Raw genomic sequence first — 45,986 nt, forward strand, 5'->3', positions numbered from 1 at the left:
CTGCATCCCGGCCCAAAACACCTGCAGCAAATCCGGTCTTACGTAGATCGAATACCTCGCCATAACAACACCCATCCGCTAAGTGTTGCAATCACCGCAAGAACCCAAGGAACCCTCTACGGGACACTTGGGGGTAGCGGCCTTAAGCTGGTCACCAGTCGTACAAATCGGTGCATGTGAGGAGCAATCTGCCCGGATATGAATCGACGGATATGGGGGGGCCATGGACCGGCAAGTGAAAGCTACTGGGCGCAGAGGACTTCTTAAAGCCACGGTGGTTTTGGGGTTAGTGATTCTAGGTGTCGGCGTACTTCTGCCCGTTCTTTGGAGGGACAGTTTTCCGATCAGAATGTTTTCGCGCTCGATGCTTGTTATCGGAGTCGGCATCGGCCTAGCAGGTATGTCCTTCAGCCAGCTCCTGCCGCCGGGAACTCGAACTCGGGAGTACACATTTATTGGTAGCGGCATGATTGGGATGTCGATGCTGGTTATCGGTTTGTTGACCTTGGTCGAGGTCGTCGCTCTCGTTTGACTGGGGGCTGATAGCGCCCCGTCGGCGGTCGTGCCCCGCAAGGAGTCTTCAAATAGCAGCGTCAGAAACCCGAGGTTCCTGCGAAGACCTGGATAAAGGCGAAGAAGATGGTTGCGACGACGGCCACGTACATCAGAGCGACGATGATCCAACCGGAGTCTCCAAGGATCTGGGCTGCCTTTTCTGGAACGGGGACTGCGCCTGCCGTTATGTTTCGGAGGGTCACCCACACAAAGAGTGGAATCATAGCCGCCCATACGATCGTGCAGAAGGGGCAGAGAACATGGATGTCGTAGAGGGCCTGGGACCACAACCAGACCACGAAGACGAAGCCGAGCGTCACTCCTGTTTGGAGGCCCAGCCAGTACCATCGGGCAAACGTGGCACCGGAAAGCAGCGCCATTCCCACAGTGATGATGATGGCGAAGGCCACGATGCCGATGAACATGTTTGGGAAGCCGAACACGGAACTTTGCCATCGCTGCATGACCTGACCGCAGGAAATCCAGGGGTTCACGTCGCAGACGGTGGTGTGGTTTGGGTCCATAAGCATCGCGAGCTTTTCCAGGACCAGAACGCCTGAGGCGAGCCAGCCGATGATGCCGGTCATGAGCATCAGCCAACCGAGTTGCCGGTTGCCGGTCATTGGCGGGGCAGTCACCGTCCGGTTGCCTGAAGCCCCGGCCGGACCTGGGGCAACGATGTCGGTTGCTGGTGAGGTGCTGGGCATTCGTATGGCGTCCTTTTCATCCGGGGGTGGGGTCACGAATTTGCTGGCATGACTGTGGTCGTGGCCCACAATCCCGCCACGATGACACCCACAATTAGCAGTACTATGATCCAGCCGAAGATCCGCCAATAGTTATTGCCGCTGCCGCCTGTCACCATGCCCCCAGTTCAAATACTTCTCTGACGCTCATGGTGCCTCAGCGTAGATCCTCCTGTCGATTCTCGAGGATTATTGATGTGAAGCCCCAAACGTCCCATCAGAGGCGCCCACCAAGAAACAGCGGTTGCCGCCATCCGCTGAGGGCACCTCCGGCGGGACAATTAGCTACTCGACTGTTGAGATTCGCTGCCCTGAGCCATGCCAGGGGCGTTGTTTGGCTGCTCGAGTCAGGTAGTCAGGTGGCTGCTAATCCCTGCACCGTCATTTCGATGGGTTTGCCGACGCGCGTCACGAGTGATTAGACGGTCGCTTTTGTTTCGGTCCTGATATCCAAGTCTGTCGAGCCCCGGGTGATGGTGAAGTGTTTGCTGCTGGGCACGAGTGCGGCCAGACAAGGGGCGGTGAGGCATATTCCCGCGCAGATCCATAAGACGGGGGAAGATCCAAAGGCTGCACTAGCTGGTCCTAGGATAATCAGGCCGATGGGTGCGAGCCCATAGGAGACGAGGAAGTCGATGGAGGACACGCGGGCCAGGAGGTGTGCGGGTACTTCGCGTTGGGTTGCTGTGAACCATGGGACGTTGAACATCTGGACGCCGAATCCGGCGATGGCGTAAGCGGTGAAAATGCCCCATTCAGGTGCGGGCAGGGCCAGGACGGCGGGGACTCCCGCATACAAAGCCATTCCCAGGAGGGCGAAGTGGCCTTGTCGGCGGGGGCGCCAACGCATCATCGCGGCTGCGCCGCCAAGAGAGCCGAGCGTGTAGCAGGTGAGAGCCGTTGCCAAGACAACACTGCCACCGAATTCTTCCTCACTGATGACGGGGAGCAGGATTTGGGTTGCAGCATAGCCCGTGGCCAGTTGGGCTGCCAAGGCGCATAGTCCGGCGATAAACCAGCGGTGGTTCCGCGCTTCCTGGAGGCCCTCTATGAAGCTGCTGACAAAGTTCTTGATGGGATGCGCCGCCACGATCGGTGCGCTCCTGCGTTGCGGTGCATCTTCCTTGCGGGCGAGGGCGGTGAGCAGGACGACGCCCCACAGTGCCCCACTGCCGCCCAGGACCAGTGCGGGGCTGATCTGTGTGGACAATATAGCGGCAGCACTCGGGGCAACGACCAAAACGACCCGGCTGCTGAGGGTGATGAAGGCATTGGCTTCGTGTCGTTTCGTAATGTCAACGACGTCGGCGACCAGTGCTTGGAAGGCCGGCCGGTAGGCTCCGTGGCCGATCCCGACCAGGAACGCCAGCAGCGCCGGGATGAGAAACCATTCGTGCATGACCATGGGCAGAACCACTGTGCCTACGGCCGCGCACACCGACGCGGCAAGGACCACGAGCTGGCGCGGGGCCACATCCGCAAGAACGCCCGCGACCGGTGCCGCGACGAGAAAACCAACGGTGCGTGCGGCCAGGACGCCACCAAGAATGGCTGGTGACAGCCCCTCGTCAAGGACAGCAAGGGCAACGACCACCGGCAGCAACGCGGTGGCTAATCCTGCGCAGAGGTTTCCCATCCACAATTTCCAAAACTCCACACTTCCAAACCGCACGTAACCACCTAGATAGATCTGAACAGTTACAAATGTAGGCTACGTTTGAAGCATGGACGTGACACTGCATCTTCAATCGGCACTCAAGGGGGCCCTGTCCCTGGCGAACTCTTTTGGACCTCAGCTCGCGTTCGGCCGGCCAATCAATCCACAGGCGGGTGAGGCTGCTCGAGCCATGACGGCGGAGGCGCTGCTACTGGCGATCAAAACCCCACCGGAGCTCATGGAACCCGAGGTGGAGTTCATGGGTGAGATGGGGGCAAGGCTCTGGACCGCCCTTGATGAGGCGGCCCGCGGGAACGCCGGCGCCGCCGCTACCGCAACTAATCAACTGTTGGCCGAGCAAAATGTTCGACCGTACCTGATGGAACACGCCCACGGACCGTGGCACCTTCACTTTTCAAGTAGAAACGCCTCGCCAGCGGAACAATGGTCCGGCGATTTCACTGTTGCTATTGCCATGCTCCTGGGCAGCGCCGAGGCCGAGAACCTCAAATCATGTGGGGCGATCCGGTGCGAGCGGATCTTCCTCGACGGGACACGGAACCACTCTCGACGTTTCTGCTCGACATCATGCCAAACCCGTGCCAAGGTGGCCGCCCATCGACAAAGAAAACTAACCCAAGACGGACCATCACGGCGACCGCTCTAACGAATCAATAGCCCCGCGGTTGCTGCGGCAAGGCGTTGCACATTCGCCGCCCCTCTGGGGGAACCTTTACCGGGCGGTGGGGAGGGTGCTCGAGAGCTCGGCATCGTGCACAATGCGTGTGAGAGTGCTCCGGCCGAGCTGAGCCATTTCGGGATTCGACGTCTGGTAGTACCAGACCAGACCCATGGCTTGTTGAAAGGCCCATGCAGCACCGCGTTGCCACTCGGTGGCGCTGGCACTGAGAACTTCGCGAAATGCCGAGCGAGCCTCAGTGTCGAACAGATGCCACGCAGCGATCAGGTCGAGAGCGGGATCTGCGGCCGAGAAGCCGCCGGTGTCGAGTACGCCTGCGAGGCTGTGGTCACTCACGAGGAGGTTCGCCGGGATGAGATCCCCGTGCGTCATGACGTCGGCTTGGGTCCGCGGCAGGGCACGGAATCGCGCCCACAAGGCTCTGAGGACAGGCACGTCGAGCAGCTGCTGACTCTCATGGAAGCATGTTTCCATCCACCTGTCTGAGTCGGGAAGGTGCCCACCGCGCCCAGACCCGGCGAAACGACGGCCCCGCATAGGGGCCGTGCGGAGTGTTCCAACGAGTTCGGCAACATCCCTGGCGAAGTCATCGGCGTGAGCAACACCTCGCGGCGTTGCGATTTTGCCAGGCAGCCATGACTGAACCGTCCATGGCAAGGGGTAGTCATGACCCGGACGCCCCAAAGCGATAGGTATTGGTGCGGGGAACGGACAGACAGTCAACAGCTCCCGCATCGCCGACGCCTCGCGCCGTAAATCTGCCGCCACGCCGCTTGGGTCGGAAGCGCGAAGCGGAAACCGTGCCGTTCGAGCAGTTCCGATCCGGTAGATCGCGTTGACAGTCCCACCGGTTTTGATCTGCTCGACGACCTCGTTGCGCCACTCCGGGAACTGCTCCACGATCAGCTGTTCGGCAGTCTCCGCACCGATACCGATCTCGTCCTGGTGCATGGTCACATAAACGACACTACTGCGCCCCTGATGCCCGCAAGGCGATCGCCTACTGCAACGCGTCCTGTGACGGGGAAGGGACACGTGCCCTCGACTGAAGAACCGGTTGTCGATGTGCTCTACAGTCGAAGGATGGGGAACGAGAACGATCGCTCGGAAGACAAAACACGCCACGACAGTGGCAGTGAACCTAACTCAGCGGACCAAATCAGGGCCAGCTCGAACTGGCACGCCTGCCGCCACTTGTACGACGGATGGACCCGGGAACGAACTGTTGAACGGATGCAGTCCGTCGCCCCGGGGTTCCCACCAGAAGCCTATGAGCGCGAGCTCACCCGCGCGATGGAATGGGCCGAGGAAAACAGGCAGAACGGTCTCCGGCGCCGGCGATCGGAAATTGAGGAAGCCAAGACACTCGATGTACTGAACGCAGTGTTCGTTCTGTATCTTCTCAACACGAAGTACGGCAGCCACTACGTCCAGGACGGCCTCGGCTATATCCACATACAGCACGAGCTTGGCAGTACCTTCTCGTCGGAGGAGATCGAAACGGCGAAACAGAAAGCAGGCGAGGTCATCAAAAGCGCCTCGAACCTAGTATGGCGCTCCTGGGATGGCCCCCACATGGAACAACTGAGATCCAAGTTTCCCGAGTACACCAACGACAACCTCTCAGCTGCTCTCGGCCATGCGTACTTCCTCAATCGATAGCCAGTAGCGCACCCATTTGGTGGCACTCCAAAGACTTGGAAGCCTGCGAGAATCGACACTGTTGCTCCGATGAGGTGGGGCATTTACAGCTTCTACAACGGATCGAGTTTTCTCGCCGTCGCCCGGTTAGCTCGGCGTCCGTAAGACGGTCGATCACCGTGCTGCGGAAGCCCGCCGACGCAGCTGTCATTTTCCGAAGTCGTCTGCACGGCCACTACTTGTCCGTAAGCAGAACCTTGGGTTCTTGCGGTGATTGCAACACTTAGCGGATGGGTGTTGTTATGGCGAGGTATTCGATCTACGTAAGACCGGGTTTGCTGCAGGTGTTTTGGGCCGGGATGCAGGCCGGTGATTTCATCACGGATGCTGTGGTGCCGATCAATACGAGCAGGCGGACTGGGCGCCGTGTCCTGGCGGAGGCCGGGGGTGTCAGGCCTCGTCGCGGCCGGGATCTGAAGGGCCGGTGCCTGACCTTCGCCCAGCGTGAAGAGATCGCGGTGCTGCGCGCCCAGGGAAGCTCCCTAAGGGCGATCGGGGCCCTGATCGACCGGTCTGCCTCGACGGTTTCCCGGGAGCTGCGCCGTAACTCGGTGGCAGGATTGCCTTACCGGGCGACCTTGGCCCACGCGCTGGCGTATGAGCGGGCCTCGCGGCCGAAACCGGCGAAACTGCACACGAACACCGTGCTGCGTGCGAAGGTGGAAGAGGACCTGAAAAAGAATTACTCAGCGGAGCAGATCGCAGGACGGCTCCGGATTGAGTTCCCCGATGAGCCGGAGATGAGGGTGTCACCCGAGACGATCTACCAGTCCCTGTACGTGCAGTCCCGCGGGGCGCTGAAGCGTGATCTGACCGCGTGCCTGCGCACCGGGCGGGCGGTCAGGCAGCCCTGCAGGAAAGCCGGTCAGCGGAAGAACCGGATCCCGGGCATGATCAACATTTCCGAACGTCCTCCCGAGGTTCAGGACCGGGCCATGCCGGGGCACTGGGAGGGGGACTTAATCATCGGCAAGGGGAACCAGTCCGCGATCGGGACACTGGTGGAACGGACCACCAATTACACGATGCTCGTGCACCTGCCGGACGGGTACAGGGCCGAGCAGATGCGTGATGCGCTGGTCGCGAAGATCAAGACGCTTCCCGAGGCGCTGAGGCATTCCCTGACCTGGGATCAGGGCATCGAGATGCAGGACTGGAAAACCGTGAAGATGGACACCGGCATCGACATCTACTTCTGGGACCCGCACTCGCCCTGGCAGCGCGGCATCAATGAAAACACGAATGGCCTGCTCCGCCAGTATTTCCCCAAGGGCACGGACCTGGGCATCCACAGCCAGGCAGACCTCGACTGGGTTGCCCAGGAACTCAACGACCGGCCACGCAAAAGACTAGAGTTCAAAAAACCGATCGAACTGATCGAAGGACTCCTATTGCAACGACCGCCTGAAACCGCCGTTCCCTGAACGGGACGGCAGCGAAGGGCCGCAGGCCTAAGTAATTCATCGGAGCTGCAGGACTTTGTCACGGCGTCCTAGTGCTGGGCTTTTGGTTTTCGGACGTCTTTGCGAGGTGACTTCTAAGTTCTCTCCACGCTCGCGTTGCCTGATAAATACAGAAGAGCGCGAGAGCCAACGCAACGAAAGCCGGCATCGGAACTGGAAGATTGCAGATCCCCCGAGGGCCTACGTGACCAGTGAACTCAGTGCGACATCGGATTGTCGATAGCGCGAGCTGCGGCAGCTGCTACCGAGGGGGCGGCAGCACCGCTGTCGGGCGCTTCAAATGGCGGACGAGCGGCCGCCAGGAAGACGTGTTCCACGCGGCCGGCGTCCTGGAGCCGAAGGGCCACCTCGAACGCAAGGATCGCTCCCATGCTGTGGCCGTAGAGGCAAGCCGGGGCGACTGCGACGCTTCCATCCGCTCGCCAAGGACATCTGCGGCTCAAGCGACAGACCCGAAGTCTCCCCCCCCGGTAGCCCAGCTTCGTGACGTGGACGCCGGAAAAGCGCCAGGCCGCGAAACTCGCGGTGGTTCCGCCGGCGTGATGCAGGCAAAACAGATGCACGCCGGAAGCCCGGTCGCTAGTTGANACAAAAGACTAGAGTTCAAAAAACCGATCGAACTGATCGAAGGACTCCTGTTGCAATGACCGCCTGAAACCGCCGTTCCCCAAACGGAACGGCAAACGCCATTCAAACTGTGATTTGGGGCCCGCCGCGTTAATCAGAGCAGAGTAGAGCCGGTCATTCGCCTCGGCGCGGACCTCTGCAACCAGACGCGTCAACGTGGAGATGCCAGGAAGCAGGACCTTCCGCTCACGCAACCAGACCGCCGCCCGTTCAAACAAGCGCACCGGCCCCTCCGACGACGTCCGCGCCCTGGCCGACAGGAACAACTTCAGTTCCTCGGGCCTGGTCGGATCGGCGAAGTCCACGTACCCGTAGACGGCGGAGATCTCCGCTGCATGCTCGTAGCCGGTCTGTCCCGCTGCGCGTATAGCTTGAGAACGGAGGCATCCGCAATGCCCAACTGTCCGGCCCGGGACTCGACCACCGGCCAGGGAACATCCAACGGATCCGTCAGGAACCGGCCCACGACCCGCACCGTAGCAAGCTGCACAGCGAATCGCAGACGGTTGTGCATCCCCGGCGGCGGCCGACTACCGACAGATCGGCATCGTCCAACCAGCAAAAGCGTTCCAGGTCCTCCAGCGACACCTGATCAGGGAGATCGGCCGAACCCTGTGGCCTGCTCATCACTTAGGAAATCAACCGCCATGGCACCAATTCAACAGCCACCGGATCCCTTACCGTGAATCTCCGTACCGATCCTCCTCAGACCCCGCTATTGGTGGCAACCATGTTGGCCAAAGGCCCGCGCCGAGCCCGTCCCACTTCTTTGGAAACGGGACTTACCCAAGCGTTCATTCCTAAGCGAGGGTCTGTTCCCTAGCCGCTTGATTCCGTCGACGTATTGAGCAGCGGCACGCCAGTGCTCGCCGTGGCCACTTACGTACATGTCGGCCCAGGGCTGAAACCCAGTCTCGTGCGAGGAAGTGCGAGGAAGGTTATATCTGGCGGTTGTTCGTTTCGCCATACGGACGGGCAGTCCGGCGAAGGAATTATCTCGCTATTAGCGGCCCGGACTCGCCTTGGACCAGACGGGTACAAGCTTCTTGACGCCAGGGGCGCCCAGGAGCAAAGGAGTGACCTCTTGCTCATATCCACGGTAGGCCGCTGTTTTCAAAAAGGCGGCGGCAGCGGAGGCGTCGCGGTACAACTGGAAGGCGCATACGAGGTCCGGGTCGGCAGGGTCGATGCAGTAAAAGTACGACTCGTGGCCGTCGTTGGCCTGGACGGCCGGGGCCATATGCCGTTGCCAGACGGCCTGAACGGCCTCTCGCTGCCCAGGTTTGGTCCGGTGGGTGATGAACAGGGCGATCTGAGACATAAACTGTCCTCTCCTTTTTAGCGAAACGAATCGTTTCGATACAAACCTACACGAATCGTTTCGTTTCGAATAGGATCACACTGTGAAAGACCAGCACCTCGAGAAGCCGACGCAGCCGTCGCGGCGTTCATCGCGCACGCAGGAAGCGGTTTTGAGCGCAGCCATCGGCCTGTTTGAAGAATCTGGATACTCACGCATGACCATTGACGCGATCGCAGACCGGGCTGGTGCGAGCAAGGCAACTATCTACCGGTGGTGGCCGGGCAAGGGAGCGATACTGCTGGAGGCGTTCCTGTCAGAGGTTGAAGCCGACCTCGCTTTTCCTGACAGTGGATCCCTGCGGGAGGACCTTGTCGCCCAGCTGTCCGCCCTCGCGCACATGCTCGGCGAAACCAGTCTGGGGCAGATGACTATCTCGCTCTTGGGTGAGGCCCAACACGACGCCAAGCTGGCCACGGCCTTCCGGACAAGCTGGCTTGAGCCGCGGCGGGCAGCGGGGCGCGAGTTCCTCATCCGCGCCATCGAACGTGGTGAACTGCGAGCTGATTTGGACCCCGAAGTGGTGCTCGACGGCTTGTATGGACCTGTGTACCTGCGGTTGTTGTTCGGACACGGGCCTCTTGACCGGCCCACCATCGAGGCGTTGGTTGATCAGGTTCTGCAAGGAATCGCACCGCAAGACCAGCGCTAACAGTCGTGTTTGGCAGTTCGCAGAAGCACACGAATCAGTTGGTGAGCCAGAGCAACTAAGCGATCCTTGCCGATCGTGCGTAAAGTCCCCCGATCCCGCTAGACGTTCGGCTTACGGAATGGCGGTGGTCCCGCTTCGGAGAGTGGGCGCCTCCGTTCGCGAATTATCTACTGGGACTCAGAGTAGACAATCTCACGGATGGTTGCTTCGTCGGCCGGCCGTCCGTAAATCAGCGCATAGCGCGAGTGAGGCTCAGGCCGTCCGTCTCTTGTGAAATGGTGGTCCTCCCAGTGTGCTGCAGGCGGCGGAGTCGCGAAGCGTACTCGGTACTCAGGAGCTGAATCACCACCTCCAACGGGATCACTCGAGTCGGCTCGGACGCTACGCATGGGCCGAGCCTACGCCCGGAAACGCGCCTGAAGAACGGCCGGCCGGGAATCCATGCTGCGGGGTTCTTTTTCCGTTTGTTTGGCCTGGCGCACAGCCATTTTAGCGGCTCAATGGTCTCGTCATGGCGACACGGTTCAAGGCTCCAGCGTCTCCGCGAGGCCGGCCAAAACAGGTTCGCGGCCCAACTCAATGTGCGAATACGCCAGTGAGTAGGCCAGGTCCGGCCTGCCTTTCAGGATCGCGTTGCACAGTTCCGTGTGTTCCTCGCGCTGGAGTTCGTTCCTGCGGTTGTGGGTAAGCCCGAAGATCCAGCGCATCCGCCCGAACAGGGGTTTCACAGATTCGATCAGCAGCTTGTTGCACGAGAGGCGCACGATTTCGGCGTGCAGCTCGGCGCTGATCAGGGCGACGTCGTCGGTGCGCTCCTCATCGATGGCGGCCTTGGACGCCTCCATGAGTTCTTCCAGACGTCCGCCGGACTGGCCTTCGGCAACACGGGTGGCGGCCATCCTGGCGGCGAAGGTTTCCAGGCACAGACGGACGTCGAAGAGCTCGTTGACGTCCGTAAGGGTCAGTTGCCGGACCACGGCGCCGCGGCGCGGAAAGGTTGCGACGAAGCCGTCCTGCTCCAAGCGCTGGATGGCCTCCCGCACCGGGATGCGTGAGACGTTGTAGAGCTCGGAGAGTTCGCGCTCACGCAACCGCATCCCCTGGGCGTACTTGCCCGTGACGATGCCCTCCAACACCAGCTGGTAGACGTTCTCCGCGCGGGCCTCGTCATCGCGGCCATTCCCGGTTTCCGGCATCGCCTCAGCCACTGCCCAACTTCCCTTCATGCCAGCGTCCACTGCCACCGCCGGGCGGCGCCGGTCAGCGTTCCAACCGAGCATACACGGGAGGAAACAGCTCATCGGCCGGGCGGTTCCGGGCATCCCGGACGGTGTAGGCGCGGCGCATCTTGTCGAACAGTTCCTGGCCCTTCACGCGCCAGCACTCCAGATCCACACCCTCGATCAAACCGTCGGCCATAATGGTCCGCCCCGCAACTACGGAGAGCACCGCCTGGCGGGCAGTGCCGTTGAGCAGGAGGGTCCGGAGCGGGTCCTCGTGGACGCCGTCGCGGATGTCCCCCAAGGAGAAGGCCACCAGGTCCGCCTGGGCACCCGGCTCCAGCCGTCCAAGGTCGGGCCGTTGGAGAGCCTTCGCACCGCCTAGCGTGGCGGCGTCGAAGTATCCGGCGACGTCACCGGCGTCGTTGGCGCCTGCAAGGATCTTGGCGAGATGCACGCCGGCATCGATGCCGCGGATGAGGTCCGGCGGGAACGAGTCGGTACCCAAGGAGATGTTGATACCGGCCGCTTTATACGCGTTGAAAGAGTCCAGCGCACTGCCGTAGCGCATGGAGGTTAGGGGGCAATGAATGATGCTGGCACCACTGCCGGCCAGCCGGGCGAGATCACCGCGGTCCTCCCCGAACACTGCGGGGTTGCGGTCTGTGTAGGTAGCGTGGGGAATCAGCAGGCGTTCGTTGAGCAGGCCGACCTGATCCAAGAGCTCCAGCGGCGTCACTCCGTGCCAGTCCATGATTAGCTCCCGCTCCACCAACCCCTGAAGCGAGTGAAGCCGTACCAGAACGTCACGGTCTTCCGAGGCTGCCGCCGTGGCTTTGAGCAACTCGATGTCCAACGTCTCAATGCGGCAAGGGAGGAGGACACCGTTGACCAGAGGATCATTAAGTTCCGTCGCGTGGTCAATGAAGCACAAGGCGTCCGCGAACCCCTCGCGGCCGCGGCCGTCGTCGAACCTCACCGAACGTTCGCCGTTTTCCAACACGACGTTCACGCCTGAGCGGTAGGCGGGGCCGAGGTAGGCGCGCAAGCCAAGCCGACGGCTGGTCTCCGCCATCCCACGGAGTTCCTCGAGGGGCTCCGCCCACTCCGAGTGCACCTCCGATGCGATGGGCATGTAGGTGGTGATGCCGTGCAGCATGAGCTGGATGAGTGCGTATTCGCGGACCTGCTGGCGTTCTTCGGCAGTAAAGACGTCAGTCCGGCCGTTGCGGAAGTAATCCTCGGACCACTGGTGGCCTTTGGCCTGCTCCGGCCCGGCCCAGCTGTCCAGGATGAGGTGGTCAATATCAGTGAGCGCATCCAGGTCAATGAGTCCCGGCATCAGTAAGGCGTCCCCCAATTGCCGTTCCTTGTCCACCGGACCGGCATAGTCATGTCCGACGTACTCAATGGAGGTGCCGCTGTAGACCACGCAGGCGCCTTCCAGCAGCACGTGATGACCGTTCCTGAAGCCCAGCACGTAGCGGGCGGTGACCTTGGTAAGCACTGTGACTCCTATATTCCTGTCCGGCAAAGGGATTGTGGAAGCTCGCTGGTATTCCAAACAGTACATTATTTGTGATTTACATCGCACAGATCCTGCTCTAGTCTAATCTGGTATACAAGAATTCCGGAGCACGCTCCTTGGATCATGAAACGAGCAGAACCGTTGACCCAGATACAGTCCGTCGAACCAAGCACCGGCAGCCCGCCGCTGCCTCCGGCAACGTCGTCGGAGGGCAAAGCAGCCGCACCTGCCGAAGCGCGCTCACTGCTCGCCACGGCGTGGATGAGGATCCGGCGCAGCAAGATCGCGCTCCTTAGCCTGTGCGTGGTGGTGGCCATCATGCTGTTCGCCATCCTGGCCCCCATGCTCAGCGCAATGTCAGGCAACGACCCCTTCACGTCCAACACAAGCCCGGAAGTACTGGACGACTTCCAGACACCCGGGCTGCCACTCGCCGGCTACATGTACCCCTCGGCCCAGCACTGGTTGGGCGTCGAGCCCGGCCTGGGCCGCGACCTCTTCGCCCGGCTTGCCTACGGCGGTCAGGTTTCCCTCACCATCGCCCTGTTGTCCACCGCTGTTTCCGTTGTTCTTGGAACCGTCCTGGGTGCGGCCGCCGGGTATTTCGGTGGCAAGACGGACGCCATCATCAGCCGCATCATGGACCTCTTCCTCGCGTTTCCGCATCTGCTTCTGGTGCTCTCCCTGACGCCCATCCTTCAGTCCCGGCTCCGCGATACCCCGCTGGGTGAAGGCAGCTTCCTGCCCATGGCCTCGCTGGTGATCATCCTTGGCTTCTTCGGCTGGGCTTACCTCGCCAGGGTCGTCCGCGGACAAGTTCTGAGCCTCCGCGAGCGGGAGTTCGTGGAAGCCGCGCGATCCTTTGGCGCCTCGCACATCAGCGTCCTGTTCCGCCAGATCATTCCCAACGTCATGGGAGTCGTGCTGGTGTACGCCACCATGCTGATCCCCACCAACATCTCCGCCGAAGCAGCACTGTCCTTCCTGGGCGTCGGCGTCAAGGACCCCACACCGTCGTGGGGCCAAATGCTGAACGCTGCACAGTCCGGCAACTGGTACCTCAGCGACCCCTGGTTCCTGGCTGTCCCCGGCATCATGCTCGTCATCACCGTCCTGGCCTTCAACCTCCTGGGCGACGCCGTCCGGGATGCCCTGGACCCCAAAGCCTCACGCAACTAATCCCCGCATCGCCCTTCACCCACCCTGACAGGAGCACCATGAAAACCCCCACAAGAGCTCTGGCACTGTCCGTGCTGATTGCCATGGCCGCCACCGGTTGCGCCGTCGGCCAAAACCAGCCCAGCAGTTCCAAGCCCGCAGAGTCGGTCACCGAACTGGCCCCCAACGTGGTCAAATCTGGCTTCAACGGCAAGGGCGGAAACATCAACGTCCTGATGTCATCCGACTTCCAGACCTTGGACCCGGGAAACAGCAACTACGTCCAGACGGCCAACGTCGGCCAGCTGTACTACCGGACGCTGACCATGGCCAAGGAAACAGCCGGCCAGCCGCCCACCGTCGTCCCGGACCTCGCCACGGACACGGGCAAGGTCTCCGACGACGGCCTCAGCTGGACATTCACCCTCAAGGAAGGCGTGAAGTTCGAGGACGGCACGCCCATCACCTCCGCCGACATCCAGTACGGCGTGGAGCGCACCTTCGCGCAAGACGTCTTCACCCAGGCGCCGCAGGAACTGAATGCAGCGCTCGACGACGGCGGGTACAAGGGGCCGTACAAGGACCCTTCCGCCGTGCTCAAGGCGGTTGAAACGCCCGACGAGCGCACCGTCGTATTCCACCTCAAGAAGCCGTTCGCTGAATTTTCCGCTCTGGCGTCCCGCTCCAACACGGCTCCGGTCCCCAAGGCCAAGGACACGAAGCTGGACTACACCAACCACCCCGTATCCTCGGGCCCGTACATGGTGGAGTCCTACAACCGGGGCAAGTCCCTCAAGCTGGTCCGCAACCCCCACTGGGATCCCGCCACGGACCCCAACCGCACCGCCCTGCCGGACACTTTCAGCTTCTCGCTCTCCACCTCCCAGGCCACCATCAGCCAGCAACTGCTGGCTGACTCGGACCCGAACGCCATTACCCTCGATTCGAACGGCGCGCTCCAGACATCGGACTCCGCCAAACTGGCAGACGCGAACGTCAAGGACCGCGTAGCGTCCGGCCTCCTTGGCTGCAATGACGTCCTGAGCCTGAACACGGAGAAGATCAAAGACCCGGACGTCCGCAAGGCAATCGCGCTTGCCCTGGACCGCCAGTCCATCTTGGTCCAGTACGGTGGACGCCGCTTCGGCGAGCTTCAGCAGAGCCCCCTGAACGCGAAGATGGTGGGCTACGTGGACCCAGGCCTGGAACTCGATCCTGCAGGCAAGCCCAAGCTGGAGGAGGCCAAGAAGCTCCTTGAAGGCAAGGATTACCCGAAGACCCTGACGTACGGCTACGCCAACAACCGGGACGCCTTCAAGAACACCGGCACCGTTGTCCAGCAGAACCTGAAAGCCCTCGGCATAGACGTACAGCTCGTGCCGATCCCGGCGCCGAACTACTACTCGGTGCTGGCCAGCGACCAGCTGCCGGACATGGGCCGTTCCGGCTGGTGCGGCGGCGCCGATCCGTCGTCGGTCCGTACCTCCGCGGACCCGCTGCTGGGACCGAACAACGACGGCACCAGCTACGGCTTCTCCAACACCTCCCGCTACTTCGATCCGGAGGTCTCCAAGGCGATGTACGAGCTGCGCAACACGGCCGGCACTTCCGCGGAACTGGGCAAGAAGTGGGCCGAGGAGTTCAACAAGGCCCTGAAGACCTATCCGATCATCCCGCTCATCCGCAGCCACACCAACAGCGTGGTGGGTTCCAACGTCCGCAATGCCCAGGTGGGCTACTTCTTCGGCGGCATCGACCTCTCGATCGTTGGCGTCGAGCACTAACCGGGCTTAGTCCAGAAGGAGAAGCGGGCCGCCTGCACCAGCGGGCGGCCCGCAACCACCACAATGAAGACTTTCATTCTTCGCAGGACCGGATCGTTGGTTCTGCTGCTCGCCGCAGTCAGTTTCATCACTTTCACGCTCTTCCAGCTTGGCCCGTCCGACCCCGCCGCTGCAGCATGCGGACAGGAATGCACACCCGAACGCGTCGCCGACGCGCGCGTTGCCCTGGGCATGGACCAGCCCTTCTTTGTCCAGTACGCCGACTACATGCGCGGTCTCTTCTCGTCCCGAATGATCGGTGCGCCGGGTGCCCAGACCCTCTGCGAATGGCCCTGCCTGGGCAAGTCCTTCCAAACCAACGAGAACGTTGCCGACATCATTGGCCGTTCGCTCCCCTACACGTTTTCCATGGCCATAGGCGCCCTGGTCCTGTGGACCATCACCGGCGTAGGCCTGGGCCTTCTAGCCGCCCTGCGCAAGGGCTCGCCCGTGGACAAATTCATCGTTGGCGCCGCCTCGGTGGGCGTCTCGCTGCCTATCCCGGTCACGGGCCTGTTCCTGCTGCTCCTGTTCGTCAACCAGCTGCACCTGCTGCCCTTCACCACCAACGAGATCAACAGCCCGTTTGGCCCGCAGGGTCCGGGTGCCTGGGTGGCCAACTACCTGTTGCCCTGGATTGCGTTGGCCGTGCTCTTCAGTGCCTCGTACATCCGGGTCACGCGTACCAACATGATCGAGACGTTCGGTGAGGACTTTATCCGGACCGCCCGCGCCAAGGGCCTCGCACCCCGGACCGTCACATTCAAGCACGGAGTCCGCGCCGGCATCACGCCCGTGGTCACCATGCTCGGCATGGACATCGGCCTGCTGCTGGGCGGCGCAGTCCTGACCGAACAGATCTTCTCTGTCCCCGGCCTGGGCTTCACCGCAGTGCACGCCGCTATTTCCGGGGACCTCCCGGTCACCATGGCCATCACCATGCTGGCAGCTTTCTTCGTCATCGTCGCCAACGTTGTGGTGGACCTCGCCTATGCCGCCATCGATCCCCGAGTGAGGCTCCAATGACCCGCACGCCACTCACCCAGTCGCGCACCCGCCCAGCGCCGGGCTCCGGAGCAGAGGCGTTCCTTGACGTCCGGAACCTCTCCGTGAAGTTCCCTACGGACGACGGCGTAGTCTCGGCGGTCAACGGCATGGACTTCACCTTGGAGCGCGGCCAGACCCTTGGCATCGTCGGCGAATCGGGCTCAGGCAAGTCGGTCACCAGCCAAGCACTCATGGGTCTCTTGAAGGGCACGTCCGCGCAGGTCACGGGACAGGCCATGTTCCAGGGTAAGGACTTGGTCACGCTCCCCGAGTCCGCCATGCGCCAGCTCCGCGGCCGCAACATCGGCATGATCTTCCAGGATCCCCTCTCGGCGCTGCACCCCTTCTACACCGTGGGCCATCAAATCGCCGAGGCTTATCTGGTCCACAACAAGGCGAGCAAAAAGCAGGCCCGGGCGTCCGCCGTCGACATGCTGGGAAAGGTGGGTATCCCCAGTCCCGAGCAGCGCTTCGACGAGTACCCCCACCACTTCTCCGGCGGCATGCGCCAGCGGGCAATGATCGCAATGGCGCTGATCTGCGAACCCGAGCTGCTGATCGCGGATGAACCCACCACGGCACTGGACGTGACGGTGCAGGCACAGATCCTGGACCTCATGTCCGAACTCCAGCAGGAAACCAACTCTGCGCTCATCCTCATCACGCACGATCTGGGCGTGGTGGCTGAGGTCTGCCACGACGTCCTGGTGATGTACGGCGGCCAGTGCGTCGAGTCGGGTCCCGTGGACGAGATCTTCTACGACACCCGGCACCCGTACACCCTTGGCCTGCTCAACTCGATGCCTACGCTCAACAGCTCCGCGGGCCAGCTGAACCCCATCCCTGGCCAGCCGCCGTCGCTCCTTGACCTGCCCAAGGGCTGCATCTTCAGCGCGCGGTGCCAATACGCCGAACTCGTCGGTGGCGGCGTCTGCGCCAGGCAGCGGCCTGGACTGCGGGTCGAGCACGGGCACGGCACGCGCTGCCATTTGAGCGGCCCGCAGGTCATCACCATCCGGAATTCGCGTTAGGACCCGCCATGGAACATCAGGCAATTCTCCAGGTGGAGAACCTCCAGAAGCACTTTCCGCTGAAGGGCGGCCTCCTGCCGCGGGCCGCCAAGCGTTCCGTCAAAGCGGTCGACGGCGTGTCTTTCAGTCTCGCCCGAGGCCAGACTTTGGGGCTCGTGGGTGAGTCCGGCTGCGGCAAGTCGACCACCGGGCGCATGCTGGCGCGGCTCATGGACCCGACCGGTGGGCGGATCCTCGTGGACGGCGTAGACATCAGCCAGCTGCATGGCCGGGACCTGTACAACTTCCGGCGCAAAGTTCAGATGATCTTCCAGGACCCCTTCGCGTCCCTGAACCCGAGGCAGACGGTGGGCACAGCCATCGCGGCACCCATGGTGGCCCAGAAGATTAACCCGCAAGGCGGCCTCAAGAACCGCGTGAAGGAACTTCTTGATCAGGTAGGGCTCAAACCTGAGCACTACAACCGCTTCCCACACGAGTTCTCCGGTGGGCAGCGGCAGCGCGTGGGCATTGCCCGGGCCATTTCCCTGAACCCGTCCGTGATCGTGTGCGACGAGCCTGTGTCTGCCCTGGACGTATCCGTGCAGGCGCAAGTGGTGAACCTGCTGCAGCAGATCCAGCGCGACACCGGCGTTTCCTACATTTTCATTGCCCACGACCTCTCCGTGGTGAGGCACATCTCCCACGAAGTTGCGGTGATGTACCTGGGCAAGATCGTGGAACAAGGCCCACGGGACGAGCTTTTCCAGAACCCGTTGCACCCGTACACCAGGGCGTTGCTCTCGGCTGTACCGCTTCCGGACCCCCGCGCCGCAAGGGAACAGGTCAAGATCCGGCTCCGCGGTGACCTCCCCTCGCCGGCCAATCCGCCCAGCGGCTGTGTCTTCCGGACACGCTGCCCGCTAATTGGCAGCCTTTCCGAGGAGCAACGGCAGCGTTGCATGAACGAGATCCCGGCACCAGCCACGCCCGCCGTCCCGGCCTGCCACCACACCGGGTTGGCAGCAGCGGCCCTGACCGGTGTGCAATAGTCCCATCACCAACGGAGCAAACATTGAACACCCTGATCCGCGCCGTCCGCCCCTGGGCTCAAGCGCTCAGCGACGTTACTATCGCTGCGGGCGAGACAGGCGGCAAGATCACCGCGTCGAGCCGCATGACCCACAACGGGCGGTTCCGGACGGCGTCACCGCAGTACGTGGACGTGGATTGCAGGTTGGAGCGCTTCGAGGCTGTTGCCACCGCGAAGGAACAGTTCAAGAATCAGGCCTCGGTGGACATCATCGCTTTCCCCCAGGCCGCCTGCTCCTGGAGGAGGGCACGGTAGAGCTTATGGAAGAGGCGCTGAAGGCCGGTGCCAACGTCATGGGCGGCATCGATCCCTGCACCCTAGGTAGTGGCGGACCAGCAGGAACTCGTCTAGGCCTGTAACAGCAAACGGTATTCCCGCCGTTGAACGGAAGGATTATCGAACCAGCGAGGGTTTCGCGCCGGGCTCCACCAACAACGCGGACCGCTCCGTGGTCGCTACTGGTCCGCGGATGGCGAAGAAGCCCGCGACGGCCAGAACGTCACTTCCCAGCCACCCGTCAGCGTGTGCAGCAAGCCGGCGGCGGGTAACTGCAGATCTGCCGGCGCTGTCAGGACCGCGAGCAGGGCCGCCGCCACCAGCAGGCCGAGTCCCGGCGCCATGAGGCGAAGGATGCTCGGGCGGCTGGCCAGCACCGGGTGCCCACAGTGGCGGGGGCCGCCGTCGGCCGTCCTCCGGAGCGTTGGATGAGGATTGCTCCAATCAGCGCCGGAACCGCCCGGACAGCAAGCGCCCACTGCAGGCCGTCGCCTAGTAGAACCGAGAGATTCCGCCATCCGAAGCCGGAATTCGCGCCGGCGCCCCTAAACGTGATTTCCGTACCGATCCTCCTCAGAACCCGACCAAGCGGTAGGAAGCCGGCCACGCCCGGAGGCAAGATCTTCAGCCGCCTCCGGAGGATGATCGAGGTGCGGGCGGGGGCCCGAACTGGCGGGCACGCGGCTCATCGGCTTCCACACCAACGCCCCGGACGTCCTGGGCTACCAGCGCCAGGCGGGGAAGCACAATCCTCGTCCTGGCAAACTTCAGCGACGGCCCCCAACACCTTCCGGCGGTGACGTTCTCCGGTTACTCACCCGCCGCCGCCGGCCTCCTCACGGAGGTGGTTTTCAAGCTCGACGACGGCGTGACGCTTGCGCCGCATCAATGACTCTGGCTCCGCGTCAGCCCAAGTAAGTAGCAGCAGGTGTCGTTTTGAGCGCCCAAAACGACACCTGCTGCGACTTAGTTGGGCGGGTGGGCGCCTGCCGTGAAACCATACGGACCATGGCCCAGAAGATTGCGTACCAGGGTGAGCCCGGCGCCAACTCCAATATCGCGTGCATGCAGATGTTCCCCCAGCTGGAAAGCGTTCCCTGTGCCAGCTTCGAGGACGCCTTCGAGCTGGTCTCCAGCGGAGAGGCGGAGCTGGCGATGATTCCGATTGAGAACTCGATCGCCGGCCGGGTGGCAGACATCCACGTCCTGCTCCCTCAGTCGCACCTGCAGATCGTGGGCGAGTTCTTCCTGCCCATCCACTTTGACCTGCTGGGTATTCCAGGCAGCACCATCGAGGCCGCCACCGAGGTCCACAGCCACATCCACGCCCTCGGCCAGTGCCGCCGCCTGATAAGGGAGGCCGGGCTGCGTCCAGTCATTGCCGGGGACACCGCCGGTTCCGCCCGGGAGGTCCGGGAGTGGAACGACCCCACCAAGCTGTCCCTCGCTCCCCCGCTCGCGGCCGAGATCTACGGCCTCGAGGTGCTCGCGTCGCGGGTCGAGGATGACCCATCCAATACCACCCGCTTTGTGGTCCTGGCCCGGGAAAAGGAACTGCCCACCCGGGAAGAACTGCCCGGACCGGCGGTAACCAGCTTTGTGTTCCGTGTCAGGAACGTGCCGTCGGCGCTGTTCAAAGCGCTGGGCGGGTTCGCCACGAACGGCGTGAACATGACGCGGCTGGAGAGCTACATGGTGGGCGACGAATTCGCCGCCACGATGTTCATGGTGGACGTCGAAGGACACCCCGAAGACCTGCCGTTGCGCCTGGCCCTTGAGGAGCTGGACTTCTTCACCACCGAAGTCCGCATCCTGGGTGTCTATGCCGCTGCCGAGTTCCGGACCGCACAGACAGCCACCGCCTGATCCCTGGCCGCGTCACTCCTTGGCGCGGCCGTCCGCATCGCCCAGATGGAGAACGCGATGATGATGGCTGAAGCGATGACGAAGACGAAGACGCGCAGTTGACCCTGGGCCCGCGGTCCTCGTCTTCTTGTTCAGCCATGAAATGCCCCGCCGGTCATGCCTCCTGGGGCAGCTCCCCCTTCTCACGGAGCAGTAGGAGGGGCGCGAAAAACGCGGCGAGTTCCGCCGTCGCGCCCAAAGGCAGGACATTGGCCACGTACTGGTCCGGCCGAACCACTACCACCACCCCTCCGCGGTCCAGGCCGCGCAGCTCGAAGATGTCAGCTGCGGGATCGGTGGCGTAAACCTTCTCGTAGTCAGTCAGCTGAAACGGCCCGACTGACGGCTTGAACGCCGCCGGAACGGCCCCGATATCAACGTTTGTGTGGTCCTGCTGGTAGATGACCTTCACGTCGAACCACGCGTCACGGTCAGCGCCCGACGGCGTTGCGGCCAGCGGCGATTCAGGCGAGTTCGCGATCCACTCGGCGAAGTCGACGACGGACGACGGCGGCGCCTGCTGTCCCGTTTCGTGTGCTGCTCCGCCGGCGAAGACGTAGATGCGCCACCGGCCGTCCGCCGTGGCGTGGTGGCCGAGATGCATCGGGTTGGCGTCGCACACCCGCACCACGGGCGCGGACTTGAACCGCTTCCCGATGGGGAAGCCGGCGGCCAGATCCTGGTGCACCGGTTCTGCGGTGACCAGGGACGGCGTGTATTGGGTCATGAAGCCTGCGGGGAACTCGGCGGTGCTGACGTAGAAGTCCTCAAGCTCGGAGGGGTTCACAAACTCCTCGGGCTTCTTCGCCATCATGGTGGACCACTCTTTGTCGAAGTCGATGAGGTTCTTCGCCACTACCTGGCGCTCGGCCGAGTACGTGGCCAGCAAGCTGGCGGGGCTGCGGTCCTCGAGCACATGTCCGAGCTTCCAGCCGAGATTGAAGCCGTCCTGCAGGGAGACATTCATGCCCTGGCCGGCCTTGGCGCTGTGCGTGTGGCAGGCATCGCCGGTGATGAACACGCGCGGTGTGCGCGTCCCGCGTTGGTCCGGCAGGACGTCGTCGAACCTGTCCGTGAGGCGGTGGGCGACCTCATACACGCTGTGCCAGGCGACGTTGCGGACGTCCAGGGTGTAGGGGTGCAGGATGGTGTTGGCATGGCCGATGATCTGCTCGATGGTGGTGCTGCGCACGGCCCCGCGGTCCTCCGGCGCGACCTCGCCGAGGTCAACGTACATGCGGAAGAGGTGGCCGCCTTCGCGTGGGATCAGCAGGATGCTGCCGCCCGCACCGGACTGGATGGCACATTTTGTGCGGATGTCGGGGAAGTCGGTGACGGCGAGGACATCCATGACTCCCCACGCGTGATGGGCCTGGTCGCCGGCCATGGTGCAGCCGATCGATTCGCGCACCTTGCTGCGTGCTCCGTCCGCACCGACGACGTACTTGGCCCGGACAACGCGCTCCTGGCCCTCGTCAGGTCCTGAAGTGTGGACGAGCGTCACGGTGACGGGGTACTCGCCGTCGCCGACCTCGAGGCTACGGAACTCATAGCCGTAGTCGGGCGACATCCGCGCTGGCGCGTTGGCCATGAACTCGGCGAAGTAGTCCAGCACGCGGGCCTGGTTGACGATGAGGTGCGGGAACTCGCTGATGCCCGTGGGGTCGTCCGGCGTGCGGGCGGCGCGGGCGATCCGGGAATGGTCAGCGGGGTCCGGTTTCCAGAACGCCATTTCGGTGATGCGGTACGCCTCGGCGATGATGCGCTCGGCGAAACCGAAGGCCTGGAAGGTCTCGACGCTGCGAGCCTGGATGCCGTCCGCCTGGCCGATGACGAGCCGCCCGGCGCGGCGCTCCACGATGCGCGTGGTGACGCCGGGGAACCGGGAGAGCTGGGCCGCGGTGAGCATGCCCGCGGGACCGGTGCCCACGATGAGCACGTCCACTTCGTCGGGAAGCTCGGCAGGCCGGTCAAGACCGACGCCGGCAGCTGGCTGGACCCGCGGGTCACCGGATACGTAACCGTGGTGGTGGAACTGCACGGGCTTTCCTCACTTCGTTGGGTGGCTGGCAAGTAGAGTTCGATAATAGAACTCGACGTTCGATATACGAATCATGCCCTGAAGTGGAATTCTACGCGGCCGTGATGCAAGCCACAACCAGCCCCTGCGACCGCGCGCCGGAGCAGCCAGGCCGGGGCAGCCTCCGTCGGATTCTGCTCCGTCATTCGACGGCGGCGCGCGAAAACCTTTGGAACTCCGGGCCCTGGCGAGTAGGCAGGGCTGGATGATCGAGCAGAATTCGACGCGTATCAGGATCTCGACAGGCTCGATCCCCGGCACCGGTGGTTGAGTTTGTCGAAACCCGGGTCAGCCCATCGCCGGGGCTACCGACGTTCCGGAGCTGAACTGGCGGCGGGCCCAGCGGGCGAGTTTCTTGCCTTTGCCTTTCCACCAGCTGTCTTCGTCCTTGTCGTGGTGCAGGCGGAAGATGATCGCCACCATCACGAACATCGACATGCCAACGTCCATCCAGGACCATGCCAGTGCGTCGATCAGGACGCTCATACCGGCGGCGATGATGGACGGAATGGCCAGCGTTCGGAAGACCGTGCTGGCCACGTAGCGCCGGTGCGACCTCGGCACGGACAGCGCCCGCACCATGTCAAAGCACACGCACACCACCACGACGGTCTGACCGATGGCAAGCAGGATCAGCCCAACACTTGACCCTGCGAATATAACGACTGAAGAACCAAACACGCGAAAACCCCCAGAAGCTCGAACCTGCGCTGTGAGACAGCTGAAGTTCCATTCAAGCCAGTGGAGGCGGTCCGGTCACGAGTAGTGAGTACTCTAGTTTCCCAGCGCCCTGGGCCGCCAGACCACCACGGCCTGGGACCGCGCGCGGGGGCGCTGGCCGCGGGCCAGGCTCACCACATCGCCGGCGGCACCGGCCGCGAAGATCCGCGAATCAAGGGGATCACGACGGCGGCCCAGCTCCTCGGTCAGCTCGCTCACCCTGCGCTGCAGCGCGGCCACCTGGTTCTCAAGCTCAAGGATTCGTTTGATGCCTTCGAGCGAGACGCCTTCGTGGGACAGCCGCTGGACTTCGCGCAGCATGTTGATGTCCCGCTGCGAGTAGCGGCGCGACTTCCCCGGCGCCCGGCTGGGCGAGACGATGCCCAGCCGGTCATACTGCCGGAGCGTCTGCGGGTGCATATCCGCCAGTTCAGCCGCGACGGAGATCACGAAGATCGGCTGGTCAGCGCTGATGTCCACGGTCTGCTCCGTTGCTTAGAGCCGGGCCTTGGCGGCCAGGCCTTCACGGACATCGGCGTCTGCGGTGGCTTCGGCAAAGGCCTTCACGGCGGCTTCGGCCTCCTTGTTCAGGTTCTTCGGAACCGCGACGTCGATGGTCACCAGGAGATCGCCGGTGACCTTGGAGGTCTTCACCCCGTGGCCTTTGACCCGGAGCGTGCGCCCCGAGGGTGTGCCGGCCGGAACGCGGACCTTGACGGTCTCGCCGTCGATGGTGGGGACCTGGATGTCGGCGCCCAATACAGCTTCCGGGAAGGTGACCGGGACATGGACGCGGAGGTTGTCGCCGTCGCGTGTGTAAAACTCGTGGGGTTTGACGGAGACGGCCACCATCAGGTCGCCGTTGCCGGCAGGCCCTGGCTGGCCCTTGCCGCGGACGCGCACTTTCTGGCCATCCTTGATGCCGGCGGGTACGCGGACGTCGATGACGTCACCGCTGGGTTCGCGCAGGCCGATGGTGGTGCCGCGGATGGACCCGGAGAAGGAAATGCTGGTGGTAGCCGTACGGTCGGCACCCTTCTGCGGAGGGCGCTGGAAGCCGGTCTGGCCGCCGAAGCCGCCGCCGCCAAACAGGTCAGCGAACTCGGGCGGGATGCCGCCTGACGTGTTGAACCCGCCGGGCTGGCGCCCCGCGCCGCCGGTGAACAGTCCGCCGAACATGTCCTCGAAGCCGCCGTTGCCGCCGCCGGCCCCACCGGGAGCGAACCGCGCGCCGCCGCCCATGGCCCGGATGGCGTCATACTGCTGGCGCTCGTCCGGATCCGACAGCACTGAATAGGCCTCGGAGATGTCCTTGAATTTCTTCTCCGACGCAACGTCCCCCGAGTTTGTATCCGGGTGGTGCTGGCGGGCAAGTTTCCGGTACGCCTTCTTGATGTCGGCGTCGGAAGCGTCCTTGGCGATACCAAGGATCGCGTAAAAGTCCTTGTCCACCCAATCCTGGCTAGCCAATGGCGTTTCCTTTCAAATCTCTCTGCCGAGATGGCAGTTCGCGGCAATGTTCTTGCGAATCACTGCCGCGAACTGCCATCTCGATGGGGTAATGCTAGGCCGGAACGGCCACAATCACCTGTGCTGCGCGGAGCACGCGGTCCCCTGACCGGTAGCCGGAGCGGAGCACCTGGCTGACGGTGTCAACCTCGATGTCCTCGCCCGGCTGCTGGATGAGGGCCTCGTGGATCGTGGGGTCGAACTCCACACCGGTCTCATCAATGCGGACCAGGCCGTACGTTTTCAGCGCGTTCTCCAGCTTGGTGGCGATCGCGGCGAACGGGCCGTCGGTCAGGTCACCGTGCTGGCGGGCGGCGTCGACGTCGTCAAGTACCGGAAGCAGGGAGTTCAGGACGCCGATGACGGCCATCTCCCCTGCCACGGCCCGGTCGCGCTCAACACGCTTGCGGTAGTTGACGTATTCAGCCTGGAGGCGGAGGAGATCGTTCTTCAGTTCGGCAGCTTCAGCCTGTCCTGCCCCCTGGGCCACAGCCTCCTCGGCCGGCACCTCGATGCCGTTGAGGATTTCCTCGGCCTGGGCGAGTGCATCGCCGTCGCTGTCCACAGGCTCGCCCACCGGGGACTCGCCCACCGGCGCGTCAGCGGGCTGCTCGCCCTCCGGGTGCCGGGCCTGCCCGGTCACCGGATCAACCTTGCGGTTGTCCCGGATGACCGGCTCCTGGCTCGCGGATGAGTTGTGCTCTTCCTCGTTACCGTGGTGCGGCACGGCTACTTCTTCGCTTCGTCTTCGTCGATGATCTCGGCGTCGACGATGTCCTCATCAGCAGCCTTGTCCCCGCCTGCGGCACCACTAGGGGCGCCTTCGGCACCTGCGGCACCGGTGGCACCGTCCGGCGAACCGGCCTGGGCGTAGATAGCCTCGCCGAGCTTGGTCTGGGAAGCCTGGAGCTTCTCGAACGCGGCCTTCACGGCTGCGTCATCGGTGCCTTCGAGGGCCTTCTTGAGCTCGTCGACGTCGGCCTGGACCTCGGTCTTGACCTCTTCAGGCAGCTTGTCGGCGTTGTCGGCGATCAGCTTGTCCACGGAGTACGCGAGCTGCTCGGCGGTGTTGCGGGTGTCGGTCGCCTCGCGGCGGGCCTTGTCCTCGGCTGCGTGCTCCTCGGCGTCCTTGACCATGCGCTCAATGTCTTCCTTGGAGAGCGCGGTGCCGCCGGTGATGGTCATGGACTGTTCCTTGCCGGTGCCCTTGTCCTTCGCGGAGACGTGGACGATGCCGTTGGCGTCGATGTCGAACGTGACCTCGACCTGCGGGACGCCGCGGGGAGCCGGCGCGATGCCGGTCAGCTCGAACGTGCCCAGCGGCTTGTTGTCGCGGGTGAACTCGCGCTCGCCCTGGAACACCTGGATGGCCACTGACGGCTGGTTGTCATCAGCCGTGGTGAAGGTCTCGGACCGCTTGGTGGGGATGGCGGTGTTGCGCTCGATCAGGTGCGTCATCACGCCACCCTTGGTTTCGATGCCCAGGGACAGCGGGGTGACGTCGATCAGCAGGACGTCCTTGCGCTCGCCCTTCAGAACACCGGCCTGGAGTGCTGCACCAACGGCTACAACTTCATCCGGGTTGACGCCCTTGTTCGGCTCCTTGCCGCCGGCCAGTTCCTTGACGAGGTCGTAGACAGCGGGCATACGGGTGGATCCGCCAACGAGGACGATGTGGTCGATCTCGGAAAGCTTGATTCCGGCTTCCTTGATGACGTCGTGGAACGGCTTCTTGGTGCGCTCCAGCAGGTCCTTGGTGAGGTCCTGGAACTTGGCGCGGGTCAGCTGCTCGTCCAGGTGGACCGGGCCATCGGGGGTGACGGAGAGGTACTGAAGCGAAACGTTGGTGCTGCTGGAGGAAGAGAGTTCCTTCTTGGCCTGCTCAGCGGCTTCACGGAGGCGCTGCAGGGCGATCTTGTCCTTGGACAGGTCGATGCCCTTGACCTTGAGCTGGCTCAGCAGGTAATCCACAACGCGCTGGTCCCAGTCGTCGCCGCCGAGGCGGTTGTCGCCTGCGGTGGAGCGGACCTGGATGGTGGAAAAGTTGTCTTCGTCCTTGCCGACTTCAAGCAGGGAGACGTCGAACGTGCCGCCGCCGAGGTCAAAGACCAGGATGAGCTCGTCTTCCTTACCCTTGTCCAGGCCGTAGGCCAGTGCAGCCGCGGTGGGCTCGTTGACAATGCGCAGGACGTTGAGGCCCGCGATTTCGCCGGCTTCCTTGGTGGCCTGGCGCTCGGCGTCGTTGAAGTAGGCCGGAACGGTGATCACGGCGTCGGTGACCTTCTCGCCAAGGTAGGACTCGGCGTCGTTCTTCAGCTTCATGAGCACACGGGCGGAGATTTCCTGCGCGGTGTACTTCTTGTCATCGATGGCGACAGACCAGTCAGTGCCCATGTGGCGCTTGACGGAGGCGATGGTGCGATCGATGTTGTTGACGGCCTGGCGCTTGGCGATCTCGCCCACCAGGACTTCGCCGGACTTGGAGAATGCAACGACGGACGGCGTGGTGCGGCCACCCTCGGCGTTGGCAATAACGGTGGGCTCGCCACCTTCGAGAACGGAGACGACGGAGTTAGTGGTTCCGAGGTCGATACCTACTGCACGTGACATGTGTTGCTTCCTTCTTTTCCTTGGAAACTTGCTGGCGCTCGAGTGTTGAGCGTTCTGCACTCAACTTTACTCAGGGCGCAGGCGATGTCAATCCAAAGTTGAGCGGAGTCCGCTCAACTTTGGATTTTTAGGGCACGGTACCCCCAGGCGATCCCCCGGATTTCCGGGGTTTTTATGCCGAAAGTCCGCTTCCTTTGGCAGTAGTTCGCTGTGCGTGAACGGCCGTTACGGGTTCTTGTCTTCGTCCACTTTCCCCTCGCGCGCGCGGTCAACAGAGCCGGCGTCGCCGTAGTCGCCTTCCGCGTACTCGCCCTCCTCGGGCTGGTTCCCCGTGCCGCCGGCGCCGGCCTCGCCGAAATCGCCTTCCGGATAGTCGCCCTCCTCGGGCTGGTTCCCCGTGCCGCCTACGCCGGCCGCGCCGAAATCGCCTTCCGGATAGTCGCCCTCCTCGGGCTGGTTCCCCGTACCGCCCACGACGCCGGCCTCGCCGAAATCGCCTTCCGCATACTCGCCCTCCTCGGGCTGGTTCCCCGTACCGCCCACGACGCCGGCCTCGCCTCCCTCATACTGGCCGCCTTCGCCCTCCAGTCGGGGTTCGGTGCTGCCCTTGCGGCGTTCTTCTTCAGGTGCGGTGTTCTCACTCATGATGTGACCTCTCCTTTGAGTTCCGCGTCCATCCGGGCGCATTTGAAGTCTACTCAGCCCAGGCGGGGTGAAACAGTGGTGGCAGCAGGCACGCTCCAGCAAGCCCGTGTCACGCACGGCAGGCTTTTGGACCGGGCGGAAGAGTGCGGCCGCGGAAATCCGTGGCCGCACCGCCCCCGGGGACTCGAAACCGTGCGTGGCGTGACGCCGTAACCGGACTAGCGACGGCCGGCACCCTCCGTCTCAGGCTCCAAGGCGCCAGCATCCCGATGCACGGCTGTACCCAGCTCCGGCCCGCCCAGCTTGCCGGGCCACCAGATGCGCGGGCCGATGTCGTACGCCAACGCGGGGACCAGCAGCGAGCGCACCAGCACGGTGTCCAGCAGTACGCCGAACGCCACAATGAAGGCGAGCTGCACCAGGAACATGATGGGAATGACGCCCAGCGCGGCGAATGTGGCGGCGAGCACCACCCCGGCCGAGGTGATCACTCCGCCGGTCACGCCGAGTCCGCGCAGGATGCCCGGCCTGGTCCCGTGCTTCAGCGATTCCTCGCGCACCCGGCTCATCAGGAAGATGTTGTAGTCCACGCCCAGGGCAACCAGGAACACAAACCCGAACAGCGGCACGGTGGCGTCGGCGCCGGGGAATCCCAGCAGGTTATTGAAGACCAAGGCCGAGACGCCCATGGCCGCGCCGTACGACAACACCACGGAGAGCACCAGCAGGACCGGCGCCACCACGGAGCGAAGCAGCAGCATCAGGATGAGCAGGATGACCGCCAGGACTATGGGGATGATGATCACCAGGTCGCGCTGGGCAGTTGTGTTGGTGTCCAGGGCCGTGGCGGTCGCGCCGCCCACCAAAGCGCCGGCGTCGACCGTTGTTATCTCCTCGCGCAGCGCCTTGACCACACCCTCCGCCTCAATGGAATCGGCGGCGTAGTTGAGCGTGGCGTTGATTAGAACCTTGCCGTCGTGGACGTCCGGCGCGTTGGGAGCGCCCGGGACTCCGGTGATGGGCACACCGCCTTCAGCCAGCAGGTAGGCGTCCCCCACGCCGTCGGCCGCTTTGACCTTTGCCAGCACTTCATCGGCTTTGCTTTCGTCCGCAATTACGACGGCGGGGCTGCCGCTGCCGGCGTCGAAATGCCGCGCCAGCGCGTCCTGGCCGTCCACCGCATTGGACGCGGTGAGGATGAGGTCGGTCTGCGGCACGCCGTTGGCCTTCAGCTGCAGCACCCCGGCCGAAGCCACCAGCAAGAGGAGGACCGACGCGACCCAGACCGTGCGCGGGCGGCGGGAGACGAGCGAACCCGCGGCCCGCCAGATACCCTTCTGCCCCTCCATGCCGGTGACCAGCTCGGGCTCACGCTCGCCTGCCGGAACCAGCTTGGGGCGGAACGGCCAGAACGCGGCCCGGCCCAAGAGCGCCATCAGAGCGGGCAGGAGGGTCAGGGCAGCGAAGAGCGAGCAAAGAATGCCCGCCGCCGCAACAGGGCCCAACGCCTTGTTGGAGTTCAGGTCGGAGAACAGCAGGCAGAGCAAGGCGATGATGACGGTGGCGCCGGAAGCCAGGATGGGTTCGAACGACGCTTTCCACGCGGTCAGCACGGCTTCGGTCCGGTTGCGCGTGTGGGTCAGGGCTTCGCGGAACCTCGCCACGTACAGCAGGGCATAGTCCGTTGCCGCGCCGATCACCAGGATGGACAGGATGCCCTGACTCTGGCCGCTCAGCTGAATCCAGCCGAGCTTGGCCATGCCGAACACCAGCAGGATGGCGGCGCACAACGCAAAGACCGATGTGAGCAGCACGGCGATGGGCAGGAGCAGTGAACGGTAGACGATCAGCAGGATCAGGAAGACCGCACCGAGTGCCACCAGGAGCAGGATGCCGTCAATGCCGGCGAAGGCGCTGACCAGGTCTGCGGTCAGGCCAGCAGGTCCGGTGACGAAGGTCTGCATTCCTACAGGCGCGGAATCCGTCAGAAAGTCCCGCAAGTCCTGGACGGATTCCTTCAGCTCGTCGGAGGACCCGATCGGGGCGATGAACTGGACCGCTTTCCCGTCCTCGGACGGGAGGGGGCCGATCACGGCGCTGCCCAGCTCCAGTCCGTCCAGTCCGGTTTTCAGGGATGCCAGGTCGCCAAGCTCCGCGGGGCTGATGGCGTCGTGGTCCTCGATGACGATGACGGCCGGCACTTCGTCTGAATCGCGGAACTTCGCCTGCCAGTCCTGGGCGGCAGTGGCTTCGGCGCTGGCCGGAAGGAAGGAGGCCTGGTCGTTCGAGGAGACCTCGTCGAGCCGGCCGAACGTTGGTCCGCCCACCCCGGCTATGGCAAGCCACGTGAGCACCAGCAAAACGGGAACGAGCCAGCGCAGCCAGAACGGAACCCTCGCGCTGTGTTGGGGACGGGATTTCATGATTCCTGCTTAGCTCGGGGTGGCCGCGGTTCACTTGATTCTATCCTAGAGTGTCTCCATCATGGAGATAAATTCTCCGGGTTGGGTTTCTGTTTGAAACTACGCAGCTGGCATCTCTGCAGTAATATCCGTCAGGGCACCAGGCAAGCGAGCGGAGGAGAGCGGAACATGACAGACGAAGCGTCCCAGCGCCCACCGGACTCCGCACCCTTTGCCCTGGTCCGCCTGCTGCAGGACTTCACCCTGGAGGCCAACCGCTACGTGGACACCGCCGGCGGCCGCAACGACATGCACCGCACGGACCTCAACGCGCTCGCGGTGATCATGCGGCACACCGCCAGGGGCCTGGTGGTCACGCCGGGCATCCTGCGCAAGGAACTCAACCTCAGCTCGCCCGCCACCACCGCCCTCATCGACCGGCTGGACAGTTCGGGGCATGTGGTCAGGGAGCGTCTCGGCCCGGACCGGCGGCAGGTCCAGCTCCGCATGACACCCAAGGCGTTCCAGGACGGCAGTGCCATATTCATGCCGCTTTCGCGCCAGATGGGCTCCGCCATGGCGGACTTCTCCCCCGAAGAGCTGGAGCTCGTCACACGGTTTATGACCGCCATGGTGGACGCCACCGTCGCTGCCCGCGAGGAAGCGGCCGACGGCGGCCCCGCCTCCCCCGCCCCGCCCAAGTAGGTCGCATTTAATGTCGCCATGAGCGCCCATAACGACATTAAATGGGACCTACTTTGTGGAGGCTTCCGTCCGTTTTTCACTGCGGAGGGGTAGCGTTTCATTATGAGTACGCAGCAGCCTGACGACGACGATGTGTACACGCACGGCCACCACGAGTCGGTGGTCCGCGCCCACGCCTCCAGGACCGCGGAGAACTCCGCGGCCTTTGTTATTCCCCACCTCACGCCCGGGGTTTCAGTGCTCGACGTCGGCTGCGGCCCTGGGAGCATCACCTGTGATTTTGCGGGACTAGTGTCGCCCGGAAAGGTCACCGGCCTGGACCGGTCGCCGGACATCATCGCCCAGGCCACGGCACTGGCGGCCGAGCGCGGCGTGGCCAATGCGGAGTTCCTGGCCGGCAACATCTATGACCTCGACTTCGAGGACGAGACTTTCGACGTCGTCCATGCCCACCAGGTACTCCAGCACCTCACCGACCCGGTGGAGGCGTTGCGCGAGATGCGCCGGGTGGCGAAGCCGGGCGGCATTGTGGCAGTGCGCGACGCCGACTTCCACGGCATGAGCTGGTACCCTGCCATCCCGGAGCTGGACGAATGGATGGACCTGTACCAGCGGATCGCCCGCCGCAACGGAGCCGAGCCCGACGCCGGCCGCAGGCTCGTGTCCTGGGTTCAGTCCGCGGGCTTCGGCGACGTGGCGCCCACCAGCACCAACTGGCTGTATGCCACCGGGCAACAGCGGAGATGGCAGGCCCGGGTCTGGGGCGAACGAGTGCTGCATTCGGCCTTCGCGGAGCAGGCACTTGAATACGGCTTCGCAAATCCAGCGGACCTGGCCCGGATTTCGGCTGGCTGGCACCGCTGGGGATCCACCGACGACGGCTGGTTCCTGATCCCGAACGGTGAGGTCATCGCCCGGGCGTGATTTCCACATAGGCACAACAGTGCCTATCCGCCCCCGTACTGGCGGCAATAGCGTCGGAATATGAGCTATTACGGAGAGAACGAATACTGGGCTGAGCCTTACACCGCCGAGGTTGACCAACTAGACTTGGTCAACATGGGGCAATACAACGTCCAAGAGGCAAAGACCCGCCTGTCCGAGCTGTTGAACCTTGTTGAAAACGGCGAGGATGTGGTCATTGCCAAGGCAGGCCGCCCGGTGGCCCGGCTGGTGAAAATCGAGCGCCCCCACAAACGCGAACTGGGCTTCCTGGCGCCCCTCCAGATCCCTGACGGGTTCTACGAACCGTGGACCGACGAGGAAATGGGTGAAGTGACAGGTGGCGATCATTGATGCGCCTGCTCCTGGACACCAATGTTTTCCTGTGGGCCCTCGCCGAACCCAAGAAACTGTCCACCAAAGCCAGGAACGCCATCACCAAGCTCGAGAACTCGGTCTACGTCTCGCCCATGACCGCATACGAGCTGTCCTATAAACACCATCAAGGCAAGCTGCCGTCGGGGGCGGCGATAGTGGCAAGCTTCGGACGGCAGGTAGCCCACCTGTACGCCTCAGAGCTGGCCATCTCCGCACCGCATACTTTGGCCGCCGGCCAGCTGGATTGGGAACACAAGGACCCCTTCGACCGGATCCTGGCTGCGCAGGCCATGGTGGAAGGGCTGACGCTGGTGACGGCAGATCAGGAGCTTCACGCATTTGAGTCCGTGACCACCCTGTGGTGAGGGCGGCACTAAACTTGGCAGGTGCAATTCTCCCATTGGCTCGCCCTCGCGGGCGCTGGCGTCCTGATCAGTTTCACGCCGGGCGCCGGTGCCATCAACACTATGAGCAACTCGCTGAGGTCCGGCTTCCGCCGCTCCATCTGGGGGATACTTGGCCAGCAGGCAGCCTTGGTTGTCCACGTGGTGATCGTGGCGTTGGGCGTTGGCGTGCTGGTGGCAAGCTCCCCGGAGGCCTTCAATGCGATCCGTTACGCCGGGGCCGCCTATCTGGTGTACCTGGGCATCCGCCAGTTCCTGAGCAAACCGGAGCTGGACCAGGAACAAGCCGCCGCCCTCCGGAACGAGCCCGCCTGGTCAATGTTCCGGCGCGGCCTCTGGGTCAACCTGCTCAATCCGAAGGCCATCGTTTTCTTCCTCGCGTTTATGCCACAGTTCATCCGCCCGGAACAGCCCCTCCTGCCGCAGTACCTTGTGCTCACGGCCACCGTGGTGGTAATCGACATCCTGGTCATGTGGTTCTTCTTCGCTTTTGCCGCCAAATCCTTCCAGCGCTTCACGCACAACGCCCGCGGCCAGAAGATCCTTAGCCGCATCTTCGGGGTGCTCTTTGTGGCGGTGGGAATTCTCCTCGCGCTAATCCACTAGGCCTGATCAACTGGTAAGCCTGCCAGCCGCACGTGTCTGACATTTTTGCCCGGCACATGGTCATGAAGTGGCCACCTGCCGGATCATCACTGTGTGCACGGGAAATATCTGCCGGTCACCGATGGTGGAGATGACGCTGGCGGCGCCCTTCCAAGCGGAAGGCCTTGGCTCTGATGTGACAGTGGATTCGGCGGGAACTACCGGCTATGAGGCAGGACGGCCCATCGATCCGCGCGCCGGACGCCGTCTCCATGAACGAGGTCCGCATGCTCCGCAGCTTCGACCGCGCTGTTGCAGGCAGCGAACTGCCGGACCAGGGGCATCGAGGATCCCTGGTACGGCGTCCATGCCGATTTTGACACCGCCTGGGAGCAGATCCGCGGCGCTGTGCCAGGCATCGTCGCGCATGTCCGCACGGTCGTCGGCCAGGCGGCGCCGCGACCGCAGCTGATGCAGCAGCAGGTACGCTCTATTTCATGACCCCCGCACCTGTGATCATTGCCATTGACGGGCGATCCGGCGCAGGCAAGACCACTCTGGCCATCGAACTCGCCGCGCAGCTACGGAACCATCACAAAGTCGCGCTCTTCCACCTTGAGGACATCTACCCGGGCTGGAACGGCCTCACTGCGGGCATCGAGCGCTACGTTTCCACCGTGCTCACGCCGTTGAGCCGCGCCGAGCCCGCCACCTGGACCAGCTGGGACTGGGACAGGCATTACGACGGCGACACCCGGGTCACGCTGCCCGCGGAGATCGTGATCATTGAGGGAGTGGGGGCGGCCGCCGCCGACGCCAGGCCCCTGCTCAGCGCTGTCATCTGGGCCGACTCTCCTGACGACATCCGCCGGAAGCGGGCCTTGGACCGCGACGGCGGCACATATGAACCGTTTTGGGACCAGTGGGCTGAGCAGGAAGACGCGTGGCTCGCCGCCGACGATGTCCCCCACGAAGCCGATATCCGTGTTCGCAACAATGCCGACGGTTCCGCTACCGCCGACGTCATGCATGCCCTCACCTACCTGCCCGCGCTCGGGTCGGCGCTTGTTCCCGAGCTTGCCGCCCGCCGCGGCCTCAGGCTACGCGCAGAACGACTGGACGCCAGGCCGGACGCCGCCGTCCTCTTCGATAACCTCTACGGCGGCTCAGCGAACGCCGTCTGGCTGGACTCCTCCAACGCAGACATCGCCAAGGCAGACTCCGCCAACGCGCCCGCCGGCGCACTCGCTGGGCCACCTCGAGAGCAGACACCCGCCGGGCCGCCGCCACCGAAACAGTCGCCCGCCACCGAGCGCAGCCGCTTCAGCATCCTCGCGGACGACGGCGGGACGTACGGCCAGGCGGTCACGCACCGGTCCGGCGAAAGCGTCATCACGGCAGGCTCCGCCACGGCGCGCGTGCCGGGCCCGTTCTTCCGCTGGCTGGACACAGTCTGGGGACGCAGGGCGGTCCGCACGCCGGACGGCTACCCGGGCGACTTCACCCTGGGCTGGCTGGGCTGCCTGGGCTATGAGCTCAAGCGCGAAACCGGCGGGACGGACGCGGCGGCGCCGACTCCCGACGCGGCCCTGATCTTCGCGGGCCGAGCCGTCGTTTTGGACCACGCTGAAGGAACAGCATGGCTCCTTGCACTGGAAGCGCCCGACGCCGACAGCTGGCTGACCGACGCCCGCGCCGCCGTCGCCGCGGCAACCCACAGCACGCCAAGCTTCGGCTCACAAACCATCGGTGAGACAACCACGCACGCCGGCGGCAGCAACGGCGTCGTACGTCCTGTTGGGCCCGCGTTCAGCAGCCGCGACACGGAGCCGTCCTACCTGGCCAAAATCGCGGCCGCCCAGCACGAAATCCGTGAGGGGAACTCGTACGAGGTGTGCCTGACCACCACGCTCACGGCCCGGCTGCCCGCCGCCGCGGCGGCCCCCTGGCCCACGTACCTCGCGCTGCGGCGGAAGAATCCGGCGCCGTTCGCCAGCTACCTGCGGTTTGGCGGGCTGACGGTGGCCAGCACGTCGCCGGAGCGGTTCCTGAGGATAACGTCCGACGGCGGCATGCGCGCCGAACCGATCAAGGGCACCCGGCGCCGGGGTGCTGATCCGGAGCGTGACAGGCAGCTGCGGGAGGACCTGGCGGCCTCGCTGAAGGACCGGGCGGAAAACATCATGATTGTGGACCTGCTGCGGAACGACCTCAGCCACTTCGCGGAGCCCGGATCGGTGACGGTCAGCAGGCTGTGCGAGATCGAAAGCTACGCAACGGTGCACCAGATGGTCAGCACCATCGACGCGCGGCTCCTGCCCGGCTCGCCACGGGCCGAGGCAGTGGCCGCATGCTTCCCGGCCGGCTCCATGACCGGCGCCCCGAAAATCAGCACCATGGCAATCCTGGACCGGCTGGAGGAAGGCCCGCGCGGCCTGTATTCCGGCGCGATCGGCTATTTTTCCCTCAACGGGGCCACGGACCTGGCCGTGGCGATCCGCACCCTGGTAACCAAGGAAGAGGCCGGGGACGGCAGCGAACAAGCGGCGACGGCGGAACTCACCCTCGGCGTCGGCGGCGCCATCACTGCCGACTCGGTACCTGACGAGGAGTACGACGAAATCCGCGTGAAGGCGCACGGTGTGCTTTCTGCGCTGGGTGCGGACTTTCCTGGCAGCTAGGCAGGCCCGATGACGGGGACGGCTTCAGTTGATGACCAGGAGGGTGACGGTGGTCAGCAGGGTTAAAGGACACTACGGTCATTCGAAACCAGAACCGCGCCGTTTTGGTCTGTGGCATATCTGTCAGCTCCCCCGCGGCGCTGGCTACAGACAGGCGGGATCCGTTCGCTGATAGTCGGGTCCAGATTCATGAACCCGTATTCCCAGAGTCGTCGCCTCTCTGCGGCGCTCCAGTCCGGACCGGCTTAATCTTTGGGCAAGATCGGTTTGAGGCAAGATCGCGGCGGCACGGACTGATCTGCTAAACCAGCTGAAAACGCCGGGGCTGGCAGGCTTACTGGACAGTAGCCGTCAGCCTGGCCACGTTGTCGATGTACCGGGCTGCGAGGGGGCGCTGCAGCCAGTCCTCAAGCAGGAGTTCGTTGGAAATGTCGCGGTACGTGTCTTCGACCGCGCGCATGTTGTTCACGATTTCGGCGCCGAGCAGCATCACCGAAACCTCCATGTTCAGCGAGAAGGAGCGCATGTCCATGTTGCTGGAGCCCAGGACAGCCACTTCCTCGTCGATGGTGAAGTGCTTGGCGTGGAGCACAAAGGGCGCTTTGTAGAGGTAGATCCGGACGCCGGCCTCCAGCAGCGCCTCGTAATAGGAGCGCTGGGCGTGGTGGACCAGGAACTGATCGCCCTTAGCGGAGACGAACAGCTCCACGTCCACGCCCCGCTGGGCCGCTGTGGTGATGGCGTAGAGCAGGGAATCATCGGGCACGAAATACGGGCTGCAGATGGAGATCCGGTGCTGCGCGGAGTAGATCAGGGTGTTGAAGAGGCGCAGGTTGTTTTCGGTGATGAAACCGGGACCGCTGGGCACCACCTGGGCCGTGACGTTGCCCGGTTCGGCGTTGGCCGGGAGCTGCAGCTGGTGTTCCAATGACTCGTCGGTTTCGCTCAGCCAGTCCGTGGCGAACACAACGTTGAGCGTAGTGACGATCGGTCCGCGTAGGCAGGCCATCAGCTCCACCCATTCGCGGCCGGCCTTGCGGTGCTTGGGGTTGTTATAGGAGGGCTCGATCAGGTTCTGCGAGCCTGTGAAGGCGAGTTCGCCGTCGATCACCATGATCTTGCGGTGGTTGCGGAGGTCCGGGCGCCGCCACTGGCCGTGGGTCGGCAACAGCGGGAGCATGCGCTTCCACTGGATCTTCCCGGCCCGCAAACGTTTGAGGAAGTTACGGTAACCCTTGACCCGGAGCGTGCCGATGTGGTCGAACAGCACCCTGACTTCCACGCCGCGCTCGGCGGCCTCCTCGAGGGCGGTCAGCAGGTCATCGGTGATGTGGTCCGTGCTCATGATGTAGAACTCGGCGTTTACGAACTTCTTGGCTTTGCGCACAGCCTCGGTCATGGCCAGGATCGAGTCCGGATAGCCGGGAATGAGGTCCACTGAATTGCCGTCCACCATGGGGAGGGAGCCGAGCCGCCGGTTCAATTCCCCGGCGGATGTCACCCATTCGGGCCCCGGGTATTCACTGACGACGTCGGCGAGCGAGGAGATGCCCGCCCGCACCCTGGTGTTGATGATCTCCTGCTGCTGCCGGCGGCGGCTGGAGAGCCTGAAGTTCCCGAACAGGAGGAAAAGCACCAGGCCCAGGAACGGCACAAAGAAGATGCCCAGCAGCCAGGCCATGGCCGTGGTGGGGCGCCTGTTGCCGGGGATGATGCCGATGGCCAGGACCCGGATCACCAGGTCCGCAATGCTGAGCAGCACCACCACCCACGTCGGCGCGGTACCGGCAAGCGAAATTGGCCACAGCACTCTGGAATAACCCCCCGGGTTGTGCGCACCGGCGGACGGGTTCCGGCGGGGCAATGACCACAGCTTAGCCGCGGCTGGCCCTACTAAGCTGGAGCCATGACTTCTCCTGCGCCCGTGGTGCTCGTTTTCCTTGACCCCGTGTTCCCGGCCGGCCGGCTGGCCGATGCTTCGCATCCCCAGCTAATGGCCACGGACCAGGGCGCCACGCGTGGCGACGGTGTGTTCGAGTCCATGCTCGCGGTGGGCGGGGCGGTCCGGAAGCCGCAGGCGCATCTGGACCGGCTGATCGGGTCGGCCCAGGCCCTGGACTTGGTGATCCCGGCGCAGGATGAGTGGCGGGCGGCCATCGCCACGGGCGTCGCGGAGCACCGTAAACAGCATCCCGCTCCGTCGCCCGCCGAGGACGAGCTGGTGGTGAAACTCGTGGTCACCCGCGGCCCGGAAGGCGCAGAGTCCCCCACCTGCTGGGTTCAGGTCTCCCCGGTGGGCGCCCTCGGCCGCCGCCAGCGCGAAACAGGGATCGATGTCATCCTCCTGGACCGCGGCTACGACAGTGACGTGGCAGAGCGTGCCCCGTGGCTGCTGCTCGGCGCCAAGACCCTGTCCTACGCCACGAACATGGCCGCCCTGCGGTACGCCCACAAACAGGGCGCCGACGACGTCATCTTCACGTCCTCAGACGGCCGCGTCCTGGAAGGCCCCACGTCCACGGTGCTGCTGGCACATCTGGAAACCTCCGACGACGGCGCCGGCGCCACCCGCGCGGTGCGCCGGCTCATCACCCCGCAGCTGGACAGCGGGATCCTCCCCGGGACCTCCCAGGGTGCACTGTTCGCGGCGGCCAAGGCAGCCGGCTGGGAGCTCGGCTATGGGCCGCTGGAACCGCAGGACCTGCTGGACGCCGACGCCGTGTGGCTGATTTCCAGCATCAGGCTGCTCGCGCCGGTGAACCACATTGACGGCAAGGAAGTGGGGACCCCTGCCGTACAGAAGCAACTGACGGCCGAACTCAACGCATTGTTTGCCGGGATTCAGTAGCCTTCCGGGATTCAGCAGTTCTCCAGGATTCAGTAGGGAGGCCTTACGCTTACGCCATGGTGGTTCGCAGCGCAGGGATCCTGCTGTACCGGCGGGGAGCAAACGGGCTGGAAGTGTGGATAGCCCACATGGGCGGACCGTTCTGGGCACGCAAACAGACCCAGTCCTGGTCGGTTCCCAAGGGCGAGTACCTTCCCGATGAGGACCCCCTGGAGGCCGCCCGGCGTGAGTTTGCCGAAGAGATCGGCACGCCGCCGCCAGCCGTTGACTACTTCGAGTTGGGTGTCTTCCGGCAACCATCTGGAAAGATCATCACGGTGTTCGCAGCGGAGTCTGACTTCCAGCCGGAACGGATTGTGAGCAACACGTTTCCGCTGGAGTGGCCCAAAGGATCCGGCATCATCCAGGACTTTCCCGAGGTGGACGATGCCCGGTGGGTGACGGAAACCGATGCACGCCGCAAGCTGGCCAAGGGCCAGCTTCCGATCCTGGACGCCCTGCTGCAGCGTCTTGAACTGCCCTAAGTTGAACTGCCCCAGACCCGGGCCGGGTGCTGACGGGTGGAACTGCCCTGTTGGTCCGTCGCGCAGGTCCGTATGGTTTGGTGCATGAACTCTTACACGGAGCCGACCAACAAATTGAACTTTGACGAATGCTGGGAGTTGCTGGCCGATGACACCTTGGGACGCCTGGCCCTTGTAGTGGACGGCCATCCGGAGATCTTTCCGGTCAACTACATCCTGGACCGCAGGAGCATCGTCTTCCGCAGCGCCGGTGGCTCCAAATTGTGGGGCGCCCAGGCGGACCGTCCCGCGGCGCTGGAGATCGATGGATACGATCCCCGCACGGAGATGGCCTGGAGTGTGGTGGCGCGCGGAGACACCGAAGTGATCGAGGCCCAGGCTGACAAGGACGCCGTTGACGCCCTTCGCCTGGAGCCCTGGCAGCCTGGACCCAAGGACTACTACATCCGGCTGACGCCACTCGCACTGACCGGCCGCCGCTTCCAGGTCACCAAACCGGACGTCTGGAACACCCGCTTGTCGGACCGCCGTCGTGCTTCCTTCGAGTAGCGCAGGCGACCTTCTGGACAGCGAAGCCCCCGCTCCGCTCGTCCAGGGGGTCCGGATCCGGGTGCTGCGGCGGAGCGACGCAGCCGGCCTGAGCGAGGCCTACCTCCGGAACCGCCAGCACCTCGCGGCTTGGGAACCGGAGCGGGACGAAGCCTTCTTCACTCCCAGGCATCAACTGGACATCATCCGGGCCAAGCTCGCCCAGCATTCCGTGGGCCAGGAAGTTCCGTGGGTGCTGGTGGACTACGACGATCCCGCCTACATCATCGGCGCCGTCACCCTCACCGGCATCGTCCGTGGGCCATTCCTCAACGCCAACCTCGGGTACTGGGTTGATTCCACCCTCAACCGGAGGGGCATCGGATCTGCGGCGGTCCGGTTCGCCACGAACCACGCCCGGACAGAACTGGGCCTCCACCGGGTCCAGGCGGCAACGCTGCTCCACAATGAGCCCTCACGTAAGATCCTCAGGCGCGCCGGGTTTCGGGAAATCGGCGTGGCGCCGCAGTACCTGAGGATCGCCGGCCGCTGGCAGGACCACCTGCTCCATCAACTGCTCCTTCACTGCTGACGCGGTCGCAGCCGAATCCACAGCGGCTGGGGCACATCGGCGGCACTCAGGGTTCGCCGAAGCTGGCCCCAAGCACTCTTGAATCAGCAATCGAAAGGCACCCCATGAGCAACGACGCTCACGTCCCCGTCATCCTGGGCGGCGCACGCACACCCTTCGGGAAGTTCCGCGGCAGCCTCTCCGGGCTCACCTCCAGCGAACTGGGTGCCCACGCCATCCAGAACGCACTGGAACGGTCCGGGGTGGCGCCGGAACAGATCCAGGCCGTCATCGTGGGCCAGGTCATCCAGGCGGGCGCTGGCCAGGGACCCGCCCGGCAGGCCAGCCTTGCCGCCGGCATCGGCTGGGATGTGCCCACCGTGACCATCAACAAACTGTGCCTGTCCGGTCTGACTGCAGTGATCGATGCCGCCCGGATGATCCGCGCCGGCGAAGCTGATTTCGTTGTGGCGGCGGGCCAGGAATCCATGACCAACGCCCCGCACCTGCTGCCACGGCTTCGCGGCGGCGTGGCGATGGGTGATGCGCCTCTGCTGGATTCCCTGAACTTTGACGGCCTGCAGGACCCCGTCTCAGGCGAACTGATGGGCTCCGCCACCGACGCCGGGAACGCCCGCCTGGGCATCAGCCGCGAGGACCAGGACGCCGTCGCCGCCCTTTCGCACCAGCGGGCGGAGGCCGCCCGGGCGGCCGGCATCCTGGCTGAGGAGATCGCTCCGGTGGAGGTCCCGCAGCGCCGGGGACCCGCCGTCGTGATTGATGCCGACGAGGGCATCCGCGCCGGAACCACCGTCGAGACGCTCGCGGCACTGAAGCCCGCCTTCTCCAAGGACCCGGCCGCCACCATCACCGCCGGTTCGGCCTCCCCGCTGTCCGACGGTGCGGCCGCCGTGGTGGTGGCCAGCAAGGCAGCAGCGGAAGCGGCCGGCCTCAGCTGGATCGCGGAGATCGGCAGCCACGGCCAGACTGCCGGACCGGACGGTTCCCTACATTCCCAGCCGTCCCGCGCCATTGAGCGAGCCCTGAAACTTGAAGGGCTGACCATTCACGACGTGGACCTCATTGAGATAAACGAAGCCTTCGCCTCGGTGGTGCTGCAGTCCGCCAATGACCTGGGGATCGACGCGGACAGGATCAACGCCGACGGCGGCGCCATCGCCTTGGGCCACCCGGTGGGCGCATCGGGGGCCCGCCTGGTCCTGCATCAGGCACTCGCGTTGAACCGGCGCGGCGGCGGCACAGGCGTGGTTGCCTTGTGCGGCGGCGGTGGCCAGGGCGACGCCCTGATCCTGAAGGCCCGCGGCTAGGGCGTCCGGGAGGGTCAGAGCCGGCGCGATTTCCGCTGGGTAGGCCATGACGTCGCCAGATGTACTGTGGACCGGCTCATGCGCCAAGAGGCCATGAACGGCCTCCCGGGAAGCAAACTAAACGGAGCCTCATTCCTACTCGATGACGACCCTGCGCAGCCGGTCATTGCTCTGTCGGGCCGCGGCAAACGCTTGGACGGCGTCCTATTCACGTTGCTGCACGAAGTGGCACATATAATTCTCGGCCACGTATCCCCGGACCAGTTATTCATCGATGAAGGCGCCGGGCAGGCCGACGAACCGCAGGAGCAAGAGGCCGATCGGCAGGCAGGTGAATGGCAGATACCAGGCGGCCTTCCCAAGCCACCCAATGTCATACGAAAAGGCTGGATTCAGACTGTTGCCCAGCAAGCTGGCGTACACCCCGTAGTGATCCTTGGCCGCCTACAAATCGACAAGCTCTTGGACTGGAGAACGGTTCTAGCAAAGAGTGCACCGACTGTCGACTCATACCTTGAACGCTGGACCTAACTCGACAAGGTTCCCCTACAAAAGCCAGAGAGCGCCGTGCTGGTGCCGTCAGCTGGGCCTTGGACAAGATCTACGACGGTGCACTAAGTAAACAGCCACCCGTCAGCCTCTGCGCTCATCGGTGAGGCTCATATCCCTAGGGTTTCGAGGCGCAGAAGTTTCGAGACACCCAGATTGGCAACTTCCTGCTACTTCTTCTTCCTGTTCTTGCGTTGCGGCTGGATGCGCTGACCCGCGGGTTCAGTAACGAAGGGAAGGGATGCGGCCTCGTCCCGGCTTCCACTCAGAATGGGCAGTGCCGGCATTCCCTTGGCAGCCCGGCGTTCGGCCAGGGCCTTCGCCGCCGGCGACCCTGGCGTCGGCATCCTACGGATGACGAAGAACTGCTGACCCATCGTCCACAGGTTGGTGACGGTCCAGTAGATCAGGACACCGATCGGAAAGTTGATGCCTCCCACGCCGAACACGATCGGCAGGATGTAGAGCATCATTTTTTGCTGGCGCATGAAGGGGCTGGCCAGGGCCTCTTCGGACATGTTCTTGGCCATAATCTGCTTCTGCGTAATGAACTGCGAGGCCGTCATCGCCAGAATCATCGCGATGGTCAGGACCGTAACCGCGACATGTCCATCGCTATATAGCAGCACCGCCGACAGCGGTGCGCCGAAAATGCTCGACTGGTCGAACTGCACCACTTGTGCGTGAGTCATCGCCCCGATGCCGTTCCCAGCGGCGGCAGCACCGCTGATGCCCGACAGCACGGTAAACAGCGCAAAGAAGAACGGCATCTGGATCAGCATGGGGAGGCACGCGGAGAACGGGTTGGTCCCGTGCTTCTTGTACATGGCCATCTGTTCCTGCGACATGGCCTGGCGGGACAGCTGGTCAGTCTTGCCCTTGTACCTGTCCTGGAGCTTCTTCAGGTCGGGCTGGAGCAGCTGCATGCCGCGCTGCGCCTTGATCTGCTTCACGAACACAGGGATAAGGGCGGCACGGATCACCAGCACCAGGCCGATGATGGACAGAGTCCAGGTCCACCCGGAGGCCTCAGGCATGCCAATGGTGTTCAGGCCCTCATGGAAGCCCACCATAATGATGGAAACAAGCCACTTGAACGGAAACATGATGGTTTCAAAGAAGTCCATATGGCGCCCCAATCTGTTAGGTGGAAAACGAGAACCTTAATCGTCAGTTCGATCAGCCACATGATGTAGCCCTTCGAATACTGCACTCAAGGTACGGACGACGCCAGCAAGCTCGCTCACGCGAGGCATCAGGGGGCTGTATCCGAAACGGATGTTTCAATATCGGTCCAAGCTACGGCCGTCCCTGCCGGGATTACCTGGTAGGCCTGACTGAGCACTTCTCGTTCACCAATCAATTGTCCAGTCCTGGGATCGATGATGATCTCCTTACTTCCGAACCCTGAGCTGTCTGTGTGGCCGATGGCGACACCGGTCTGGCCGTTCAGGTTTGCTTGCCCCTCGGTGATTGTTACGCCTGGGATCATGGCGGCGGCCTTATAGAGGGCTGCACGCAGGTCAGCAGGAACGATGCCGGTTCTTAGGAGGTCGGCTATGAACACTAGTGCTTGCCCATCTACCGACTGTCCCTTTCCTAGAGTCTGTTTGTAGATGTTGTTGAGGAGCCGGTAAGGGTCACGGGGGAAAGCGGACATGTCCGCGGTCAGCCAGCCGCCGCTGCTGCCGTAGAACTCTCCCTTTCGTGCCCGCAGCAGCTCGGGATGCGCACGAATGTTTTGTTCGCGGACGTACTCCTTGGCCGTGGCCTCGAAGAAGGTTGTGGGCACGCGACCTGACCGTTGCCACACCCACTCGTCGCTGCGATCCGCCGGGATGTACATGTCGAATTTTTCGGTGTCCAGCCACAGATATTTGGAACCATCTTCTTCCCAGGACTCAGTCATCCAGACGTTGGTGCTTTTGATTCTTAGGTATTGTCCGGGATTCACTACGGGGTCGGTTGCGTTGATTGCCGTCTGCGCCGCTTTGTTGAGGACTTCTGCGGCCTGAGCGCTAGCACCGCCGCGCCAGCCGGCAAGACCGACGACGTCGCCTGCGATTAGCCCTGCTACGACAGCAGCCGCCGCCATTGTCATTACCAGCCGGCGCGTGGGGCGTGACTTACGCGCAGGGAGGTGATCGTTGGCCGCCTGGTCGGTTGCTTCTTCGGCCGAGCTCCCGGTCGCGTATTTCCGGGGGAGTTCTTGTTCCGCCATCCCTACGAGCTGTCGGCGAAGCGCATCGCTTCTGTCGGGTTGAAATTGGTGTGTTTTCATACGGGCCTCTGTTCCTGCGCGGACTGCCGGTCGAGCGCATACCTGCTGGAAACTTCGTCATATAGGTCCCCGAGCCTTGCTTTGGCCCGGTTTAGTCTGGATTTCACCGTGCCTTCGGGGACGCCGAGTGCGATCGCTGCGTCTCGGATGCTCATTTCTTCAACCACGCACAGTGTCAGCACGTTACGGTCCACTTGGCGTAAGCGTGCAAAAGCCTGCTCTAACGTGGCGGCCTCCAACTCCTGCTGCTCGTCGTCGGCGAACGCCTCAGCGACGTCAGGGCTATTGGCCGGTGGCGGGAGCCGGGCTAGGAAATTCTTATACCGCCGGCGCTGGCGCAGCTCGTTTCGCAACGTGTTGTTCGCCGTGACCAGCAACCAAGCAGCAATGGAGCCGTTCACCACGCGCACGTAATCCCGGCGACGCCACGCCTCATAAAACACCATCGCCGTGATGTCCTCGGCTGCATGAGCGGAACCCACGATTCTGAGGGAATGATGGAGAACTCGGTCCCGATGACGGTCAAAGACTGCGCCAAAGGCGTCGCCGTCTCCATTTACGACGAGCCTCCAAAGAACCTCGTCTGTCCCTTCCAAATCTCCGCCCATACCCCATAGTGTCCGCACACATGGAAAGGTTCCATGTTTTGCGGAGAAACTTTCCACTCGGTCTCATCGAGGGACGTTCGACCGTCCACAAGATTCCACAGTCCACAAGAACGAACCTCGTACGGGACGGTTCAGACCGGGAGATGCCGAGGCGAAGTAGCCAGAGAAACACGGGATCCAGATGGCCGTCCGTTGTGCGATCTTTTGTCAGGGGCAGGACGTAGGCTCACCTTAAAAGCACATTATCTATCGAGGTTGGGGGTTTGTGATGAGTGCGAGTCAGTATCGCGGGCAATTGGACCGGAAACGCAAGCAGCGAATGGACGCCGAGAAAAGAGCTGGAGAGTACCGGAATAAGGAGACGGTGAAGCGTTCTGCCGCTGACAAATCGCGATCCGCCGCAGACAAAGCAACAAGCCCAAGTCTCGCGTCAAGTAAGCGACGAGAGTCTGAGTGAACCGTGCCGGGTTTTAGGCCGTCTTCTTGCTGGTGTCCTCGTCGTGTGATGAGGCGTCTATTTGAGCGTAGTAGTTTTGCTCGAATTCGTTGGGTGGGATCATGGCCAGG

Annotated in this window: 45 protein-coding genes and 2 pseudogenes; 26 read left to right on the forward strand and 21 right to left on the reverse strand. The window is 63.6% G+C overall.

What is annotated here, in order from left to right; genetic code table 11:
* The first annotated feature begins 223 nt into the window (after positions 1-223).
* Positions 224-532 (forward strand): hypothetical protein, encoded by a 309-nt coding sequence (locus ACZYZ4_RS17445; protein WP_463862924.1) that lies wholly within the window; start codon positions 224-226, stop codon positions 530-532.
* A 61-nt stretch (positions 533-593) separates the two neighbouring features.
* Here ACZYZ4_RS17445 and ACZYZ4_RS17450 read toward each other — a convergent pair whose 3' ends face one another.
* Together ACZYZ4_RS17450 and ACZYZ4_RS17455 are read right to left on the reverse strand one after the other, a co-directional pair.
* A complete protein-coding gene (locus ACZYZ4_RS17450) occupies positions 594-1,262 on the reverse strand; it encodes a vitamin K epoxide reductase family protein (RefSeq protein WP_463862926.1) in 669 nt (222 codons plus the stop codon).
* A gap of 457 nt (positions 1,263-1,719) precedes the next feature.
* A complete protein-coding gene (locus ACZYZ4_RS17455; protein ID WP_463862928.1) occupies positions 1,720-2,973 on the reverse strand; it encodes an MFS transporter in 1,254 nt (417 codons plus the stop codon).
* Positions 2,974-3,025: 52 nt separating this feature from the next.
* On the opposite strand from ACZYZ4_RS17455, the gene ACZYZ4_RS17460 reads away from it, so the two are divergent.
* A complete protein-coding gene (locus ACZYZ4_RS17460; protein WP_463862930.1) occupies positions 3,026-3,625 on the forward strand; it encodes a CGNR zinc finger domain-containing protein in 600 nt (199 codons plus the stop codon).
* A gap of 66 nt (positions 3,626-3,691) precedes the next feature.
* On the opposite strand, the gene ACZYZ4_RS17465 is transcribed toward ACZYZ4_RS17460, so the two are convergent.
* Entirely contained in the window at positions 3,692-4,609 is a 918-nt protein-coding gene (locus tag ACZYZ4_RS17465) for an aminoglycoside phosphotransferase family protein (RefSeq protein WP_463862992.1), read from the reverse strand.
* A gap of 132 nt (positions 4,610-4,741) precedes the next feature.
* Between ACZYZ4_RS17465 and ACZYZ4_RS17470 the strand changes: the two genes are divergently transcribed.
* Together ACZYZ4_RS17470 and ACZYZ4_RS17475 are read left to right on the forward strand one after the other, a co-directional pair.
* Positions 4,742-5,320 (forward strand): hypothetical protein, encoded by a 579-nt coding sequence (locus ACZYZ4_RS17470; RefSeq protein ID WP_463862932.1) that lies wholly within the window; start codon positions 4,742-4,744, stop codon positions 5,318-5,320.
* Positions 5,321-5,589: 269 nt separating this feature from the next.
* Complete coding sequence (locus ACZYZ4_RS17475) at positions 5,590-6,783, forward strand: IS30 family transposase (RefSeq protein ID WP_463862934.1); 1,194 nt, start codon at positions 5,590-5,592, stop codon at positions 6,781-6,783.
* A gap of 236 nt (positions 6,784-7,019) precedes the next feature.
* On the opposite strand, the gene ACZYZ4_RS17480 is transcribed toward ACZYZ4_RS17475, so the two are convergent.
* The 3 genes and pseudogenes from ACZYZ4_RS17480 to ACZYZ4_RS17490 all read right to left on the reverse strand — a co-directional run bounded on the left by ACZYZ4_RS17480 (position 7,020) and on the right by ACZYZ4_RS17490 (position 8,770).
* A complete protein-coding gene (locus tag ACZYZ4_RS17480; RefSeq protein WP_463862936.1) occupies positions 7,020-7,385 on the reverse strand; it encodes a thioesterase domain-containing protein in 366 nt (121 codons plus the stop codon).
* 33 nt (positions 7,386-7,418) lie between these two features.
* Positions 7,419-7,963: pseudogene (locus ACZYZ4_RS17485) on the reverse strand (DUF4158 domain-containing protein).
* Positions 7,964-8,452: 489 nt separating this feature from the next.
* The gene (locus ACZYZ4_RS17490; RefSeq protein ID WP_463862938.1) at positions 8,453-8,770 is read right to left on the reverse strand and encodes a putative quinol monooxygenase; all 318 of its coding nucleotides are present in this window, start codon (positions 8,768-8,770) and stop codon (positions 8,453-8,455) included.
* An 82-nt stretch (positions 8,771-8,852) separates the two neighbouring features.
* Between ACZYZ4_RS17490 and ACZYZ4_RS17495 the strand changes: the two genes are divergently transcribed.
* Entirely contained in the window at positions 8,853-9,461 is a 609-nt protein-coding gene (locus ACZYZ4_RS17495; RefSeq protein ID WP_463862940.1) for a TetR/AcrR family transcriptional regulator, read from the forward strand.
* Positions 9,462-9,985: 524 nt separating this feature from the next.
* On the opposite strand, the gene ACZYZ4_RS17500 is transcribed toward ACZYZ4_RS17495, so the two are convergent.
* Positions 9,986-10,687 (reverse strand): GntR family transcriptional regulator, encoded by a 702-nt coding sequence (locus ACZYZ4_RS17500; RefSeq protein ID WP_463862942.1) that lies wholly within the window; start codon positions 10,685-10,687, stop codon positions 9,986-9,988.
* A gap of 34 nt (positions 10,688-10,721) precedes the next feature.
* A complete protein-coding gene (locus tag ACZYZ4_RS17505) occupies positions 10,722-12,188 on the reverse strand; it encodes a chlorohydrolase family protein (protein ID WP_463862944.1) in 1,467 nt (488 codons plus the stop codon).
* 144 nt (positions 12,189-12,332) lie between these two features.
* Between ACZYZ4_RS17505 and ACZYZ4_RS17510 the strand changes: the two genes are divergently transcribed.
* The 6 genes from ACZYZ4_RS17510 to ACZYZ4_RS17535 all read left to right on the forward strand — a co-directional run bounded on the left by ACZYZ4_RS17510 (position 12,333) and on the right by ACZYZ4_RS17535 (position 18,595).
* A complete protein-coding gene (locus ACZYZ4_RS17510; protein WP_463862946.1) occupies positions 12,333-13,388 on the forward strand; it encodes an ABC transporter permease in 1,056 nt (351 codons plus the stop codon).
* A 38-nt stretch (positions 13,389-13,426) separates the two neighbouring features.
* Positions 13,427-15,151 carry an ABC transporter substrate-binding protein gene (locus tag ACZYZ4_RS17515; protein ID WP_463862948.1) on the forward strand — a complete coding sequence of 575 codons (1,725 nt, stop codon included), beginning with the start codon at positions 13,427-13,429 and terminating at the stop codon, positions 15,149-15,151.
* Between the two features lie 63 nt (positions 15,152-15,214).
* The gene (locus ACZYZ4_RS17520) at positions 15,215-16,216 is read left to right on the forward strand and encodes an ABC transporter permease (RefSeq protein ID WP_463862950.1); all 1,002 of its coding nucleotides are present in this window, start codon (positions 15,215-15,217) and stop codon (positions 16,214-16,216) included.
* Positions 16,213-17,268, forward strand: coding sequence for an ABC transporter ATP-binding protein (locus ACZYZ4_RS17525; protein ID WP_463862951.1), 1,056 nt, complete (start codon positions 16,213-16,215; stop codon positions 17,266-17,268). The genes ACZYZ4_RS17520 and ACZYZ4_RS17525 overlap by 4 nt, the downstream gene beginning before the upstream one ends.
* Before the next feature lie 8 nt (positions 17,269-17,276).
* Positions 17,277-18,299, forward strand: coding sequence for an ABC transporter ATP-binding protein (locus tag ACZYZ4_RS17530; protein ID WP_463862952.1), 1,023 nt, complete (start codon positions 17,277-17,279; stop codon positions 18,297-18,299).
* A gap of 23 nt (positions 18,300-18,322) precedes the next feature.
* A complete protein-coding gene (locus ACZYZ4_RS17535; protein ID WP_463862953.1) occupies positions 18,323-18,595 on the forward strand; it encodes a hypothetical protein in 273 nt (90 codons plus the stop codon).
* 200 nt (positions 18,596-18,795) lie between these two features.
* Here ACZYZ4_RS17535 and ACZYZ4_RS17540 read toward each other — a convergent pair whose 3' ends face one another.
* Positions 18,796-18,960 carry a hypothetical protein gene (locus tag ACZYZ4_RS17540; protein ID WP_463862954.1) on the reverse strand — a complete coding sequence of 55 codons (165 nt, stop codon included), beginning with the start codon at positions 18,958-18,960 and terminating at the stop codon, positions 18,796-18,798.
* Between the two features lie 664 nt (positions 18,961-19,624).
* Here ACZYZ4_RS17540 and ACZYZ4_RS17545 point away from each other — a divergent pair.
* On the forward strand, positions 19,625-20,482 hold the full coding sequence (locus ACZYZ4_RS17545) for a prephenate dehydratase (RefSeq protein WP_463862956.1): 858 nt from the start codon (positions 19,625-19,627) through the stop codon (positions 20,480-20,482).
* A gap of 154 nt (positions 20,483-20,636) precedes the next feature.
* On the opposite strand, the gene ACZYZ4_RS17550 is transcribed toward ACZYZ4_RS17545, so the two are convergent.
* The 8 genes from ACZYZ4_RS17550 to ACZYZ4_RS17585 all read right to left on the reverse strand — a co-directional run bounded on the left by ACZYZ4_RS17550 (position 20,637) and on the right by ACZYZ4_RS17585 (position 30,508).
* On the reverse strand, positions 20,637-22,562 hold the full coding sequence (locus ACZYZ4_RS17550; RefSeq protein ID WP_463862958.1) for an FAD-binding monooxygenase: 1,926 nt from the start codon (positions 22,560-22,562) through the stop codon (positions 20,637-20,639).
* Between the two features lie 327 nt (positions 22,563-22,889).
* Complete coding sequence (locus ACZYZ4_RS17555; RefSeq protein WP_463862959.1) at positions 22,890-23,282, reverse strand: hypothetical protein; 393 nt, start codon at positions 23,280-23,282, stop codon at positions 22,890-22,892.
* A 93-nt stretch (positions 23,283-23,375) separates the two neighbouring features.
* Positions 23,376-23,801 carry a heat shock protein transcriptional repressor HspR gene (locus ACZYZ4_RS17560; protein WP_256468729.1) on the reverse strand — a complete coding sequence of 142 codons (426 nt, stop codon included), beginning with the start codon at positions 23,799-23,801 and terminating at the stop codon, positions 23,376-23,378.
* Positions 23,802-23,816: 15 nt separating this feature from the next.
* Positions 23,817-24,791: a DnaJ C-terminal domain-containing protein gene (locus tag ACZYZ4_RS17565; RefSeq protein WP_463862961.1), complete on the reverse strand. Its 975-nt coding sequence runs from the start codon at positions 24,789-24,791 to the stop codon at positions 23,817-23,819.
* Between the two features lie 94 nt (positions 24,792-24,885).
* Complete coding sequence (locus ACZYZ4_RS17570) at positions 24,886-25,557, reverse strand: nucleotide exchange factor GrpE (protein WP_463862963.1); 672 nt, start codon at positions 25,555-25,557, stop codon at positions 24,886-24,888.
* A 2-nt stretch (positions 25,558-25,559) separates the two neighbouring features.
* Complete coding sequence (dnaK, locus tag ACZYZ4_RS17575; protein ID WP_463862965.1) at positions 25,560-27,440, reverse strand: molecular chaperone DnaK; 1,881 nt, start codon at positions 27,438-27,440, stop codon at positions 25,560-25,562.
* Between the two features lie 225 nt (positions 27,441-27,665).
* On the reverse strand, positions 27,666-28,085 hold the full coding sequence (locus ACZYZ4_RS17580; protein ID WP_463862967.1) for a hypothetical protein: 420 nt from the start codon (positions 28,083-28,085) through the stop codon (positions 27,666-27,668).
* 218 nt (positions 28,086-28,303) lie between these two features.
* Complete coding sequence (locus ACZYZ4_RS17585) at positions 28,304-30,508, reverse strand: MMPL family transporter (protein ID WP_463862968.1); 2,205 nt, start codon at positions 30,506-30,508, stop codon at positions 28,304-28,306.
* A 168-nt stretch (positions 30,509-30,676) separates the two neighbouring features.
* Here ACZYZ4_RS17585 and ACZYZ4_RS17590 point away from each other — a divergent pair, with 168 nt between their 5' ends.
* The 8 genes and pseudogenes from ACZYZ4_RS17590 (at position 30,677) to ACZYZ4_RS17625 (ending at position 36,182) form a co-directional block, all read left to right on the forward strand.
* On the forward strand, positions 30,677-31,192 hold the full coding sequence (locus tag ACZYZ4_RS17590) for a MarR family winged helix-turn-helix transcriptional regulator (RefSeq protein WP_463862970.1): 516 nt from the start codon (positions 30,677-30,679) through the stop codon (positions 31,190-31,192).
* 102 nt (positions 31,193-31,294) lie between these two features.
* Complete coding sequence (locus ACZYZ4_RS17595; RefSeq protein WP_463862971.1) at positions 31,295-32,116, forward strand: methyltransferase domain-containing protein; 822 nt, start codon at positions 31,295-31,297, stop codon at positions 32,114-32,116.
* A gap of 60 nt (positions 32,117-32,176) precedes the next feature.
* On the forward strand, positions 32,177-32,488 hold the full coding sequence (locus tag ACZYZ4_RS17600) for a type II toxin-antitoxin system Phd/YefM family antitoxin (protein ID WP_426988630.1): 312 nt from the start codon (positions 32,177-32,179) through the stop codon (positions 32,486-32,488).
* Positions 32,488-32,877: a type II toxin-antitoxin system VapC family toxin gene (locus ACZYZ4_RS17605; protein ID WP_463862973.1), complete on the forward strand. Its 390-nt coding sequence runs from the start codon at positions 32,488-32,490 to the stop codon at positions 32,875-32,877. Before ACZYZ4_RS17600 ends, ACZYZ4_RS17605 begins: the two co-directional genes overlap by 1 nt.
* Before the next feature lie 21 nt (positions 32,878-32,898).
* Positions 32,899-33,522: a LysE family transporter gene (locus ACZYZ4_RS17610; protein ID WP_463862974.1), complete on the forward strand. Its 624-nt coding sequence runs from the start codon at positions 32,899-32,901 to the stop codon at positions 33,520-33,522.
* A 130-nt stretch (positions 33,523-33,652) separates the two neighbouring features.
* Positions 33,653-33,757, forward strand: a pseudogene (locus ACZYZ4_RS17615) (low molecular weight phosphotyrosine protein phosphatase); the annotation flags it as partial.
* A gap of 56 nt (positions 33,758-33,813) precedes the next feature.
* Positions 33,814-34,002 (forward strand): low molecular weight phosphatase family protein, encoded by a 189-nt coding sequence (locus ACZYZ4_RS17620; RefSeq protein WP_463862998.1) that lies wholly within the window; start codon positions 33,814-33,816, stop codon positions 34,000-34,002.
* Positions 33,999-36,182 (forward strand): chorismate-binding protein, encoded by a 2,184-nt coding sequence (locus ACZYZ4_RS17625; protein WP_463862976.1) that lies wholly within the window; start codon positions 33,999-34,001, stop codon positions 36,180-36,182. The genes ACZYZ4_RS17620 and ACZYZ4_RS17625 overlap by 4 nt, the downstream gene beginning before the upstream one ends.
* A gap of 334 nt (positions 36,183-36,516) precedes the next feature.
* Here the strand turns inward: ACZYZ4_RS17625 and cls are convergent, their stop codons facing one another.
* Positions 36,517-37,989: a cardiolipin synthase gene (gene cls, locus ACZYZ4_RS17630; RefSeq protein ID WP_463862994.1), complete on the reverse strand. Its 1,473-nt coding sequence runs from the start codon at positions 37,987-37,989 to the stop codon at positions 36,517-36,519.
* A 99-nt stretch (positions 37,990-38,088) separates the two neighbouring features.
* Between cls and ACZYZ4_RS17635 the strand changes: the two genes are divergently transcribed.
* From ACZYZ4_RS17635 to ACZYZ4_RS17660, 6 genes are all read left to right on the forward strand, one after another.
* Positions 38,089-39,030 carry an aminodeoxychorismate lyase gene (locus tag ACZYZ4_RS17635; RefSeq protein ID WP_463862978.1) on the forward strand — a complete coding sequence of 314 codons (942 nt, stop codon included), beginning with the start codon at positions 38,089-38,091 and terminating at the stop codon, positions 39,028-39,030.
* A gap of 56 nt (positions 39,031-39,086) precedes the next feature.
* On the forward strand, positions 39,087-39,554 hold the full coding sequence (locus tag ACZYZ4_RS17640; protein ID WP_463862980.1) for an NUDIX hydrolase: 468 nt from the start codon (positions 39,087-39,089) through the stop codon (positions 39,552-39,554).
* 84 nt (positions 39,555-39,638) lie between these two features.
* Positions 39,639-40,103 (forward strand): pyridoxamine 5'-phosphate oxidase family protein, encoded by a 465-nt coding sequence (locus tag ACZYZ4_RS17645; protein ID WP_463862981.1) that lies wholly within the window; start codon positions 39,639-39,641, stop codon positions 40,101-40,103.
* Positions 40,087-40,674, forward strand: coding sequence for a GNAT family N-acetyltransferase (locus ACZYZ4_RS17650; RefSeq protein WP_463862983.1), 588 nt, complete (start codon positions 40,087-40,089; stop codon positions 40,672-40,674). The genes ACZYZ4_RS17645 and ACZYZ4_RS17650 overlap by 17 nt, the downstream gene beginning before the upstream one ends.
* 104 nt (positions 40,675-40,778) lie before the next feature.
* A complete protein-coding gene (locus ACZYZ4_RS17655) occupies positions 40,779-41,981 on the forward strand; it encodes an acetyl-CoA C-acetyltransferase (protein ID WP_463862984.1) in 1,203 nt (400 codons plus the stop codon).
* A 93-nt stretch (positions 41,982-42,074) separates the two neighbouring features.
* The gene (locus ACZYZ4_RS17660) at positions 42,075-42,512 is read left to right on the forward strand and encodes an ImmA/IrrE family metallo-endopeptidase (RefSeq protein ID WP_463862996.1); all 438 of its coding nucleotides are present in this window, start codon (positions 42,075-42,077) and stop codon (positions 42,510-42,512) included.
* 188 nt (positions 42,513-42,700) lie between these two features.
* On the opposite strand, the gene yidC is transcribed toward ACZYZ4_RS17660, so the two are convergent.
* From yidC to ACZYZ4_RS17675, 3 genes are all read right to left on the reverse strand, one after another.
* Positions 42,701-43,657 (reverse strand): membrane protein insertase YidC, encoded by a 957-nt coding sequence (yidC, locus tag ACZYZ4_RS17665; protein WP_463862986.1) that lies wholly within the window; start codon positions 43,655-43,657, stop codon positions 42,701-42,703.
* Positions 43,658-43,785: 128 nt separating this feature from the next.
* Entirely contained in the window at positions 43,786-44,811 is a 1,026-nt protein-coding gene (locus ACZYZ4_RS17670; protein WP_463862988.1) for a CU044_5270 family protein, read from the reverse strand.
* Complete coding sequence (locus ACZYZ4_RS17675) at positions 44,808-45,419, reverse strand: RNA polymerase sigma factor (protein WP_463862990.1); 612 nt, start codon at positions 45,417-45,419, stop codon at positions 44,808-44,810. Before ACZYZ4_RS17675 ends, ACZYZ4_RS17670 begins: the two co-directional genes overlap by 4 nt.
* Positions 45,420-45,986: the final 567 nt, after the last annotated feature.

Source organism: Pseudarthrobacter adonitolis (genome assembly GCF_055412845.1).

What these genes read in the sequence shown, in the direction of transcription:
- ACZYZ4_RS17445 (WP_463862924.1), top strand. Translation starts at nt 224, where the DNA reads ATGGACCGGCAAGTGAAAGCTACTGGGCGCAGAGGACTTCTTAAAGCC.
- ACZYZ4_RS17450 (WP_463862926.1), bottom strand. Translation starts at nt 1,262, where the DNA reads ATGCCCAGCACCTCACCAGCAACCGACATCGTTGCCCCAGGTCCGGCC.
- ACZYZ4_RS17460 (WP_463862930.1), top strand. Translation starts at nt 3,026, where the DNA reads ATGGACGTGACACTGCATCTTCAATCGGCACTCAAGGGGGCCCTGTCC.
- ACZYZ4_RS17465 (WP_463862992.1), bottom strand. Translation starts at nt 4,609, where the DNA reads ATGCACCAGGACGAGATCGGTATCGGTGCGGAGACTGCCGAACAGCTG.
- ACZYZ4_RS17470 (WP_463862932.1), top strand. Translation starts at nt 4,742, where the DNA reads ATGGGGAACGAGAACGATCGCTCGGAAGACAAAACACGCCACGACAGT.
- ACZYZ4_RS17475 (WP_463862934.1), top strand. Translation starts at nt 5,590, where the DNA reads ATGGGTGTTGTTATGGCGAGGTATTCGATCTACGTAAGACCGGGTTTG.
- ACZYZ4_RS17490 (WP_463862938.1), bottom strand. Translation starts at nt 8,770, where the DNA reads ATGTCTCAGATCGCCCTGTTCATCACCCACCGGACCAAACCTGGGCAG.
- ACZYZ4_RS17500 (WP_463862942.1), bottom strand. Translation starts at nt 10,687, where the DNA reads ATGAAGGGAAGTTGGGCAGTGGCTGAGGCGATGCCGGAAACCGGGAAT.
- ACZYZ4_RS17510 (WP_463862946.1), top strand. Translation starts at nt 12,333, where the DNA reads ATGAAACGAGCAGAACCGTTGACCCAGATACAGTCCGTCGAACCAAGC.
- ACZYZ4_RS17515 (WP_463862948.1), top strand. Translation starts at nt 13,427, where the DNA reads ATGAAAACCCCCACAAGAGCTCTGGCACTGTCCGTGCTGATTGCCATG.
- ACZYZ4_RS17520 (WP_463862950.1), top strand. Translation starts at nt 15,215, where the DNA reads ATGAAGACTTTCATTCTTCGCAGGACCGGATCGTTGGTTCTGCTGCTC.
- ACZYZ4_RS17525 (WP_463862951.1), top strand. Translation starts at nt 16,213, where the DNA reads ATGACCCGCACGCCACTCACCCAGTCGCGCACCCGCCCAGCGCCGGGC.
- ACZYZ4_RS17530 (WP_463862952.1), top strand. Translation starts at nt 17,277, where the DNA reads ATGGAACATCAGGCAATTCTCCAGGTGGAGAACCTCCAGAAGCACTTT.
- ACZYZ4_RS17540 (WP_463862954.1), bottom strand. Translation starts at nt 18,960, where the DNA reads ATGGCGCCGGGACTCGGCCTGCTGGTGGCGGCGGCCCTGCTCGCGGTC.
- ACZYZ4_RS17545 (WP_463862956.1), top strand. Translation starts at nt 19,625, where the DNA reads ATGGCCCAGAAGATTGCGTACCAGGGTGAGCCCGGCGCCAACTCCAAT.
- dnaK (WP_463862965.1), bottom strand. Translation starts at nt 27,440, where the DNA reads ATGTCACGTGCAGTAGGTATCGACCTCGGAACCACTAACTCCGTCGTC.
- ACZYZ4_RS17580 (WP_463862967.1), bottom strand. Translation starts at nt 28,085, where the DNA reads ATGAGTGAGAACACCGCACCTGAAGAAGAACGCCGCAAGGGCAGCACC.
- ACZYZ4_RS17585 (WP_463862968.1), bottom strand. Translation starts at nt 30,508, where the DNA reads ATGAAATCCCGTCCCCAACACAGCGCGAGGGTTCCGTTCTGGCTGCGC.
- ACZYZ4_RS17590 (WP_463862970.1), top strand. Translation starts at nt 30,677, where the DNA reads ATGACAGACGAAGCGTCCCAGCGCCCACCGGACTCCGCACCCTTTGCC.
- ACZYZ4_RS17595 (WP_463862971.1), top strand. Translation starts at nt 31,295, where the DNA reads ATGAGTACGCAGCAGCCTGACGACGACGATGTGTACACGCACGGCCAC.
- ACZYZ4_RS17600 (WP_426988630.1), top strand. Translation starts at nt 32,177, where the DNA reads ATGAGCTATTACGGAGAGAACGAATACTGGGCTGAGCCTTACACCGCC.
- ACZYZ4_RS17605 (WP_463862973.1), top strand. Translation starts at nt 32,488, where the DNA reads ATGCGCCTGCTCCTGGACACCAATGTTTTCCTGTGGGCCCTCGCCGAA.
- ACZYZ4_RS17625 (WP_463862976.1), top strand. Translation starts at nt 33,999, where the DNA reads ATGACCCCCGCACCTGTGATCATTGCCATTGACGGGCGATCCGGCGCA.
- ACZYZ4_RS17635 (WP_463862978.1), top strand. Translation starts at nt 38,089, where the DNA reads ATGACTTCTCCTGCGCCCGTGGTGCTCGTTTTCCTTGACCCCGTGTTC.
- ACZYZ4_RS17640 (WP_463862980.1), top strand. Translation starts at nt 39,087, where the DNA reads ATGGTGGTTCGCAGCGCAGGGATCCTGCTGTACCGGCGGGGAGCAAAC.
- ACZYZ4_RS17645 (WP_463862981.1), top strand. Translation starts at nt 39,639, where the DNA reads ATGAACTCTTACACGGAGCCGACCAACAAATTGAACTTTGACGAATGC.
- ACZYZ4_RS17655 (WP_463862984.1), top strand. Translation starts at nt 40,779, where the DNA reads ATGAGCAACGACGCTCACGTCCCCGTCATCCTGGGCGGCGCACGCACA.
- ACZYZ4_RS17660 (WP_463862996.1), top strand. Translation starts at nt 42,075, where the DNA reads ATGAACGGCCTCCCGGGAAGCAAACTAAACGGAGCCTCATTCCTACTC.
- yidC (WP_463862986.1), bottom strand. Translation starts at nt 43,657, where the DNA reads ATGGACTTCTTTGAAACCATCATGTTTCCGTTCAAGTGGCTTGTTTCC.
- ACZYZ4_RS17670 (WP_463862988.1), bottom strand. Translation starts at nt 44,811, where the DNA reads ATGAAAACACACCAATTTCAACCCGACAGAAGCGATGCGCTTCGCCGA.
- ACZYZ4_RS17675 (WP_463862990.1), bottom strand. Translation starts at nt 45,419, where the DNA reads ATGGGCGGAGATTTGGAAGGGACAGACGAGGTTCTTTGGAGGCTCGTC.